The sequence below is a fragment of the Pseudoalteromonas carrageenovora IAM 12662 genome (genome assembly GCF_900239935.1).
In the GTDB taxonomy this organism is placed as follows: domain Bacteria; phylum Pseudomonadota; class Gammaproteobacteria; order Enterobacterales; family Alteromonadaceae; genus Pseudoalteromonas; species Pseudoalteromonas carrageenovora.
Genome location: NZ_LT965928.1, coordinates 354,616 through 412,286 on the forward strand (window position 1 = coordinate 354,616; position 57,671 = coordinate 412,286).

50 protein-coding genes and 1 pseudogene (2 of these 51 only partly in view) are annotated in these 57,671 nt (G+C 38.8%); 36 read left to right on the top strand and 15 right to left on the bottom strand.

What is annotated here, in order from left to right:
• Window positions 1–1,064, top strand: partial view of an imidazolonepropionase gene (hutI, locus tag ALFOR1_RS01705; protein ID WP_104641854.1) — the 3' portion only. 184 nt of this gene lie to the left of the window's left edge; the window shows 1,064 of its 1,248 coding nt (coding positions 185–1,248); its start codon lies beyond the left edge, outside the window; its stop codon occupies window positions 1,062–1,064.
• A gap of 122 nt (window positions 1,065–1,186) precedes the next feature.
• The gene (locus tag ALFOR1_RS01710) at window positions 1,187–2,851 is read left to right on the top strand and encodes a bifunctional diguanylate cyclase/phosphodiesterase (RefSeq protein WP_104643599.1); all 1,665 of its coding nucleotides are present in this window, start codon (window positions 1,187–1,189) and stop codon (window positions 2,849–2,851) included.
• Window positions 2,852–2,884: 33 nt separating this feature from the next.
• Here the strand turns inward: ALFOR1_RS01710 and ALFOR1_RS01715 are convergent, their stop codons facing one another.
• Window positions 2,885–3,931 (bottom strand): formimidoylglutamase, encoded by a 1,047-nt coding sequence (locus ALFOR1_RS01715; RefSeq protein ID WP_104641855.1) that lies wholly within the window; start codon window positions 3,929–3,931, stop codon window positions 2,885–2,887.
• 1 nt (window position 3,932) lies between these two features.
• Complete coding sequence (rraA, locus tag ALFOR1_RS01720; RefSeq protein WP_058547623.1) at window positions 3,933–4,430, bottom strand: ribonuclease E activity regulator RraA; 498 nt, start codon at window positions 4,428–4,430, stop codon at window positions 3,933–3,935.
• A gap of 205 nt (window positions 4,431–4,635) precedes the next feature.
• Between rraA and ALFOR1_RS01725 the strand changes: the two genes are divergently transcribed.
• From ALFOR1_RS01725 to ALFOR1_RS01735, 3 genes are all read left to right on the top strand, one after another.
• Window positions 4,636–5,175 (top strand): phosphatase PAP2 family protein, encoded by a 540-nt coding sequence (locus ALFOR1_RS01725; RefSeq protein ID WP_104641856.1) that lies wholly within the window; start codon window positions 4,636–4,638, stop codon window positions 5,173–5,175.
• Window positions 5,172–6,203, top strand: a complete 1,032-nt coding sequence (locus ALFOR1_RS01730) for an MJ1255/VC2487 family glycosyltransferase (protein WP_058547621.1) — start codon at window positions 5,172–5,174, stop codon at window positions 6,201–6,203. Before ALFOR1_RS01725 ends, ALFOR1_RS01730 begins: the two co-directional genes overlap by 4 nt.
• Before the next feature lie 107 nt (window positions 6,204–6,310).
• On the top strand, window positions 6,311–8,191 hold the full coding sequence (locus tag ALFOR1_RS01735) for a methyl-accepting chemotaxis protein (RefSeq protein WP_104641857.1): 1,881 nt from the start codon (window positions 6,311–6,313) through the stop codon (window positions 8,189–8,191).
• A 27-nt stretch (window positions 8,192–8,218) separates the two neighbouring features.
• On the opposite strand, the gene ALFOR1_RS01740 is transcribed toward ALFOR1_RS01735, so the two are convergent.
• The 5 genes from ALFOR1_RS01740 to priA all read right to left on the bottom strand — a co-directional run bounded on the left by ALFOR1_RS01740 (window position 8,219) and on the right by priA (window position 13,327).
• Window positions 8,219–8,593, bottom strand: coding sequence for a gamma-butyrobetaine hydroxylase-like domain-containing protein (locus ALFOR1_RS01740; protein ID WP_104641858.1), 375 nt, complete (start codon window positions 8,591–8,593; stop codon window positions 8,219–8,221).
• A 62-nt stretch (window positions 8,594–8,655) separates the two neighbouring features.
• Entirely contained in the window at window positions 8,656–9,984 is a 1,329-nt protein-coding gene (gene hslU, locus ALFOR1_RS01745; protein ID WP_104641859.1) for an HslU--HslV peptidase ATPase subunit, read from the bottom strand.
• An 11-nt stretch (window positions 9,985–9,995) separates the two neighbouring features.
• The gene (gene hslV, locus ALFOR1_RS01750) at window positions 9,996–10,514 is read right to left on the bottom strand and encodes an ATP-dependent protease subunit HslV (RefSeq protein WP_002958366.1); all 519 of its coding nucleotides are present in this window, start codon (window positions 10,512–10,514) and stop codon (window positions 9,996–9,998) included.
• 79 nt (window positions 10,515–10,593) lie between these two features.
• On the bottom strand, window positions 10,594–11,121 hold the full coding sequence (locus tag ALFOR1_RS01755; protein WP_058547617.1) for an SPOR domain-containing protein: 528 nt from the start codon (window positions 11,119–11,121) through the stop codon (window positions 10,594–10,596).
• A gap of 19 nt (window positions 11,122–11,140) precedes the next feature.
• Window positions 11,141–13,327, bottom strand: a complete 2,187-nt coding sequence (priA, locus tag ALFOR1_RS01760) for a primosomal protein N' (RefSeq protein ID WP_104643600.1) — start codon at window positions 13,325–13,327, stop codon at window positions 11,141–11,143.
• Window positions 13,328–13,557: 230 nt separating this feature from the next.
• Here priA and rpmE point away from each other — a divergent pair, with 230 nt between their 5' ends.
• Complete coding sequence (gene rpmE / locus ALFOR1_RS01765) at window positions 13,558–13,773, top strand: 50S ribosomal protein L31 (protein WP_002958369.1); 216 nt, start codon at window positions 13,558–13,560, stop codon at window positions 13,771–13,773.
• A gap of 515 nt (window positions 13,774–14,288) precedes the next feature.
• Entirely contained in the window at window positions 14,289–15,530 is a 1,242-nt protein-coding gene (locus ALFOR1_RS01770; RefSeq protein WP_058547616.1) for a malic enzyme-like NAD(P)-binding protein, read from the top strand.
• Window positions 15,531–15,594: 64 nt separating this feature from the next.
• On the opposite strand, the gene metJ is transcribed toward ALFOR1_RS01770, so the two are convergent.
• Complete coding sequence (metJ, locus tag ALFOR1_RS01775; protein ID WP_002958371.1) at window positions 15,595–15,915, bottom strand: met regulon transcriptional regulator MetJ; 321 nt, start codon at window positions 15,913–15,915, stop codon at window positions 15,595–15,597.
• Between the two features lie 268 nt (window positions 15,916–16,183).
• On the opposite strand from metJ, the pseudogene metB reads away from it, so the two are divergent.
• Together metB and metL are read left to right on the top strand one after the other, a co-directional pair.
• A pseudogene (gene metB / locus ALFOR1_RS01780) lies at window positions 16,184–17,430 on the top strand (cystathionine gamma-synthase).
• A 169-nt stretch (window positions 17,431–17,599) separates the two neighbouring features.
• On the top strand, window positions 17,600–19,945 hold the full coding sequence (gene metL, locus ALFOR1_RS01785) for a bifunctional aspartate kinase/homoserine dehydrogenase II (protein ID WP_104641860.1): 2,346 nt from the start codon (window positions 17,600–17,602) through the stop codon (window positions 19,943–19,945).
• Window positions 19,946–20,009: 64 nt separating this feature from the next.
• On the opposite strand, the gene ALFOR1_RS01790 is transcribed toward metL, so the two are convergent.
• Window positions 20,010–22,502, bottom strand: a complete 2,493-nt coding sequence (locus ALFOR1_RS01790) for a penicillin-binding protein 1A (RefSeq protein WP_104641861.1) — start codon at window positions 22,500–22,502, stop codon at window positions 20,010–20,012.
• Between the two features lie 131 nt (window positions 22,503–22,633).
• Between ALFOR1_RS01790 and ALFOR1_RS01795 the strand changes: the two genes are divergently transcribed.
• From ALFOR1_RS01795 to ALFOR1_RS01835, 9 genes are all read left to right on the top strand, one after another.
• Window positions 22,634–23,713 (top strand): pilus assembly protein PilM, encoded by a 1,080-nt coding sequence (locus ALFOR1_RS01795; RefSeq protein ID WP_058547612.1) that lies wholly within the window; start codon window positions 22,634–22,636, stop codon window positions 23,711–23,713.
• Window positions 23,701–24,273 carry a PilN domain-containing protein gene (locus ALFOR1_RS01800; protein ID WP_058547611.1) on the top strand — a complete coding sequence of 191 codons (573 nt, stop codon included), beginning with the start codon at window positions 23,701–23,703 and terminating at the stop codon, window positions 24,271–24,273. Before ALFOR1_RS01795 ends, ALFOR1_RS01800 begins: the two co-directional genes overlap by 13 nt.
• On the top strand, window positions 24,263–24,868 hold the full coding sequence (locus tag ALFOR1_RS01805; RefSeq protein WP_058547610.1) for a type IV pilus inner membrane component PilO: 606 nt from the start codon (window positions 24,263–24,265) through the stop codon (window positions 24,866–24,868). Before ALFOR1_RS01800 ends, ALFOR1_RS01805 begins: the two co-directional genes overlap by 11 nt.
• Window positions 24,865–25,404: a pilus assembly protein PilP gene (locus ALFOR1_RS01810; RefSeq protein WP_058547609.1), complete on the top strand. Its 540-nt coding sequence runs from the start codon at window positions 24,865–24,867 to the stop codon at window positions 25,402–25,404. The genes ALFOR1_RS01805 and ALFOR1_RS01810 overlap by 4 nt, the downstream gene beginning before the upstream one ends.
• Window positions 25,391–27,484, top strand: a complete 2,094-nt coding sequence (locus ALFOR1_RS01815; RefSeq protein ID WP_104641862.1) for a type IV pilus secretin PilQ — start codon at window positions 25,391–25,393, stop codon at window positions 27,482–27,484. Before ALFOR1_RS01810 ends, ALFOR1_RS01815 begins: the two co-directional genes overlap by 14 nt.
• A 184-nt stretch (window positions 27,485–27,668) precedes the next feature.
• Entirely contained in the window at window positions 27,669–28,187 is a 519-nt protein-coding gene (gene aroK / locus ALFOR1_RS01820) for a shikimate kinase AroK (RefSeq protein WP_004589350.1), read from the top strand.
• A 28-nt stretch (window positions 28,188–28,215) separates the two neighbouring features.
• Window positions 28,216–29,286 carry a 3-dehydroquinate synthase gene (gene aroB, locus ALFOR1_RS01825; RefSeq protein WP_104641863.1) on the top strand — a complete coding sequence of 357 codons (1,071 nt, stop codon included), beginning with the start codon at window positions 28,216–28,218 and terminating at the stop codon, window positions 29,284–29,286.
• On the top strand, window positions 29,286–30,617 hold the full coding sequence (locus tag ALFOR1_RS01830) for an AAA family ATPase (protein WP_104641864.1): 1,332 nt from the start codon (window positions 29,286–29,288) through the stop codon (window positions 30,615–30,617). Before aroB ends, ALFOR1_RS01830 begins: the two co-directional genes overlap by 1 nt.
• 53 nt (window positions 30,618–30,670) lie before the next feature.
• Window positions 30,671–31,528: a Dam family site-specific DNA-(adenine-N6)-methyltransferase gene (locus ALFOR1_RS01835; protein ID WP_104641865.1), complete on the top strand. Its 858-nt coding sequence runs from the start codon at window positions 30,671–30,673 to the stop codon at window positions 31,526–31,528.
• On the opposite strand, the gene ALFOR1_RS01840 is transcribed toward ALFOR1_RS01835, so the two are convergent.
• Window positions 31,485–31,670: a DUF2970 domain-containing protein gene (locus tag ALFOR1_RS01840; protein ID WP_104641866.1), complete on the bottom strand. Its 186-nt coding sequence runs from the start codon at window positions 31,668–31,670 to the stop codon at window positions 31,485–31,487. The genes ALFOR1_RS01835 and ALFOR1_RS01840 overlap by 44 nt on opposite strands.
• A gap of 3 nt (window positions 31,671–31,673) precedes the next feature.
• The gene (locus tag ALFOR1_RS01845; RefSeq protein ID WP_058547604.1) at window positions 31,674–31,970 is read right to left on the bottom strand and encodes a hypothetical protein; all 297 of its coding nucleotides are present in this window, start codon (window positions 31,968–31,970) and stop codon (window positions 31,674–31,676) included.
• Window positions 31,971–32,183: 213 nt separating this feature from the next.
• On the opposite strand from ALFOR1_RS01845, the gene rpe reads away from it, so the two are divergent.
• The 3 genes from rpe to trpS are packed head-to-tail and all read left to right on the top strand — an operon-like array spanning window position 32,184 to window position 34,570.
• Window positions 32,184–32,867 (top strand): ribulose-phosphate 3-epimerase, encoded by a 684-nt coding sequence (gene rpe / locus ALFOR1_RS01850; RefSeq protein WP_104641867.1) that lies wholly within the window; start codon window positions 32,184–32,186, stop codon window positions 32,865–32,867.
• Window positions 32,867–33,532 (top strand): phosphoglycolate phosphatase, encoded by a 666-nt coding sequence (locus ALFOR1_RS01855; RefSeq protein WP_104641868.1) that lies wholly within the window; start codon window positions 32,867–32,869, stop codon window positions 33,530–33,532. The genes rpe and ALFOR1_RS01855 overlap by 1 nt, the downstream gene beginning before the upstream one ends.
• Before the next feature lie 33 nt (window positions 33,533–33,565).
• Window positions 33,566–34,570 carry a tryptophan--tRNA ligase gene (gene trpS / locus ALFOR1_RS01860; protein ID WP_104641869.1) on the top strand — a complete coding sequence of 335 codons (1,005 nt, stop codon included), beginning with the start codon at window positions 33,566–33,568 and terminating at the stop codon, window positions 34,568–34,570.
• A 122-nt stretch (window positions 34,571–34,692) separates the two neighbouring features.
• On the opposite strand, the gene ALFOR1_RS01865 is transcribed toward trpS, so the two are convergent.
• Window positions 34,693–35,613, bottom strand: a complete 921-nt coding sequence (locus tag ALFOR1_RS01865; protein WP_104641870.1) for a TraB/GumN family protein — start codon at window positions 35,611–35,613, stop codon at window positions 34,693–34,695.
• A 36-nt stretch (window positions 35,614–35,649) separates the two neighbouring features.
• Window positions 35,650–36,015: a hypothetical protein gene (locus ALFOR1_RS01870; protein ID WP_104641871.1), complete on the bottom strand. Its 366-nt coding sequence runs from the start codon at window positions 36,013–36,015 to the stop codon at window positions 35,650–35,652.
• Between the two features lie 280 nt (window positions 36,016–36,295).
• On the opposite strand from ALFOR1_RS01870, the gene ALFOR1_RS01875 reads away from it, so the two are divergent.
• Window positions 36,296–38,440, top strand: coding sequence for a winged helix-turn-helix domain-containing protein (locus ALFOR1_RS01875; protein WP_104641872.1), 2,145 nt, complete (start codon window positions 36,296–36,298; stop codon window positions 38,438–38,440).
• Window positions 38,441–38,516: 76 nt separating this feature from the next.
• Here ALFOR1_RS01875 and uvrA read toward each other — a convergent pair whose 3' ends face one another.
• Window positions 38,517–41,336 carry an excinuclease ABC subunit UvrA gene (gene uvrA, locus ALFOR1_RS01880; RefSeq protein ID WP_104641873.1) on the bottom strand — a complete coding sequence of 940 codons (2,820 nt, stop codon included), beginning with the start codon at window positions 41,334–41,336 and terminating at the stop codon, window positions 38,517–38,519.
• A gap of 163 nt (window positions 41,337–41,499) precedes the next feature.
• On the opposite strand from uvrA, the gene ALFOR1_RS01885 reads away from it, so the two are divergent.
• From ALFOR1_RS01885 to ALFOR1_RS01915, 7 genes are all read left to right on the top strand, one after another.
• Window positions 41,500–42,867, top strand: coding sequence for an MFS transporter (locus ALFOR1_RS01885; protein WP_058547596.1), 1,368 nt, complete (start codon window positions 41,500–41,502; stop codon window positions 42,865–42,867).
• A 20-nt stretch (window positions 42,868–42,887) separates the two neighbouring features.
• Window positions 42,888–43,592, top strand: a complete 705-nt coding sequence (ssb, locus tag ALFOR1_RS01890) for a single-stranded DNA-binding protein (protein ID WP_058547595.1) — start codon at window positions 42,888–42,890, stop codon at window positions 43,590–43,592.
• A gap of 268 nt (window positions 43,593–43,860) precedes the next feature.
• Window positions 43,861–46,581: a response regulator gene (locus tag ALFOR1_RS01895; protein ID WP_104641874.1), complete on the top strand. Its 2,721-nt coding sequence runs from the start codon at window positions 43,861–43,863 to the stop codon at window positions 46,579–46,581.
• Between the two features lie 174 nt (window positions 46,582–46,755).
• Window positions 46,756–47,472 carry an arsenical resistance protein ArsH gene (arsH, locus tag ALFOR1_RS01900; protein ID WP_104641875.1) on the top strand — a complete coding sequence of 239 codons (717 nt, stop codon included), beginning with the start codon at window positions 46,756–46,758 and terminating at the stop codon, window positions 47,470–47,472.
• A 9-nt stretch (window positions 47,473–47,481) separates the two neighbouring features.
• Window positions 47,482–48,498: an ACR3 family arsenite efflux transporter gene (arsB, locus tag ALFOR1_RS01905; RefSeq protein WP_058547592.1), complete on the top strand. Its 1,017-nt coding sequence runs from the start codon at window positions 47,482–47,484 to the stop codon at window positions 48,496–48,498.
• A gap of 9 nt (window positions 48,499–48,507) precedes the next feature.
• On the top strand, window positions 48,508–48,912 hold the full coding sequence (gene arsC / locus ALFOR1_RS01910) for an arsenate reductase (glutaredoxin) (protein WP_104641876.1): 405 nt from the start codon (window positions 48,508–48,510) through the stop codon (window positions 48,910–48,912).
• 500 nt (window positions 48,913–49,412) lie between these two features.
• Window positions 49,413–51,101, top strand: a complete 1,689-nt coding sequence (locus ALFOR1_RS01915; RefSeq protein ID WP_104643601.1) for an EAL domain-containing protein — start codon at window positions 49,413–49,415, stop codon at window positions 51,099–51,101.
• 20 nt (window positions 51,102–51,121) lie between these two features.
• Here the strand turns inward: ALFOR1_RS01915 and ALFOR1_RS01920 are convergent, their stop codons facing one another.
• Entirely contained in the window at window positions 51,122–52,030 is a 909-nt protein-coding gene (locus tag ALFOR1_RS01920; protein ID WP_058547591.1) for a 1-aminocyclopropane-1-carboxylate deaminase/D-cysteine desulfhydrase, read from the bottom strand.
• Between the two features lie 76 nt (window positions 52,031–52,106).
• On the opposite strand from ALFOR1_RS01920, the gene ALFOR1_RS01925 reads away from it, so the two are divergent.
• The 7 genes in view from ALFOR1_RS01925 to ALFOR1_RS01955 are tightly spaced (at most 2 nt apart) and all read left to right on the top strand, a layout consistent with a single transcriptional unit that may run on beyond the window.
• Window positions 52,107–53,030 carry an MSHA biogenesis protein MshI gene (locus tag ALFOR1_RS01925; RefSeq protein ID WP_104641877.1) on the top strand — a complete coding sequence of 308 codons (924 nt, stop codon included), beginning with the start codon at window positions 52,107–52,109 and terminating at the stop codon, window positions 53,028–53,030.
• Window positions 53,027–53,626 carry a PilN domain-containing protein gene (locus tag ALFOR1_RS01930; RefSeq protein ID WP_104641878.1) on the top strand — a complete coding sequence of 200 codons (600 nt, stop codon included), beginning with the start codon at window positions 53,027–53,029 and terminating at the stop codon, window positions 53,624–53,626. Before ALFOR1_RS01925 ends, ALFOR1_RS01930 begins: the two co-directional genes overlap by 4 nt.
• Window positions 53,623–54,312 (top strand): hypothetical protein, encoded by a 690-nt coding sequence (locus ALFOR1_RS01935; RefSeq protein ID WP_058547588.1) that lies wholly within the window; start codon window positions 53,623–53,625, stop codon window positions 54,310–54,312. Before ALFOR1_RS01930 ends, ALFOR1_RS01935 begins: the two co-directional genes overlap by 4 nt.
• Entirely contained in the window at window positions 54,290–54,616 is a 327-nt protein-coding gene (locus tag ALFOR1_RS01940) for an agglutinin biogenesis protein MshK (RefSeq protein WP_104641879.1), read from the top strand. Before ALFOR1_RS01935 ends, ALFOR1_RS01940 begins: the two co-directional genes overlap by 23 nt.
• Window positions 54,600–56,258: a pilus (MSHA type) biogenesis protein MshL gene (mshL, locus tag ALFOR1_RS01945; RefSeq protein ID WP_058547586.1), complete on the top strand. Its 1,659-nt coding sequence runs from the start codon at window positions 54,600–54,602 to the stop codon at window positions 56,256–56,258. The genes ALFOR1_RS01940 and mshL overlap by 17 nt, the downstream gene beginning before the upstream one ends.
• Window positions 56,259–56,260: 2 nt before the next feature.
• The gene (locus tag ALFOR1_RS01950) at window positions 56,261–57,163 is read left to right on the top strand and encodes an ExeA family protein (protein WP_104641880.1); all 903 of its coding nucleotides are present in this window, start codon (window positions 56,261–56,263) and stop codon (window positions 57,161–57,163) included.
• Window positions 57,160–57,671: the start of a tetratricopeptide repeat protein gene (locus ALFOR1_RS01955; protein WP_104643602.1), read on the top strand. Its footprint extends 619 nt past the window's final position; 512 of the gene's 1,131 nt are visible here — the first part of the coding sequence; it begins with the start codon at window positions 57,160–57,162; the stop codon falls past the right edge of the window. Before ALFOR1_RS01950 ends, ALFOR1_RS01955 begins: the two co-directional genes overlap by 4 nt.

Here is a 57,671-nt window from a genome sequence, read left to right on the forward strand (position 1 = left end):
TATTTGCAACACCAACACTCAGTATTAAAGGACAGTGGTTAACGCCAGGGCTTATAGATTGCCATACACACTTAGTATTTGCGGGCTCTCGCTCACAAGAATTTGAACAACGCTTGCAGGGTGTAAGCTATGAGCAAATTGCTGCTCAAGGTGGCGGTATAGCGAGTACAGTCGCAGCCACGCGCTTAGCTGATCGTGAGCACCTCTTTGTTGATGGTAAAGATCGCTTAAACACCTTACTTGCTGAAGGAGTCACAACTGTTGAGATTAAATCAGGTTATGGGCTTGATGTTAAAAATGAGCTTAAAATACTCGAAGTAGCCCGCTTATTGGGTGAACATCATCCTATTGATATTATAACCACCTTTTTAGGGGCGCATGCTTTACCACCTGAGTATAAAGGGCGTACTGATGAATTTATTAATTTAGTTTGCACCGATATGCTTGAGCAAGTGGTTGCAAATAACCTTGCAGATGCTGTTGATGTATTCTGTGAAAATGTGGGTTTTAGCTATGAGCAAACCGAGCAAGTGTTTGAAGCCGCTAAAAAGTATAACCTACCAATAAAATGCCATGCAGAGCAGCTATCTAATCAGCGTGGTGCACAGCTGGTGGCCAAATTTAAAGGTTTGTCGGCTGATCATATTGAATACCTTGATGAGGATGGTGTAAAAGCAATGGCGCAAGCAGGGACTATTGCTGTGTTACTCCCCGGTGCATTTTATTTTTTACGAGAAACTCAGTTACCACCCATTGAGTTATTACAAAAATACAAAGTGCCCATTGCCATTGCGAGTGACTTTAACCCGGGTACTTCACCTTTATGCTCGCTACAGTTGATGATGAATATGGCGTGTACTTTGTTTAGGTTAACACCAGAGCAATCGCTTGCAGGTGTAACGCGCAATGCCGCATTAGCACTTGGTTTAAATGATAGGGGCGTGCTAAAAGTAGGAGCAAGGGCTGATATTGCACATTGGCAAATAGGCCACCCATCGCAATTAAGTTACCAATTTGGCGTAAATAAACTGTTAAATCTATGGATTTTGGGTAGAATTAATTAGTTTGTATTATTTTTGTTCATAATTAACATGCTTTTATTGAATTTTATGGCTAATGGAGTGGCGTAAGCTTGAGTATTTTGACTGACAGTAACTTTCCGATTTTTTTTAGTGGTTCGCTTTTAATGGCGATGATCGCTACGTTATTTTCGGTTAAAAATATCAGTATTAAATTTAGTTATTTGTGCACTGGAGTGGTTGGATTAGCCATTTTAAGTAGTGGTGCGGCTTGGTTAGCTATTTTGCTGGCTTTTGGTTTTTGCTTTCATTTGTGGCAGGCTTTTGAGCGAAATAACTGGAGCATGATTATTGTCAGTGCTGCTGCCGGGCTATTATTTGTTGTTTTATTTTCGGCTCATCTATTATTAGAAGTACCACTTTTTTGGGTTGTAGTTGCCATATTATTATTAGCCATCGTTGGTTTTTTAAATGACGAAAGTGCAGTAAAAGAGGTTGTTATAGAACCTCAAAGTATTGATGAGGCGTTTATTGAAGAATCGCCATTATCTATTTTTGCGAATAAAAAGCAGCTACGCCAAGGTTACTACCATTGGTGTGAAAACAACCATATAAACGCAGCTTTAGTTATTATCCGCCTTGAGGGGTTTGAGCAAGTTAACCAACATATAGGCCGCGACTTTGGCGATATTCTGTTAGCGCAAACTGCTAATAGAATTAAAGAATTATTAGTAAGTGATGAAATAGTACCTATAAACACTCATGAAAAGCTAGCCCATTTAGGCGGATTAAACTTTGCATTTATTTGTAGCTTAGCAAATCAAAAACACTTTCATGAAATAGTGATTGAGCAAATATTAGGGGCAACGCTTAAGCCTTTTAATGTAGCTAACTGTACGGTAGAGGTAAAAGCCCGCGCTAGTTATGTAAATTGTGATGAACAAGACAATAACTTTGATAATTTAATATCGTTTGCTTATCTTGCCCTTGATAGCCACCCAAATCGAAAAGTAGTGCCTTATCATCAGCAAATGATGGTAGAGCAGCTAGAGCAGCAGGCGCGCTTAAAAGAGCTTACTAATATTGATTTTGCTAGTGAGCTTGAGCTTTATTTTCAACCCGTTATTTGTAATAACGGTGGCCAGATAGAATTTTTAGAATTGTTACTGCGTTGGCAGCACCCTAAACAGGGGATTTTATCTGCTAATCGTTTTATTGATGATATAAGAATTGCAGGGCTTGCTTATCCATTAGCTAAGTTTGTGATAGAGCGAGCAGCAGAGCTCGCAATGGCATTGAGGATTGAAGGTATTACTGTACCACTGAGTATTAATGTGTTTGGCCCTGAAATGCTCAACGAAGAATTTGTTGAATTTGTAGATTCGGTAATAAGTGAGCATCAATTAGAGCCGGGCGACTTAATAGTTGAATGCCCTTTACATATATTCACAAGCCTTGATGATAAAGGCCGAGCGATGATTGCTAGGTTAAATAATATTGGCTTAAAAGTATGTGTTGATGGCTTAGGTGATAACCCTGTGCTGCTTTCTAAGTTACCAAGTTTGGCTGTAGAATATATTAAAGTGGCGCCCTCGCTTACTGCTGATTTTAGCAATCAAAACAACATACGTAGCTTAGTAAGTGGCATGGTTGAAATGCATAACCAACAAAAGACTAAAGTCATATTTGAAGGCGTAGAGACTCTTGAACAACTAAAATTTGTCAAAAGTTTAAAGGCGTATGCCGCTCAAGGTTATTACTTTGGTCATCCGTTAAGTAGTATTGGTTTGATGAGTTGGTTGAAGCAGTGGCGTATGGATTTAGCTAAGTAACTAGCTTAAATAATTTTACAGGGGAAGCGCTGTTTATTGCTCTTTAGCTTGTAAATAGCTATTTGTCAGCGCACTTAATACTTGCCCTGTATGCTCAGCTCCAGCGTCTAAACCGTTAGGGTGTTGGCTAGGCGCTGCTTCACATAAATGTAAATACTTAGCGCGGCGATTACTAGCGGCTAAATGTACAAAATGTTCAGCATCAGCAACACTAAAACCACTGCAATTATAAGCGCTTACTGGCATGTAAGTTATACTATCTAAATCAACCTCAATACCTAGTGCATAATTATCGGTGTTGTTAAGTGCATGAGTGACAGCGCTACTTAGCGTTATTTCTCTTCTTACTGCAATTGCTTGATAACTAGTAAAACTGTGATTGGCTTGGGCCATTGCATCAAGTGTTGCCTGATTATTTTTAAGTTCGTGTAACCCAATTACATGGTAGTTATTTAAGTGCTGCTCGTCATAGGCGTAGGTAAAGCCATTTCCACTATGGCGTCCTTCACATGGTCTGAAATCGGCATGAGGATCTAAATTTATAGCGTTGATAGGGTTTTGGCTGTGTTTACTCAAAGCTCTAATAATACCTAGGCAGTTATTATGTCCGCCCCCTATTACAATAGGCTCAAGACCAGCTTTAAAGATTAAACTTAAAACGGCTTCTACACGTTCATCAAGCTGCCTGCAAAGTTCACGCAACTGAGTTAATTGCTCAGGCTGTTTTGCACTTAGCGGGTTACTTTGCAGCATTAAATCAGTGGTATTAACTTCACCAAGTAGTAATATTTTTTGAGTTGCAATAAATTGATTATGAGGCTGATTTAAAAAGCGCTTTAAAAAGGCAGGCCAAGCTTGGTGGGCACCTTTATTTCCTAAATTTGCTCTGGGACCGATATCTTCACAAATACCAAGTAATACATAGCGAATGCCAAATTGAGCTGCATCTATTAGTGCTTGTTGAACGTTTACTTGGGTGTCTAGCAGGGCCATTGACTGCCAAGCTTTAGTTTCGTTTGCGCGGGTAGTGCAAAGAGCCTTAACCGCGCTTTCATCATATACTGTTAAGTAACTGGTCACGTTATACTTCTACGATTTCCAATTCTAGTTCTTCAGCAGATAAAACAATGCCAGTGCTGTCGGCATAAATAAAATCGTCATCAAAAAACGAAACGCCTGCAAAGTTAACACCTATGCCATCTTCACCCGCGCCTTCGCTATCTGCAGCAACCGGAATAGATGCAATAGCCTGAATACCTAAATCTAGGTCTTCAAGTTCGTCAACATGGCGCACAGCACCATAAACAACAATACCTTGCCAGTTGTTTTCAAAGGCAAGTTCGGCAAGCTCTATATCAATAAGCGCACGGCGTGTTGAGCCACCGCCATCAATTAAAAGAACTGAGCCTGTACCATCTTGAGAAAGTAATTCACGGATCAGTTCGTTATTTTCAAAACATTTAACTGTTTTAATGCGGCCGCCAAAGGTATGACGTCCACCAAAGTTTATGAACATAGGTTCAAGCACGTCAACCACATCGGCAAAGTGATCGCATAAATCAGAAGTGCTGTAATCCATTATTTTATCCTCAAAAGATACATTAGGTTATAACTCAGTATACCCTCCTTATAAGCAATAACAACGACTTAATAGCAGTAAATTTAAGCAAAATACGCGCAAGATCATCAATAGCAACAATAGTGTCTTAAAAGCGTCACTCAATTGTTATTTACAACACCTAAGCTAAAACAGTGTTCAGATATTATGCAGCTAGGAGTAAGTGATGACTAATAACAGTGTGCTTAAAAAGGTAGCTCAAATGGATGAGCAATTGTTTTTAACTTTATTTAATTACAATTCGCCTAAATGGCTCAAAACAGCAGCGCTTGGTTTTTCAAAAAGCGGAGATGGGGCGCTTTACTTATTACTATGTGCAGCAGTGTGGTGGCTAAGTAGTAATGAACAACATCAATTACTTCCTGCTACGGTACTATTAGGTTTTGTTATTGAGAGGCCAATTTATTTTTTAGCCAAAAATCGTTTTGCGCGTATTCGTCCATGTGATTGTTTAGTAACAAATGCCTATATTGTGCCAAGCGATAAGTTTAGCTTACCGTCTGGGCACAGTGCGGCTGCATTTTTGGTAGCGACTATTTTGAGCCACTTCTTCCCTGAATTAGGCTTACTTTTCTTTGCGTGGGCTGCTGGTGTTGCATTGTCTAGAGTGGTATTGGGTGTACATTTTCCGGCGGATATCATTATTGGAGCAGCTATTGGTAGTTCATGTGGCTTATGTGCATTAATGCTGGTGGTGCCTGTATGAAGATATTGTATGGGGTACAAGGTACTGGCAATGGGCACATAACTCGCGCTCGGGTTATGGCTAGTCGCTTTAATGATTTAGGGATAGACGTAGATTATGTTTTTTCAGGGCGTGCGAATAAAGATTACTTCGATATGCATGAGTTTTCTGACTATAAAACATTTCGCGGTTTATCGTTTAGCACTCAAAACGGGCAAGTTAAAGCGCTACAAACACTTAAAAAGGCCAGAGTGTGTAAGTTAGTCAGAGATATAAAAGCCTTCGACGTAAAACAGTATGACTTTGTACTTAACGATTTTGAACCTGTATCGGCTTGGGCTGCAAAGCGATCAGGCATACCGGTGGTGGGGATAAGTCATCAAGCTGCATTTTTATCAGACAGCGTACCGATGTTTGGCCGTGGCATATTAAGAAAGTCTCTTATTAAAAACTATGCACCTGCAAATACCTATTTAGGCGTACATTGGCAACCTTTTGCGCACAATATTATTCCACCGTTTATTGCAAATCATGAACATGGTAATCCGGTTGCTGTTATGAACAAAGTATTGGTGTATTTACCGTTTGAGAACCTAGATAGTATTATTGACTATTTGAAAGATTTTCCTGAAAAAGAGTTTTATTGTTACCACCCACATGCACAGGATAAATCAATTGGGCATATACATTTACGATCTCCTTCTCGTACTGGTTTTTTAAATGACTTAGCAAATACCAGTGGTGTGATTGGTAATGCAGGGTTTGAGTTGGCTAGTGAGGCGTTAAAGTTAGGTAAAAAACTTTTATTAAAGCCGTTAGACGGGCAATTTGAACAAGGGGCAAACGCTCAAACATTGCTTGCGATGGGAATGGCGCATGTTATGAATTACTTAAACCCACAAGCACTTGATGACTGGAACAGTGCACCGCAAAACAAGCAAATTAACTATCCAAGTGATCCTGCACCATTAATTGATTGGCTCCTCAAAAAGCAGTGGGGTAATACTCAGTCATTACATAGCGGATTATGGGGAAGTGTTAATCTATAATAAAACATTTTTTAAAACCGCATTTAAGTAAAAAAAAGGTTAAGTTAATGAGATAGCTGCATTCAATAAGCTATACTGTAAATGCATATTTAACAAAGGCGTTTACGATGAATTTTTTACAAAACTTAACTATTAAACGACGTTTACAATTAAACGCTGTAGTTGTTGGTTTAGCGATGGTGCTTCTTTTATGCGTGATTATTTTTGAATCACGTACAACCCTTAGTTTAAACAAGACTATTCAATTAGCAGAAGAGCTTAACGTGCATGCATTAGCATTGCGTAAACATGAAAAAAACTTCTTGTTTTATAAACAAGAAGACGCGTTAACTGCATTTGAAACGGATTTTGAACAGTTAAGTGATAAAGTAAAAAAGTTAAAACAGTTGATGGCTAAACAAGGTATCGAGCAGGGGCAAGTTCAGCGCTTTGAGCAACTAATAAGTAGCTATAATAATGATTTTAAAACTGTTGTTAAGTTTCAAAAAGAGATAGGCCTAACCCCTACTGACGGGTTGTATGGCAAGCTTAGAAGTTCGGTACATGAAGTTGAGCAACTATTAAAAGAGCAGCAAAATTACCAATTATTGTCGTCAATGCTGCAATTAAGGCGCTCAGAAAAAGATTTTATGCTGAGATTTGATATTAAGTACCTAGGGCGTTTTAACGAGGGAATTAATACATTTAAACAGCAGATAGCTGCAGCGCAACTTCCAAGCGACTATAAAACACAAATTAATCCTCTGATTGATACATATCAAAGCGAGTTTAAAACACTTGTGCAGGCGCAAACTGAACTTGGGCTAGATCTTGAGTCAGGCGCGCTTGGGGTAATGCGCGATAGCGTAGATAAAAGCGATGCAATTGTTTCGCAAATCGTTAAAGACACTAAGTTACAAGTTGAGCAAAGTGTAGAGCAGGCTCAATTTTTAGCTATTTTAGTATTTGTAATTGCAGGTGTGATTGTATTGGCGCTAGTTTATTTTACGAGCCATTCCATTATTGTACCTATTGAGCGTGTTTATCACACCATTAACGATATTCGTCGTAATAATGATTTAAGTGTGATGATTGAACAAACAGGCAAAGACGAAATCACCACCATGACCATAGACTTTAATAGTTTAATTGGTGATTTTAAAAATCTGATTAATGAAGTTAACACTGCTTTAAATACACTAAATGTGGCTACTGAGCACTTATCTGAAAGTACTGCAGCTACAAGCTCTGGTATGCAAGAGCAATTACATGAGGCAGACATGGTAGCAACAGCTGCTACGCAAATGCAGGCAACTATTCAAGATATCTCTCATAATACTGAAGCGGCTGCTAAAAAAGCAGAGTCAACCAACTTAAGCGCACAGCAAGGGCGTAACGAAGTTGACTCAACGGTTAAGCATATTAGAGATTTATCTAGTTCGTTAGGGAATGCATCAAATGTTGTATCGCAACTAGAAAAAGACGGTGAAACCATTGGCTCAGTGCTTGATGTGATCCGCGCCATTGCAGATCAAACAAACTTATTAGCACTTAATGCTGCAATTGAAGCGGCTAGAGCTGGAGAACAAGGGCGTGGTTTTGCGGTAGTGGCAGATGAAGTTCGCTCACTTGCTCAGCGCACGCAAGAGTCTACTAGTGAAATAGAAGGAATTATTAATACCCTTCAACAACGCACTCAAGAGGTCGTTAGCATTATGCACCAGTGCCGTTCACAAGGAGATGAAAGCGCATCTCAAGCAATTAAAGCGGGTGAGCTACTTGGTGCTATTACCGAAGATGTACAAACTATTATGGAAATGAGTACCCAAATAGCCGTTGCGATTGATGAGCAAAGTCAGGTAGCGTCTGAGGTAAATAAAAACGTGGTACGTATAAGAGATATTGCACAAGATGCTTCGGGACATGCTGCTAATAATGCGCAGACAAGTGAAGAAGTGTCTGAGCAAGCACGCGTCCTGTTTACTGCAATTGATAAATTTAAGGTGTAATGACGCTTAAGTGCGTGCCTATAAAGTTCAAGGAATAAACTTTATAGGCACGCTATCTTTACTTTCTTCGTGTTCAGTTACCCGCGCTAAATATTCGCTCCATAACGTATCTTGTTGCTGTTGTAGCTTTTCAAAGTAGCGCCAGCTAAACAGCCCACTATTATGGCCATCATCAAAATCTAAACGCAGAGCATAATGACCAACCGGCACTATGTTTTTTATTCCTACAGCTTGCTTATTAAGTACTAACTTCATTGGGCCAGAGCCATGACCTTGTACTTCTGCTGAAGGGGAGTGAACACGTAAAAATTCGCAGCTAAATATAGTTTTACTGTCATCATCAAAGTAAACATCTAGGTTTTTACTTACACTGTGATAATGTACTTTTGTTACGTGTTTCATTTTATATATCCCATTAAAAAGCCCCCAATGTGGAGGCTTAGAGTATAGTATTTATGCCTAGCTTATAAAATAAAGCGGCTTAAATCTTCATCTTCTACTAATGCACCTAAGTGTTTTTCAACATAAGCGGCATCGATTACTAATGACGAGCCTGCTTTTTCAGAAGCATCGTATGAAATTTCTTCCATTAATCTTTCCATAACAGTATGCAAACGACGAGCACCGATGTTTTCGGTTTTTTCGTTTACTTGCCAAGCAGCTTTAGCAATACGCTCAATGGCATCGTCGCTAAACTCAACATCAACTTGCTCAGTTTTAAGAAGTTCGCGTTGTTGCTCAGTAAGTGAAGCATGAGGCTCTGTAAGAATACGCTTAAAGTCATCAGCAGTGAGAGCCTCAAGCTCTACACGAATTGGTAAACGACCCTGCAGCTCTGGGATCATGTCTGATGGTTTAGACATTTGAAATGCACCCGAGGCAATAAATAACATGTGGTCAGTTTTAACCATACCGTGCTTAGTATTTACAGTTGAACCTTCAATTAGCGGTAGCAGGTCGCGTTGTACGCCTTCACGGCTAACATCCGGGCCTGACGAATCGCCACGCTTACAAATTTTGTCTATTTCATCAATAAACACAATACCATTTTGCTCTACTGCAAAAATAGCCTGCTCTTTTAGCTCTTCAGGGTTAACTAATTTAGCGGCTTCTTCTTCCGTTAATAGCTTGAAGGCTTCTTTAATTTTTAACTTACGCTTAGTGCGCTTGTCGCCACCCATGTTTTGAAACATGCTTTGTAGCTGGTTGGTCATATCTTCCATACCAGGAGGCGCCATAATTTCTACATTTGGCTGTGCTTGCGCTAAATCAATTTCGATTTCTTTATCATCAAGCTGACCTTCACGTAGTTTTTTACGGAACGTTTGACGAGTTGATGAATTATCATCACGCTGTGTTTCACCGTATTGATCTTTCGCTGGTGGTAAAAGTGCATCTAAAATACGCTCTTCTGCAGCTTCTTCGGCGCGGTGCTTAAACTTTTTAGTTTGTTGCTCACGTGTCATTTTAATCGAAACATCAACTAAATCACGAATGATGGTTTCAACTTCTTTACCAACATAACCCACTTCAGTGAATTTAGTCGCTTCTACTTTAATAAATGGTGCATTGGCTAATTTTGCTAAACGACGTGCAATTTCAGTTTTACCCACACCTGTAGGACCAATCATTAAAATATTTTTTGGTGTAACTTCGCTGCGCAAATCATCATTAAGTTGCATGCGGCGCCAGCGGTTGCGAAGTGCAATAGCGACTGCTTTTTTAGCTTTAGCTTGGCCAATAATATGTTGATCGAGCTCGTGAACGATTTCTCTTGGAGTCATAGCAGACATAGCAATTCCTATTATAATTCTTCGATTGTTTGGAAGTTATTAGTAAATACGCAGATATTGCCTGCAATAGTTAAGCTTTTCTCTACTATTTCACGAGCGCTTAAATCTGTATTTTCTAATAGAGCAGTAGCTGCTGATTGGGCAAAGTTGCCGCCGCTGCCAATTGCAATTAGGTCGTTTTCTGGCTGCACAACATCGCCGTTACCGGTAATGATTAAAGAGGCGGTTTCATCGGCAACAGCAAGAAGGGCTTCAAGTTTTCTCAGGGCTCTATCGCTGCGCCAATCTTTGGCCATTTCTACTGCAGCTTTGGTTAGGTTACCTTGGTGCATTTCTAGTTTGCTTTCGAAGCGTTCGAAAAGGGTAAAGGCATCAGCAGTACCGCCAGCAAAACCAGCGATTACTTTGCCATTATAAAGACGTCGAACTTTACGGGCATTGCCCTTCATTACGGTATTGCCAAGTGAAACTTGGCCATCGCCGCCGATTACTACTTTGTCGCCGCGGCGTACACTTACAATAGTGGTCATGTTATTCCTCATCATCGAGTTGCAGTGGCAACTCGTAAAAAACGATTATGATGAGGTTATATGGGTGAATGGTTTATTTTCAAGTCCAGCCCCAAATTCCGCAGCCGACTATTTTTACACGTTTAAGTTTGTTCTTATCGCTTTCGGCTTGGCGTTTGGTTTTATAAGGGCCTAAGCGTACTTTGTACCAAATACCATTGCTGCCTTTTGCTTCTTTTATTTCAGAAATTAGCCCTGCAAATGCTATTTTAGCTTTAAGTGATTCGGCTTGTGCATGAGTTTTAAACGATCCGCACTGCATAACATACGGGCCTTTTTGCTCAATTTCTTTTACCTCAACCTGAATTTCGTGCTCTCTGATCTCTTTAATAAACTCAGGCGTGCGTGGTATCGCTACTTCTACTTTTTTTGCAGGCGTAGGGTTAGCTTGTTTTTCTACCAGTTTAGGATCGGCATTACTTTTTATAAACCATAATCCGTAAGCAAAACCGCCAACGAGTAACAAGGCAATAATTACTAATAGGATTGGGAAGGGCTTTTTAGCCGGTGCTTGTTTTTTACTGTTTCTGCCTGCAGGCTTTTTATTAATATAATCGTGCTGTGCCATGGTGTTATTGTGGCCTTAACTAAATCATGTCTATAGGGTCTACGTCTAAGCTCCAGCGAACTTTTTGTGCTAGTTTGCTAGTACTTAAATAATCAACCATTTGCGAAAGATACTGGTGTAATACGCGGCGATCTTGCGCTTGAATATGTAATTGAAAACGATACATACCTGCAACTCTCTCAAGAGGTGCGGGGATCGGACCGAGCAATTGTATACCAGATACCCCATTTACAGGAACCAAATCCGTCAAAAAATCGACGACTTGTTTAATACTGTGCCCTTGCGCCCTGACAATCGCCATATTAGTGATTGGCGGTAAATCTGCATCATCTCGCTCGCTTAAAGCGAAACGAGCAAAGTCTTGATAGCCATTATTAACTAAATCTTGTAAAAGAGGGTGTTCTGGAAAGTGCGTTTGTAATAATACTTGCCCGGGTTCGCCAGAGCGACCAGCACGTCCTGCAACTTGCGTAACTAACTGCGCTAAGTGTTCTGTTGCTCTAAAATCGCAAGAGTATAAACCGCTATCTACATCTAAAATAAGTACCAAGCTTACATCTGCAAAGTGATGGCCTTTAGCAAGCATTTGTGTACCTACTAAAATACGTGCGCCACCGAGATTTATTTCATCTAGTGCTTTTTCAAGGCTCCCCTTGCGACGGGTTGAATCGCGATCTATACGTGTTACTGGTGTGTCAGGAAACTCGCTCGATAAAAACTCTTCTATTTGCTCAGTCCCTTTACCGTTTGGAAAAATTTGCGTGCTTCCGCAGTCTGGGCATTGATGCGGGACATGGTATTGATCGCCACAGTGATGACAAATCATTTGGCCTATCGCTTTGTGAAAAGTCGCACTGGTACTACAGCGTTTGCACTCGCTTAGCCAGCCACACTCATGACAAATAAGAGTGGGAGAAAAACCACGACGATTTAAAAACACCATAACCTGTTTACCACGATTTAAATGTTGGCGCATAGTTGCAAGGCTTGCATGTGCAATCCCTGCTTGGTCAGGCTGCCCTTTCATATCAAGTAATTTAAATTGGTTATCGGTGGCCGTTTGCGCTCGTTCAGTAAGACTTAAAAGCTGGTATTTGTTATTTATAGCTTTATGTAGGGTTTCGAGTGCGGGCGTTGCACTGCCTAAAATAAGCGGTATTTTGTGCTGAAAAGCACGATACGCTGCTAAATCTCGAGCGTGGTAGCGTAAGGTGTCTTGTTGCTTGAATGATGAGTCGTGCTCTTCATCAACCACTATCATACCGAGTTTTAAAAATGGCAGGAAGATACTCGAACGTGTGCCTATTACTATAGCGCAACTGCCTTTTTCGCAAAAGCGCCATGTTTGTAAGCGTTCGTTGTCTGTAAGAGCCGAGTGCCATAACATAATCGGTGTATCAGGAAAGCGCCGACGAAAACGGTTTACAGTTTGCGGCGTCAGGCCTATTTCTGGCACTAATACTAATGCTTGCTCGCCGCGCTTTAAAACTTCCTCAAGGCACTGTAAATATACTTCGGTTTTACCACTGCCCGTGACACCTTCTAATAAAAAGCTTTTAAAGCCAGTGCTTTGGTTAATGGCAGTACAGGCAACAGCTTGTTCCTTATTTAATACGGGTTTGGTACCAACGGTAGGCGCAACACTTTGCCATTGATTATCGTGCTCAATAGTTTGTGTTATTAAATCTTTATCTATTAAGCTATCGATTGTTTTTTTACTAAAGCCTAGCGCTTTTAATTCAGTTAACGATGATTTACCTGATTGCGATAGCTGCTTTAATAGGTTTAACTGAGTTTTAGCTTTTAGCGAAGGGACTTTTGCGCCTTTCTCAGTAAGGGTAACCATATTAATACTGGTTTTATCGGGTGATTCACCTTGGCGAAGAGCCCCCGGTAACGCAATGTGTATAGTTTCGCCAAGTGGGTAGCAATAATATCGAGCTGTAAAGCTAAGTAAATCTAAGTGCTGGGCGCTTAAAATAGGGGTATCGTCGATGACTTCTATTATGTTTTTTATTTTGTTCTCTGGTACGTCAGTCGTATTTTTAACACTGAGAATAACAGCTACTTTCTTTTGATTGCCAAAAGGCACTAAAACACGCATGCCCGGCTCAAGCGGTGTTGATAACCCGCTGAGTTGTTCTTCTACTTTATAGTCAAAGGTGCGTGGTAGCGGGACTTTAATAGCAACTTCAACAAAACGCATAACAACTTCACCCATAAAATTAATTGCCTAATGTACTAAAAATATGTCTAAAAACCTATAAGGAATAGCACTATAGAAAGAGGTTGTTCACCTTTTTAGCAAAAACATAAATTAATACTTGTGTAGGGGGTTGTTGTTGGATAAAATCCGCGACCAACAAATTTGTTTTAACGACGTATGGTGCCAGACTTCGGGTTTGGAGAGCGATGCGGCCTTAACTAGAGGTTCCTATGAAAGAAGGTATTCACCCTAAGTACGAAGTAATTTCTGCAACATGTTCATGCGGAAACAAATTCGAAACTAGCTCAACTCTTTGTAAAGACATTCACTTAGACGTATGTTCTGCGTGTCACCCGTTTTACACTGGTAAGCAAAAGATTTTAGACACTGGCGGCCGTGTTGATCGCTTCAACAAGCGCTTCGGTGCACTTAGCAGCAAGAAGTAATTATTGCTGTTTAGTTAAAAAAAGCACCTTAGGGTGCTTTTTTTGTGCCTAAAATTTAATTATTTAAGCGACTTTAGTTATTTCCTCTTTTGCATAACTATTTCTGCCTTTTATTATGAGTATGCATAAACCTTTGCAGACAAATCTATTTATATTCTCTATATTTTAGTTAGTACATTTTTTAACTAGGTTGATAAAAGTAGCCAACGTGGAGTCATCTGTTTTTAAAGTAGAGTAATAGGCTATTATTTTAGATTTATAGTAATACTTTAAACGTACATTTTGTAAAGAACATTGGAGACATAAAAGCACCTCAAAACGACCTTTTTTGGTGAATTTTTATTTATTAAATGTCGATATAATCCAGCAAAGTTACTGAAAAACCTCTTAAAATTAAAGGATATAGCATATAACAGGATAGACCTGATATTGCTTGGAATTTAAAAATAATAAGGGTATCTTACCCCAAGACACCACCTCTCACTTTAACTTAAATTGCAGGATACCATCGCGTTATGTCAGACTTTCGTGAACAAGCACTACATTATCACTCACACCCAGTACCAGGTAAAATTAGCATTGAACTAACCAAACCCGCCGAAACGGTTCAAGATCTTGCGCTTGCGTATAGCCCCGGTGTTGCCGAACCCGTTCGTGAAATAGCTGCTGACCCTGCTAATGCTTATAAATATACCGGCAAAGGTAATATGGTTGCGGTAATTACTAATGGCACTGCAATTTTAGGCCTAGGGAATTTAGGGCCTTTAGCATCTAAGCCTGTAATGGAAGGTAAAGCGTTATTGTTTAAACGTTTTGCTGGGCTTGATTCAATCGATATTGAAGTTAAGCATCGTACCACTGAAGATTTTATCAATACGGTTGCAAATATTGCTGATACTTTTGGCGGTATCAACCTTGAAGATATTAAAGCACCAGAGTGTTTTGAAATTGAAAAAGCATTAATAGAGCGCTGTAGTATTCCGGTTTTTCATGATGATCAACACGGTACTGCTATTGTGACTGCTGCAGGCATGCTAAACGCGCTAGAAGTGCAGGGTAAGTCAATTGAAGATGCGATTATTGTATGTTTAGGTGCAGGCGCTGCTGCCGTTGCGTGTATGGAGCTGCTAATTAAGTGTGGCGCACTTCGCGAGCATATTTATATGTTGGACCGTAAGGGTGTTATTCATACACGTCGTGATGACTTAAACGAATACAAGCAGCTGTTTGCTAACAATACCGATAAACGTACTTTACAAGATGTAATTGCAGACGCTGACGTATTTGTAGGCGTTTCTGGCCCTAACTTGCTAGCAGCTGAAGATTTAAAGCTAATGGCAGAAAAACCTGTGGTGTTTGCATGTTCAAACCCAGATCCTGAGATCGATCCTGCACTTGCTCATGGTGCACGCAACGACTTAATTATGGCAACGGGGCGCTCTGACTACCCTAATCAAGTTAACAACGTTTTATGTTTTCCGTTTATTTTTCGTGGTGCACTAGATGTGCGCGCAAGCGCTATTAACGATGAAATGAAAATTGCTGCGGTAGAAGCTATTCGTAGTATTGCTAAAGAGCCAGTACCAGCAGAAGTATTAAAAGCTGCGGGTGTTGATAAGCTTGAATTTGGTGCACAGTACATTATTCCTAAGCCAATGGATCCGCGTTTACTACCTCGTATAGCTAAAGCTGTAGCTGTAGCTGCGGTAGAATCGGGTGTTGCGCAAATTGACTTACCTGAAAATTACATGGCTTAAAGGTATATGCTAAAACAAAAAAACCTCAGCAATGGCTGAGGTTTTTGATTAAAAAGGTAACGATTTATTCTTCGTTTAAAATAGGCACTTCTAAACCCATTTCTTGCATTATCTTTTTAACTTCTTCAGGTACTTTTTCTGCATTGTCTTTGCGTAAGTCATCGTCATTTGGTAATGGCTGGCCTGTAAATGCATGCAAAAACGCTTCGCATAACAACTCACTGTTTGTTGCATGGCGAAGGTTATTTATTTGACGGCGCGTGCGCTCATCCGTTAAAACTTTTAATACATTTAGCGGGATCGAAACGGTGATCTTTTTAACTTGCTCTGATTTTTTCCCGTGTTCTGCGTATGGGTGAATATATTCACCATTCCATTTAGCCATAAGATGTATCGTTGCCTCAGATTATTAATTTCTCACACGGCGTAAAAAGCGTGTAAATATGCGTGAAATTCTATCGATTTAAAAAAGATAGTCAAATAATAGATACCAATCTATCTTAATAAGCCGGCTGTAATTGTAAATATAGCCCCATTCAAGTTTTATAAGTTAGTTATTTTTAGCCATCTAGAGCTTTAAAAGCTTTGACTTATCAAAATGGATAACTTACTCTTTTAGACGTCTAAACATCCAAATTAATCAGGTGACGAATATGAGCGAAAAAAACAAAGCGACTATTGCAGTACGTAATGGCGTAGATGCAGATAAACACCATGGCGCTGTAGTTCCGCCAATTTATTTATCGACTACGTATTCGTTTGCCGACTTTGATACTAAGCGTCAGTACGATTATGGGCGCAGCGGTAATCCCAATCGCGATATATTAGCTGAAACATTGGCTGAACTTGAAGGTGGTGCGCGCGGTATTATTACTGCCACAGGCATGGCTGCCGTGCATTTAGCGACTCAGTTATTAAATAATGACGATACACTGGTTATTCCACATGATTGTTATGGTGGAAGCTACCGTTTATTTACGTCTTTGCAAAAACGCGGATTACTAAAGCTTGAAGTTTTAGATTTAACCAAGCAAGAAAACTTAGATAAAATTTTAGCAATAAAACCTAAATTAATATGGATTGAAACACCAAGTAACCCGGTACTGCGCTTAACAGATATTAAAGCAGTGACTGATATAGCTAAGCAGTGCGGGGCACTTGTTGCTGCAGATAACACGTTTTTATCACCTGCGCTGCAAAACCCAATTAAATTTGGTGTAGATATTGTTGTTCACTCGACGACTAAATATATCAATGGCCATTCTGATGTTGTGGGCGGCGCTGTGATAGCTGCAACACAAGAGCTTGGTGATGAGTTAGCTTGGTGGGCAAATAACATTGGTATTACAGGTGCACCATTTGATAGCTATTTAACGCTTCGTGGCTTGCGTACTTTAAATGTACGTTTAAGACAGCATCAAGAAAACGCACTTGCAATTGCCAAGTACCTTGAAAGCTCTGAATTTGTGAGCCAAGTTTACTACCCAGGACTTGAGTCGCACCCTCAACATGCATTGGCAAAGGCTCAGCAACTTGGCTTTGGTGGTATGGTCAGTTTTGATATTAAAGGCGATGTTAACGACGCTGCGGCATTTTTAACAAGCCTTGAGGCATTTAGCTTAGCAGAGTCGCTAGGCGGCGTAGAGAGCTTAATTTGCCACCCTGCAACGATGACGCATGCAGGAATGGAGCCTAAAGCCCGTTTAGAAGCGGGGGTGGGTGATACGCTCATTCGTATTTCGGTAGGTATTGAAGATATAAACGACTTAGTTGCTGATTTCGAACGCGTGTTTGAACTTGTAAAACCAGGGCAAAATAAAAACATTGGCCGTGTAGGTAAAGGTGCTGGCACGCCCGGTGGCATGTGAAATTAAGTGCAGCCCGCCCGGCGCTTTGGTAAGTAATACCAATGCGCAATAATACCTAATCAATTTGAGGGATTAAACCGGCGCTAACTTCGTTAAAAATTTTTCATATAGAACAACTAAACAACGAAATTTTTGCCTTGTTATCGACACGGTTTTCTTATTCTCAAAATAGACATCTTAATTAAGCGAATTGGTATAAATATGGTCAATTGTGTACATAAATTTGGTGGTTCAAGCTTAAGCTCTAGTGAGCGCTATCAAAGCGTAGCTAAAATAATTATTGGGCATACTCAGCCAGGCGACTGTGTTGTGGTATCTGCTGCTGGTAAAACCACAGATACACTTGTGTCGTTGTGGCAAAGTTATCAGCAGCAAGACACACAAGCTGTCGCTGATATTTTACTGCAGTTAAATAACCATCAAAGCGATTTAATTGAGCAATTACTACAAGCTGATTTAAAGCGCAGCGCACTTAAAACATTACTCGAAGAACTAAATATAATTGCAAGCTTAGCGCAAAGTGAGCAGCTCAAAGAAGCGCAATTACTTGCCCATGGTGAGTTATGGTCTGCACGATTATTGGCTGCATATTTACAACAGTTAAACGTACATGCCTGCGCACACGATGCTCGCCTGCTTTTTACTTTAAATGATGGCGAATTACGCCATGCTCAAAATAAGCTGCAATGTAACAGTGTTATTGATGCCAACAAAGTGAATGTAGTAACCGGGTTCATAGCGGCAAACACACTTGGCGATACGGTAACGCTTGGTCGTAATGGTAGCGATTACAGCGCTGCATTACTTGCCAGTTATTGTGATGCCAAACAGGTATGCATTTGGACTGACACGCAAGGTGTATTTAGTACTGATCCGCGTAAAGTAAAAAAGGCAATTAAGTACGCTAAAGTGTGTCGCACTCAGGCCAACTTACTAGCACGATTAGGCAACCCCGTTTTGCATGCTAAAACGTTATCGCCTTTAAAAAATACCAATATAAAGCTAGCTGTACGGAGTAGTTTTGATGTTCAAGCAAGTCCAACTCATATTGTTAAAGAAGGTCTAGCTAAGAAAAAGCGCTTTATAACGACGCTACAAAATGTTGATTTATTAACAGTAGAAGGCTTGAGTGAAGGTGAGGTTGCAAGTGTTAGCCAGCTTATTCAGCATAGTCTTCATCATTTTAACCATAATGGCGAAGTGTATTTAGTCGTACCGGCTGCACAAACATATCAAGTTATTAATTACTTTGCTGGTAGAGCTAATATTAGTGAGTCGAATTTAAACGGCTGTGCAGTTGTTGCACCAGAGCAAGTCATCGGCACACTTAAACTGCAAGCTTTAGAAGTATTAGCTGAGCAAACTATAAAACCGCGTTTTGTACATCAAGATAATGGTTATGTTTTATTACTAACTGACCAATTTATTGATAGCGATGTGCAAAGCACATTGCATGATAAGCTAGTTAACAAAGGCCAAGAAATTGCGATTATAGTAGCAGGGTTAGGTAATGTAGGTGGAGTGTTTATACACCAACTGGCGGATCAATTTGAGCGCCTAAGTGGTGACTTTAGTATTAAATTAGTTGCTTTGGTTCGCTCTCAAGAGATGCTGTTTAATCCAAGTGGAGTTAACCCTCAAACATGGGAAAAACAATGGCAGCTTGAGGCCAAAAAATACCAAAGTAATGATTTATTAAATGCAATTAACGAGCTTGATTACGAGCATAAAGTAGTAATTGATATTACTGCTAGTGAGCAATTTAGCCAGCTTTATACTGACTTTGTGCAAAGCGACTGCCATTTAATTAGTGCAAATAAATATGCGGGCACAGCGCCTACACTTTGGTATCAAACACTTAGAAATAATTTGGCAGAGCGCAACCTACACTGGCGTTATAACACAAGTGTAGGGGCAGGCTTGCCTATAAACTTTGCTTTAGCTGATTTACAAAATAGTGGCGATAAAATCACTCGAATAGAAGGCGTGTTTTCTGGCACATTATCGTGGTTATGCAGTAAATATGATGGCAGTGTTGCGTTTTCAGAGTTAGTGCTTGAAGCACAAAAAATGGGTTTTACAGAGCCTGATCCGCGTGAAGACTTATCTGGGCGTGATATGCAGCGTAAGCTACTTATTTTAGCCCGAGAGCTAGGTGTAGATCTTGAGCTTGACGATATAAGCCTCTCGGCACTTATGCCAGTTGAACTTGCTAAGGGGAGCTGGGACGACTTTATAGGTAAAAAAACGCAGCTTGATGCGTTTATTGAAGAACACGCTGCAGCAGCGCAAGCTAAAAATGCCGTGCTTAGATACACAGGGTTATTAGAAATTACATGCGATAAAGTCATTGCAAAAGTAGGCATTACCTACGTGCCAAACGGTGATGCGCTAGCAAACTTAACACCTGGCGATAATATTTTTGTGATCAACAGTAAATGGTACAGCGACAATGCATTAGTTATTCAAGGCCCTGGGGCGGGTAGTGAAGTAACTGCGGCGGGTGTTCATTCTGATTTATATTGGCTTGTGCAAAACTTAAAATAAGCTGTGTATATTGATATAAAAACGGCGGCTTAAATTAAGCCGCCGTTTTCTGTTTATAAATGCTTTAAAATAACTCTTCTTCTGTTTTTGTATCTTCTTCAAATATATCGTTAGGCTGAGATAACACATATTTAGTCGGTGCTGTGCCTTTTTCAAAATATTCGAAGCGGCTTGTATAATCATTTTTATGGCTAAGTAAGCCAGTCGCTAAATCAATACGAATAGAGACAAGCCCTTCGGGTGGTTCAATCGGCGCTTCAGGGGTGCCTTCAAGTGCAGCCCTCATAAATTCAACCCAGGCTGGCTGGGCCGTTTTTGCGCCCGATTCTGCACCAGATATTTGACCGCTATCTAGGTTGTTATTGTAGGTTGAGCGGCCTAGTGGGTTACCCGGGTTATCAAACCCTACCCATACAGAGGTCACTACTTTGCTATTAAAGCCACTGAACCAGGTATCAACAGAGTCGTTGGTTGTACCCGTTTTACCAGAAAGATCGCGACGTTCTAGTGCTTGTGCTCGCCAGCCCGTGCCACTCCAGCCAGTTTTATTTGCCCAGCTTCCACCGCCCCAAATACCGCTGTGCATTGCATCGGCAATTAAAAACGCATTTTGCTTAGATATAATGCGAGGAGCACATTGACGAGGTTGCTCTACTTCATCAGCACTGCTGCTTAACATAAGCTCATTGCTTGGTAGAGTAGTGTTTTCATCACAGGCCATTGCTGGGTTAGCTTTAAATAAAACATTGCCATAAGCATCTTGAATTTCTGAGATAAAGTAAGGTTCTATTAAATGACCACCATTAGCAAAGCTGCTCATACCACGAGCTAGTTCTAGAGGTGTTATAGAGGCGCTACCAAGAGCAAGTGACTCACTACGGTTAATATCTGAGTTTTTAAAACCAAACTTTAATAAGTGATCAGCTGTGCGTTGCAGTCCAACGCCACGTAGTAAACGTACTGAAATTACGTTTTTAGATTGCGCTAAAGCACGGCGAATACGTATTGGACCATTATAAACTGCAGGGCTGTTTTTAGGTCGCCATGCAACGCCTTGGCTTTTATCCCACTGGTTAATGGGGGCATCGTTTAGTATTGATGCCAGCGTATAGCCTTTCTCTAGCGCTGCTGAGTAAATAAACGGTTTAATGTTCGAGCCGACTTGGCGTTTAGCTTGTACTGCGCGGTTGTATTGGCTTTGTTCAAAGCTGTAACCACCTACAATTGCCTTAATTCTGCCATCTTGCGGATCAAGCGACACGATAGCGCTCGCAGCTTCTGGTATCTGGCTTAGTATATAAGAGTCGTCTTTGTTTTTACGTAACCATATTTGCATACCTGGGGTCAAAATATCGGTGGCGGCTTTTGGCGCAAAGCTTTGACGGTAACGTGTAATGTATTTACGCGCCCACTTTAAATTATTCCAATCAAGAGTGGTACGTTGGCCATTTTTTAAAATAACATCAGCGGTTTTTTCATTTACTTTTAATACTATCGCAGCGTTTAAATCGCCAAGTTCTTTTACTGGTTTTAATTTATCGATAATTTGCTGCTGTGTTAAAGCTGGTTGTGTTTCTGGATCCCATAAAACATCAACAGGCCCTCTAAAACCATGGCGCATATCGTAGTTATGTAAATTATTAACTAGCGCTGTTTGCGCTGCTTTTTGAACGCGAGATTCAACAGAGGTAAAAATTTTAAAACCAGAATTATAGGCTTTATCAACCCCGTAACGAGATACCATTTCAGCACGAACCATTTCAGAAATATAAGGTGCGTATAAATCTATCTCTGCGCCATGGAAATATGCAGTTATAGGCTGGTTGGTTGCTTCATTATATTGTTCTTGGGTGATGTAGTTTTCAGTTAATAAACGGCCTAAAACAACATTTCGGCGTGCTTTTGCACGAGTCGGGTTACGAATAGGGTTTAAAGCAGAAGGCGCTTTAGGTAGGCCTGCAATCATCGCCATTTGTGCAAGTGTTAAATCTTTTAACTCTTTACCATAATAAACTTGTGCTGCAGCACCAATACCGAATGCACGGTTACCTAATTCTATTTTATTAAGGTAGAGTTCTAAAATTTCGTCTTTAGTTAATACATTTTCTATGTGCAGGGCTATAAATATTTCTTTAACTTTACGGATATACGCTTTTTCGCGTGTTAAAAAGAAATTTCGAGCAAGCTGCATCGTTATAGTACTCGCCCCTTGCTTTTTTTCACCGGTAGAAATAAGCACAATAGCAGAGCGAACAATACCAATGGGGTCAATGCCAACATGATCATAAAACCGATTATCTTCAGTCGCTAAAAATGCATTAATCAGGGGCTGTGGTATTTCATCAATAGTGACAGGAATACGACGTTTTTCACCAAATTGATTGATCAAAAGGCCATCTTTAGTGAATACTTGCATAGGAGTTTGTAATTGCACGTCTTTTAAAACTTGCACACTGGGGATATCAGGTTTAACGTAGTAATAAAGACTGATTAATGTAATCAGACCAATTAACGTACAAATGATAAAAAATTGTAAAGTTCGTTTTAATAAAATCACTTATATTTCCCTAAATGGACTCCCAATTGCGAGTTTTGACTGCTAGTATATATTGATTAAAAAATGAATAATATTTTTTCAGATAAAAATTATAACTTGTTTATTATTAAAACAAAGGCCAAGTTGCAAACATGCTAAGTCAACTATTTCAAAAGCCGTCTCCGATGATGGTAGGGATTGATATTGGATCGCACTCAATTAAGGCAGTGCTTTTACGTGAAATTGAAACTGGATTTCGACTAGAAGCACTTGCAATTGAACCGATGCCAAAAGGCGCTATGAGTGAGCGTACTATTCAGGATATTGAAGCGATTGGTAATATAATTTCAAAATTAAGAAGAAAATTACCGAAGTCGCTAAAATCTGCTGCAGTGGCTGTTTCAGGCCAAACGGTTATTACCAAAGTTATTTTCATGGATGTGTCGTTAACTGATGCTGAACTTGAATCGCAAATTGAAATTGAAGCCGATAGTTTAATTCCATACCCTCTTGATGAAGTGAGCTTAGATTTTGAAAAGCTTTCTACCAATGAGGCCGATCCTACCAAAATGAATGTATTATTATCTGCCGCTAGAACTGAAAGTGTAGAGGCTCGTGTTGGAGCTCTCGAAACTGCAAATTTAGAAGCTAAAATTGTTGATGTTGAAAGCTATGCATTAAGTAGAGCGATGGATGTTTACTATCAACAGTTACCTAGTGATGCATTTAACAAGTGCGTGGCAGTTGTTGATATTGGTGCCGTTTTAATGCTTGTAAGTGTAGTTCAGGCAGGTGAAACCATTTATACCCGAGATCAGGTGTTTGGTGGCGATCAATACACCAACAGTATTGTTAGTTATTACAATAAAGGCTTTGATGAAGCCGAAATTGGTAAAACGTCGGGGGATTTACCGCCAAACTACACCTTTGAAGTATTAGCGCCTTTTCAAACGTCGCTATTGCAGCAGGTTCGTCGTGCGGTACAAATGTTTTTAACAACCAGTGGTAAAGAGCAAATAGATTATATTGTACTTACTGGTGGCACATCGATGATTAAAGGGATAGACCGACTACTTATCGAAGAGTTAGGTATTCACTCTGTCGTTGCAGAACCTTTTGCTAATATGGAAATCTCTCCAAAGGTTGATCGCAATGTAATGCAACGCCATAGAACGCAATTTGCAATTGCAACGGGCTTGGCATTAAGGAGTTTTTCATCATGCCACATATAAATCTACTGCCTTGGCGTGAACTACAACGTGAAGAATCAAAAAAGAAGTTTGTTACTATACTCATTGGTGTAGTTATAATTTGTTTTGCGAGTATGTACTTACTTAGCTCTTTTTATAGCGGGCTTAAAGATGGACAAAACCTAAAAAATAATTATTTAAGTTCAGAAATTAGCATGCTAGATAAAAAAATAAGTGAAATAAGAAACTTAGATAAAAGAAAAGAAAATTTACAGCAGCGAATGAGACTAATTGAAGAATTACAAAGTAGCCGTAACTTGGGTACACAAATAATGGATGAAGTGGCCAAAATAGTCCCTGCAGGTGTTTATTTAACAAAACTTGAGCGAAGAGGAAGTCAAATTCATGTCCTAGGGCGCAGCGAATCTAATAACCGCTTATCAACAATGCTACGCCAAGTGCAAAGTTCATATTTATTGGAACGTCCATCAATGCAGGGCATTGTTGCAGGCGATCAATCTTCGCGTTTACTCAGTGATTTTAATATGGAGTTTTACGTAAAACCATTTGACCAAATCGGTGAGGTTAGCGATGAACCTTGATTTTAAAGCTTTGAGCGAAATAGATTGGAATGAAATTGAATTAGATAATATTGGCGATTGGCCTATTGCAGTTAAGGCAATTTGCTGCACTTTTGTAGCGGGACTTGTCTTATTTTTTAGCTATAGCTTATTGGTCTCTGATGAAATTGATAGCTATCACAGTGCGGTAGCAAAAGAAATTGAACTACGTACAACGTACAGAACCAAATATGCAGTAGCGAGTAAACTTGATATTTATCGTCAGCAAATGATTGATATGGAAGAAAAGTTTTCTCAGTTATTAAAGCGTTTACCTACGTCAAACGAAACACCAGGTTTACTTGACGATTTATCGTATGTAGGTACAACCAGTGGGTTAACGTTTCTAAAAATAGGCTGGTTACCAGAGGTCGAAAAAGAATTTTATACGGAGCTACCTATCAAAATAGAAGTAATAGGTACGTACCATGAGTTTGGTGAATTTGTAGGAAAAGTAGCCCAATTACCGCGTATTGTAAGCTTACACGACTTTTCTATTTTATCATCGGGTAATAAACAACTAACATTCAGTGTAGTCGCTAAAACATATCGTTATGAAGAAGGGGTGAAGAAATGAACCTTTTACGCATAATGCCTGTGGCCGTTGTTTTAGTTTTAAGTGGTTGTAATGATGACACCTCGGAGCAAAAAGAATTTATAGACCAAGTTAAAGCAAGCACCACGCCTAAAGTAGAGTCTATTCCGGAGCTTACTAAATTTGAAATTTTTGAATACAGCGCTGAGCAATTGCGTAGTCCGTTTGTAGCGCCGCAGCCAGAAATAATTCAAAATAAATTAACGCAAATAAAAAACTGTTTGCATCCAGATCCTGAGCGTCGCCGTGAGCCACTTGAAAAATACCCATTAGACAACTTAGCTATGAAAGGGACTATTGGTTCTAGCGGCCAAGTTTGGGCATTAATAACTGCGGCAGACGATACTTTGCATCGTGTAACTGTTGGAAATTATCTTGGTAGCTACGATGGAAAAGTAAAAGTAGTAAATAACGATTATATAGAATTAGTAGAATTAATCCCTGATGGGTCTGGTTGTTGGAAAGAGCGCCTGACTAAATTAGAAATGTTAGAGGCGGCAACAAATGGCGCAAATTAATAATAAAAAAGGTAAAAATAACATGCATAAGGATGTACTTTGGCTTAAAAGCATTTCACGGTCATTTTTGGCGATAGTCGCTTTAATAACCGCAAATGCAGCCATTGCAGGGCCGCTACTTTATGATGTTCGTTACAATCCACTCCTTAAAGGTGAAACTGAATTACAGCTCGTTTTTGATGAAGAATTAACGCTTGAACCAAAAGTGCAGGTTTTTAATAGTCCTGCTCGCATTGAAATGTTCTTCGATACCGCCGAGCTTGAAGTTGGTTTGAATGATGTTGCTGTAAACCAAGCGGGCATTAGTAGCGTTACCAATGTTTTGACTGACAAGGGCTTAAAAGTAAGCGTAAACCTAGATAGATTAAAAATTTACGAAACTGAAGTTCATAACAATTTAGTGTCTATACGTGTTTCAGATAATCCACTTACAGAGTCAGATAGTGAAGATGTTGCTATGGATTCAAGTAATGTAAGTGGAAATTACATTAACCGAATTCAATCAATTGACTTTAGACGTGGTGAAAAAGGCGAAGCAAAGGTACTTGTTTTTTTACAAGACACTCAAGCCGCAATTGAAGTACATGAGAGCGGTGGCAAAATTTATGCAGACTTTCACCATACAGATATTTTAGATGACTTACTTTATGAGCTGGATGTTTTAGACTTTGGTACTGTTGTAAGTAATATCGAAACGTTTAAAGAAGAAGGGTTAAGCAGGGTTGTTATAGAACCTAATGCTCAATTTACATTTACCTATCAGCAAATAGATAATATTTTAACACTCACTGTAGAAAAAGATGAAACGCAAAATGCGTACTTAGATGGTGGTGTTGAGTATCAAGGTCGTCCTATGACCTTAAACTTTCAAGATATTTCTGTACGTGCAGCATTACAAATTATTGCAGGCTATAACGACTTTAACCTCGTAACAAGTGACTCAGTAACCGGTAATATCACACTTCGTTTAGATGGCGTGCCATGGGATCAAGCGCTTGATGTAGTACTACGTATTAAAGGTTTAGATAAGCGCATGGATGGGTCTATTCTAATGGTGGCGCCTGCAGAAGAACTAGCTGCACGTGAAGCTAAAGATCTAAAAGCTAAGCAGCAAGTTGAAGACTTAGAGCCACTTTATAGTGAATACATTCGATTAAATTATGCTAAAGCGGAAGATTTTGCTGATCTATTAAAAACAGATACAAACAGTATTATCACTGCCCGCGGTAGTGTATCGGTAGATTTACGTACTAATACCTTACTAATAAAAGACACTGTTAAGAGTATCGAAAATATTCGTCGTATGATTGAAACACTCGATATTCCGGTCCAGCAAGTTGTTATTGAGTCTCGTATGGTAACTGTGCGCGATAATGTCACTGAGGATTTAGGTGTGCGCTGGGGCTTTAGCGATCAGCAAGGTAGTGATGGTATTTCTGGCTCACTAGAGGGTGCTGAAACTATATCTAACGGCACCATTCCAGATTTAACCGATAGGCTAAATGTAAACTTACCGATTACTAACCCTGCGGCGAGTATTGGTTTACATATTGCAAAATTGGCTAATGGTACTTTAATTGACTTAGAGTTAAGTGCTCTTGAAGAAGAAAACAAAGGCGAGATTATTGCAAGCCCTCGCATTATTGCAGCAAATCAGCAAAAAGCGCGAATAGAGCAAGGTACTGAAATTCCTTACACAGAGTCTGCTTCGAGTGGTGCAACGACGGTTAGCTTTAAAAAGGCTGTATTGAGTTTAGAGGTTACGCCTCATATAACGCCTGATAATAAAGTTATTTTGGATTTAGTAATAACGCAAGATACTCGTGGTGACACAGTACAAACGGGTACAGGTGAAGCGGTGTCTATTGATACCCAAGAAATACAAACACAAGTGCTTGTTGAGAATGGCCAAACCGTAGTGCTAGGTGGTATATTTCAGCAGCAAATAATAAATACTACAAATAAAGTACCAGTTTTAGGTGACATTCCGTATGTAGGAAGGTTATTTAAAAGTACGAGTGAGTTCAATGAAAAACGTGAACTGCTTATTTTCGTGACACCAAAAATCCAAATAGACTAAAATTTAGTGCTATTTTGTTAATCAACGAGCAATTATTTAGATTAATTGCTCGTTATATGGCTTTTTATTCTAATTGACTTGAAATACCCCGGCAATTACTGAGATAATCCCCTCCTTAATTTTGGGGCCAGGTCGTTAGGCGGGGTTTTATTTCAAATTTTAGAGTTCGTTTGTACTAAAAGATATGGCTGAGAAACGCAATATATTTCTAGTTGGCCCCATGGGGGCTGGCAAAAGCACGATTGGTCGTCACATCGCTGACCAATTACACCTTGAATTTGTTGATTCTGATCAAGAAATCGAACGCCGCACAGGTGCAGATATTGCATGGGTATTCGATCTTGAAGGTGAAGAAGGCTTTAGACTTCGAGAAGAGTCTGTTATTGGCGATTTAACCGAAATGCAAGGTATTGTACTTGCTACCGGTGGTGGTTCAGTAATGAGCAAAGAAGTTCGAAACAAGCTTTCGGCTCGCGGTATCGTTGTATACCTAGAGACACCTATAGAAAAGCAAGTTGCACGCACGCAACGCGACAAGCGTCGCCCATTACTGCAAACTGAAGAAGCACCTCGTAATGTACTAGAGCGCTTAGCAGAAGAACGCGAGCCACTATACAAAGAAGTTGCTGATTTTGTTGTACGCACCGATGAGCAAAGCGCTAAAGTTGTTGCTAACCAAATCATCGAGAAATTAGATTTTTAAAAACCAATAATAAAGGAAATAACAAAGCATGCTTGAATTAACTGTTAATTTGGACGAGCGAAGTTATCCTATTTTTATTGGTCAATCTGCACTTCAAGATAATGGCCGCCTTGTTCACCACATTGGTGATTGTCGGCCTATCATCATCACTAACGACACCGTAGCGCCTTTATATTTACAAGGTTTGCTTGATTCGTTAGCTGAACTGAACCCTCTTTCTTTTATCATTCCTGACGGTGAACAATATAAGTCGTTAGAATGGTTTGAAAAAATATCTGCTTTTTTACTGCAAAATAACTGCGGTCGAGACACCTGCTTAATTGCATTAGGTGGCGGCGTTATTGGCGATTTAACCGGCTTTGTTGCTGCGTGTTATCAACGTGGTGTGCCATTTATACAAATTCCAACCACTGTATTATCGCAAGTCGATTCATCAGTAGGCGGAAAAACAGCAGTAAATCATCCATTAGGTAAAAATATGATTGGGGCTTTTTATCAGCCACAAGCTGTTTTTATTGATACTAATACATTGCACACTTTACCTATGCGAGAATTTGCCGCAGGCATGGCAGAAGTTATTAAGTATGGATTGATTTATGATACCGAGCTATTTACATATATTGAGCAAAATGCAGCTAATTTAAAGCAATTAGATGAAAAGTGTTTACAGCATATTATTTTTAGATGCTGTGAAATTAAAGCGCTTATAGTTGCTCAAGACGAAAAAGAACATGGTTTACGCGCACTACTTAATTTAGGCCACACATTTGCTCATGCAATAGAGGCTCAAATGGGTTATGGGATATGGTTGCATGGAGAAGCCGTAGCAACAGGAATGGTATTAGCTGCAAAACTTGCACATACTCGTGGTGACTTATCGCAAAGTGAAGTAAACAGAGTAGTAACGTTACTTAAACTTTATGACTTACCTACTGAAACTCCAAACGAAATGACTAGTGAGCAGTTTTTAACGCATATGCGTAAAGACAAAAAGAATAAAAAAGGCACTATACGCTTTATTTTACCTACTCAATTTGGCCAATGTGCACTTGTAGATGATGTGTCTGACGACCAAGTTAGAGCGTTAATCGAACAATAATGCAGGCGCAAATTTTACCAAGCCGTGCGGCTTTGGTGGATAGGATCGCACTGCAATTTGAGTACGGGCAAAATTTAATTGTTTTACTGGGCACATCAGGGCTTGGTAAAAGCTATATGCTTGAAACCTTCATTACCGATAAGTATAACGACTTTAATAAAGCATTTGTGCATATAAGTGCTCAAACAACTGACGCTCAGCTAATGAGTGATTTATTAGAGCAAAGCTTTAACTCCCCGCTAATCGATCATACCTTGAGTCTGTCTGAAAATTATTATCAGTTATTGCAACAGCAACCGTGTGGGCCTTGTTTGTGGGTGCTTGATGGTGGAAGGCAATTATCTGATGAAATGTTAGTTGAGCTTGAGCTACTTTCAAAAAACAGCCCTAATACTCTGTATATTATGATTGCTTCGCAATCTAAACTACCTATCAGTAACGCAGTTGAGATTTACCTAGAAGCATTAACACTTAGAGAAAGTAAGATGTTGATGCAGTGGTACTTTACTGATTTACCTTATGATGAGGACCCTGTATTTAGTACGTTTCTAGCTGAAGCTCATGGTAATCCAAGCTTACTACTTGCTTGGCAACCTAGTGAGCATGTTGCTGAGGTAATTGTTAAGGATAAAGTGTCTTGGCGTTTGCATTTATTGATTTTAATGTTACTGATTATGCTTTTAATAATTGGCTTGCTTTATAAGTCAGATATGACGCAGTGGTGGCAGCAATACTATCAGCAAGCAGAGTCGCAAGTGCTAACCACCGCAATACCTGTAGAGCAAGTTAAAGCAAGTGTCAAAAACGAACAAGTAATAAGTAGCCCTGCACCAGATCAAATAGTACCTGAGCAATCAGTGTCTGCTGAAGTGCACATCAATGATGTCCCCGCTATTATGCAAAGCCTTACTACTGCAAATAAAAGCCTTTTAAATGACACACAGAGCAATGAGGCGAGTAACTTAAATATTAGTGAGTCTAAAACGCCAATAGATGAAAAAGTAAATGCAAAAGAGCAGCCTAAGGTTGATCTAAATAGTAGTTGGTACTCAAAGCAAGCAGATACAAGTTTGGTTATACAACTACTTGCAGTAACTCAGCAAAAAGTAAGTGATGAATTTATTGCTCAACATAATCTGCAAGAGCAAACCCATACTTATCAAACAATACGTAATAATAAAATGTGGTGGGTGGTTACTTTTGGTAACTTTACCAGTTTAAACGAAGCAAAGTCGGCGATGGTCAGTTTGCCTGCTGAGGTTAGAAAAAATAAACCTTTCTATAAAAAAATTAGTAAAATAAAACAAGAAATTGCACTTGTTGATCAGTAAAATACACTACTTTAGTGTAAAATCGCGCAACAGCAGATTGAAGTAAAGAGCCAATGCAACAAAAGAGTAGAGCCTTCCTTAAGTGGGCTGGCGGAAAGTACAGCCTAGTTGAAGATATTAATGCGCGATTAAATAAAGCTAGCAAGCATGCTGATACGCTGGTTGAACCTTTCGTTGGTGCTGGCTCGGTGTTTTTAAATAGTAATTTTAAACATTACATTCTCAACGACATAAATGCTGACTTAATTAACTTATACAAAGAACTAAAAAATTCACCAGATGAGTTTATTAGTGATGCAAAAAAGCTATTTGTTGATTTGAATAACCATGCTGATGCTTATTACGAATACCGAGTACAGTTTAATCAAAGTAGCGATGTATATGAAAGAGCCATGCTTTTTTTATATATGAATCGCCATGGTTACAATGGGCTTTGTAGGTATAACTTAAAAGGTATTTTTAATGTACCGTTTGGTAAATATAAAAAGCCTTACTTTCCTGAAAAAGAAATGTACTTTTTTGCAGAAAAAGCACAAAAAGCTACTTTTACCTGCTTAGGTTACGACGACGTTTTTAAGCTAGTACCCAGTAACTCTGTTATTTATTGCGATCCACCTTATGTGCCATTAAGTAAAACGGCTTCTTTTACGTCGTACGCTAAAGGAGGGTTCAATTTAGATGATCAGGCTAACCTAGCTAATTTGGCAGAACAGGCCGCATTTGAAAATAATACACCGGTTCTTATTTCTAACCACGATACGGTATGGACGCGGAAAATTTATAGCCAAGCATCGCTTGATCAAATTCAAGTAAAGCGGACTATTAGCCCTAAAGGCGGATCACGAAATAAAGTTGACGAGCTGATGGCTATGTATTTAGCACCCAAGCAACCACCGCGTAAATTGCGATAACAAAAACTATAAAAAGCAAAATCGCGATTATAATAATAGAAATAGGGGAGTGTTGTTTAAAGTCAGCTTCGCGTTTGTGTTCTGATTGAACACCAAAAAATGCAGCTAGCACACTTTGAAACGCGCTAATAAGCTGCAACATTATTTAAAATAGAGGTTTTAGCGAAGGGGAGTTTTTAGAATCTTCAGAGCTAGTTAGCAACTCTAGTAAATCTAAATAATGAAACTGAGCGCTGCGGCTATCGCCCGTTAGCCATGAAAACCATGACGAGTCTTCTTCTACTTTTACACACGCTATAGCATTTTGTGTATTAGTGCTTACGGTTTGATGCTGGCAATTATTAACTAAGCTTAAATCTTGCTCAGAGCTTGGTGCAAAACTAAATGCCCCAATAAATAATAACGCCGACGCAATTAAGATCCCTGTTTTAAATGCACGCATAATATTAGCCTAAAATTAGTTACTCCTTTAATAATAACAAAAGCTGTATAAATAACAAACTAATATTTACCTATAATAGCTAAAACCCTTTATTAATAAATACTTATATTATCGACAAAGCTTAAAAATGATTTGTCATTTACTTTGTATTACTTGGGAAACGTCAGCAATTACGTTACATTAAGGCCATACTTAACTGATTGACGGATTACTATGTTAAACCCTGAACAAAAATACTTAATAGCGCCTTCAATTTTATCAGCTGACTTTGCAAAACTGGGTGAGGATGTAGATAAAGTTCTCGCTGCAGGTGCTGATCTAGTGCATTTTGATGTAATGGACAATCATTATGTGCCTAACCTCACTATTGGTCCTATGGTATGTAAAGCACTCAGAGATTACGGAGTAACCGCACCAATTGATGTGCATTTAATGGTGAAGCCTGTAGATAGCATAATCCCTTTATTTGCTGAGGCAGGTGCCTCTATTATTACTTTTCATCCAGAGGCTAGCGAGCATATTGACCGCACAATTCAGTTAATAAAAGATCATGGCTGCAAAGCGGGTTTAGTATTTAACCCTGCAACTAGCTTAAGTTACCTCGACCATGTTATCGATAAACTAGATACAATATTGCTTATGTCGGTTAATCCAGGTTTTGGCGGGCAAAGCTTTATACCTCACACGCTTGAAAAGTTAGCACAAGCTAAGCAGCGTATTAGTGAATCAGGCCGTGATATTCGTTTAGAAGTAGATGGCGGTATTAAGGTTGATAACATAGCAGCAGCGGCAGAGGCAGGAGCCGATATGTTTGTAGCTGGCTCTGCAATCTTTAATCAGCCTGATTACAAAGTAGTGATCGATCAAATGCGTGAGCAGCTAGGAAGTGTAAAGTAATGAAGTATGATGTAGCTTTGTTCGATCTTGATGGCACCTTAGTTGATAGCGTTTACGATTTATACATAGCTATAAATTTAACGCTTAGCGATTTAGCTTTTCCTATTGTTAGCCAAAGCCTTGTAGAGAGCTGGGTAGGAAATGGCGTTGAAACATTAGTAATGCGTGCACTTAGTGGTGATATGCAAATAAGTGTTCATCTTGATGAAGCACTTAGTAATAAAGCCATTACTTTATTTTATCAACATTATGAACAACAGGTTGGCGAGTACAGTGTACTGTACCAGCATGTAGAAACGGGTCTTAGTGCATTACGCGGCATGCCAAAAGCATTGATCACTAATAAAGCGCGTATATTTACCGAAAAACTACTGGATAAGCTTTCTCTTACTAGCCATTTCGAAGTAATTGTATGTGGTGACGATATGGCAAAAAAACCATCACCAGAGCCTCTGTTATTTGCATGTAATAAGTTAAATGTTGAACCCAGCAAAGCTATTATGATTGGCGACTCTAAAAGCGATATACTCGCCGCACATGCCGCTAAAATTGATGTTATTGCTTTAAATTATGGCTACAACCAAGGCGAAAAGCTAAGCGATTTTAATCCACAGTACCTATGCGATAACTTCTTAGATATAATACCAACACTTACACAGCATTAAAATTTTTAATTAACTAAACACTAAAGGAAAATCATGAGTAAACCAGTAGTTTTAAGCGGCATTCAGCCAACCGGTGGTATGACAATAGGCAACTATGTTGGCGCTATTAACCAGTGGCTAAAGCTACAGGAAGACCACGAAAGTTTCTTTATGCTTGTTGATTTACACGCTATTACGGTGCGCCAAGAGCCAGAGTTGCTTCGCTCTCGTGTGCTAGACGGTATAGCTTTATATGCGGCATGCGGTATTGACCCTGAAAAGTCTGCGCTTTTTGTGCAATCACAAGTGCCAGAGCATGCACAGCTAGCATGGGTGTTAAACTGTTACGCACAAATGGGCGAGCTTAACCGCATGACCCAGTTTAAAGATAAATCATCTAAGCATGCTAACAATGTAAACGTAGGTTTATTTTCGTACCCAGTATTGCAAGCAGCCGATATTTTATTGTATCAAGCTGATCAAGTGCCAGTAGGGGACGATCAAAAGCAGCACTTAGAGTTAACTCGAGATATAGCTACTCGCTTTAATAACTTGTACGGCGATGTATTTAAATTACCTGAGCCATATATTCCAGAATTTGGCGCACGCGTAATGAGCCTTCAAGATCCGCTTAAAAAGATGTCTAAGTCTGATGAAAACCCAAATAGTTACATCATGTTATTAGATGAACCTAAAAAGATTGAGAAAAAGCTTAAAAAAGCAGTAACCGATTCAGACGAGCAAGCACGTATTTACTTCGATCGTACAGAAAAGCCAGGTGTTTCTAACTTACTTACTTTATTAAGCGTAGCCACTAAGCGCTCAATTGAAGATTTAGTGCCAGAGTTTGAAGGTAAAATGTACGGCCACCTGAAAAAAGATACTGCCGATGCGGTAGTAAATATGATTGAGCCAATCCAAGCACGTTTTAAAGAGATCAGAGAAGATCAAAATCTACTTGATAGCATCATGAAATCAGGTGCTGAAAAGGCCAGTGTACGTGCAGAAAAAACCCTTAAATCAGTTTACGATGCGCTAGGGTTTATTCCTCGTACATAATTTGATTTAGTTTAAAGTAAAAATGCCGCTATATTTAGCGGCATTTTTTTATACAACACTTATCAGCATTAAAGATGCAAAGAAAAGTAGCAGTGACATGGCTAACTTATCTGTTTTATCCATTATTCAGCCTCTCTCGTAGTTGCAGCTACTACGTTATCAACTTCTAATAAGGAAACCGTATAACCTCGGTTTTCAAGCAATGTAAGTAAACTATCTTGGCCTGCCAGGTGGGCCACGCCGACAAGTATAAATTCGCTTTTATCGTTGCCAAACATCGCTTCTACTTTTGGTAGCCAGTTATTATTTCTATCGCTGATCAGTAGCTTATAGGAGTTAGGATCGGTTTTCTGCATTTCTTTTATGGCTACTTGATTTAGTGTGTTGGTATCACCTTCACGCCATGCAGATACAAGTTTTTTAAATATACCACCGTAGTTATTGAGTTGAGCTAAATTATATTTAATAAAATTACTTTCGTTGTTTTGCCCCATGGCTTTGAAAAGTTCTAGTTGAAACTCCATTGTTTCTAAGTAGCTTTTTGTTTTATTATCTTTAGTCGCTTTTTTAGCAAAGTATGCATCAACACCTTCACCTAATAAGTTTTGTTTTTGTAGCTCCATCGACATTAAAACAATGCTAACCATTGCAGGGCGAAAACTATCTAATTTTGTAAGGTTAGCCCCAAATTCGTTAAGTTTATTCTCAAGTGAAGCTTTAACTTGGGGGTCTAATTTTTGGCTCAATTTTTCGTTATTTGAATATGATAGCGCCTTTAGCATTTGCATTTGAGCCGTTGCATCTGATGGATCAGGGGCTGGTGCTTCTAAAAAAATAGTATCTGCTTGTGCATAGGCATGGCCAAACTCTGTAGGTAGGGGCATTTCTGACTTTGGTAAAATGTGTACAGTACCGCCAATAAATAATGAGTCATTCCCTTTACTTACTTGCCATACAGAGCTTTGAGCGTGCGCCGCAGAAGCTAGAAGGCTGCAGCTAAGTAAAACACTGGCTGAAACTATTTTTTTTGTGAAGCTTTTCATATCAATTCCTTAGTGTAATTGGTTAAGTCATTATTTTTAGTTAGATAATAGGGTACTTACATAGGCTGTAATTGATGACGTTACTTGTGACAGACTTTTATCAATCTGCGAATTGATTTTGCTCATAGATGAGTCGATATCAGCTGATATTCTTTCATCTATTTTAGAAAATAAGGTTTGGGTATCTATATTACTTTTTAAAGAGTTGCTGGTACCTACTGTGTTTGTACTTTGCTCTTTATTGTTAATAGACTGAGATGATATTGTAATTTCGCCAATCATGCACTGCTGTGTATTTAATTGAATTGTGTGTTGATTACTTTCAGCTGCAATTACAGAAGTTGCACCAAAGGTAGTTACTAATAGTAGAGTCGGTAGAGCTTTTTTAATTTTATTATTCATAATTAAACCTTTTTATATTTTAAAATGCAGCTAATCCAATATTAAAAATGATTTTTAGAAGCTGCTTGTTGATGACGGTTTAAATAATATTACTGAATTTGTTAAGAGTCGCTTATCTAGTTGTGAGCAATTAATTAGTAAGGTTTTATTGTAATAAAATCATTTTAAATTAAAGAGTTAACCTTAAACCTTATATTGGCATTATAATGTTTCAATATAGGTACTATAAAATATAAGGTGCATGTGGTAGTGTTTTAAAAAATAAAAATATCTAAAGACTATGAATTATCAAATCGGACCTTGGCAATTTATTAGTAATCGATGTGTGATTACTTCAAACAACTTAGAAAGGGAATTAGATCCACTCCTAGTTAAGCTCTTACTGCATTTTATAAGTAACCCACAACAAATAGTTTCTCGCCAAACGCTCATAGAATGTGTGTGGCAGCAAAGCTTTGTTGACGATAACGCGATTAACCGTGCAATTTCAGAGCTAAGAAAGCAGCTTGCTCATCCAATCCAAAAAGCACCACTTTTAAAAACGCATTACCGAAAGGGTTATAGCCTAACGGTTATTCCAGAGCGTATATCGCAAGTTAACGATGCTGATACCTCCTCACAAGTATTGAATGAGCCACCTGTTTTAAGTTCAAAAAATGAGGGTGCTGTAGAAGCAACTTCCACTCAATCTTTTAAAAAAAGCAGTTTAAAAAAGCCCATCTTTTATTCTTTATTAGCCGTTGTATGTTTATGTTTTTTTGCATGGCTAATATGGCTGTCTGTTAGCGCTCCTTCTAAAGATAAGGTTAAACAGATAACGGCAAATAAGGTGGCAAGTACATGGAATATAGGCAGTGAGGTTCACCCTGAATTATCCTCCGATAAACAGTTTTTAGCTTACACGAATGTAGAGCCAGAAAATGACGTAATGCATGCATTTGTAAAACGACTATCTGATCAAAGGGAAGTTGAAATTACTTATCCTGGCTTTCAGGTATCCATTTTATCGTGGCAGTTAAATCAGCACTCGGTATTATTACAAGCTACCAATTTAAAGCTGCAAAAGTGCGAAATGGTACTCGTTGATTTAAGCCAGTTTCCTGTTATAGGAGAGGCCACCTCAATTAAAGAGTGTGACCTTAGATACACAGGTTATGCGCAAGTAGACGAAAGTGGTGAGCATATTTATTACACCGAGTATAAAAATGAGCATGAGGGTTCAGGTTTATATAAATTCGATTTAGAACTTAAAAAAGAATTCATAGTGATCCCACCACCAGGGGTAATGTATGGCGTAATCATGCCGCGTTTATCCCAATCTGGTGATAAAATAGCGTATATACTTAGTCAAAAAGGTAAGCCTTTTTCTGTATTTAGCTACAACTTTGAGACCCATGAAACTAAGCGATTATTTAAAGCAAAGAAAAGCGTAATTAGCTTTGCGTTTGACTGGCTTCCTAACGGTAAAGGCATAATAGTATTTGAAGGCTCTGAGCTTTCTACCATTATGTTTGATGAAAAAAACATTGTTAAACACACGCTAACAGTAACCCCAAAAATAACCCCTTATTATATAACGGTTCACTCTGATAACAGCCTATTTTACTCGGAAAAAATGACACAAGCATACTCGCTTATTAAAGCTACAGACCCTTTTGGTGATAACCCTGAGTATGAAGCACTCTATAAAAGTGATAAAGACGAATACAACATTGCTGAAATAATTAATAAGGAAGGGACAGCCCATGTTTTTGTATCAGAGCGCTCTGGCAGCAGTCAATTGTGGCTCTCTCAAAATGGTCTTACAAAACAGCTTAGCTTTTTTAATTACGATGATGGTTCATCTGCTTTTGTTTTAGGAGGACTAAGAGCTTCTCCTAATAAGCAACGCATGATATTCATGAAAAACAAAGGTTTTTCACTTTATGACGTAAACGCTCAAAAATTTTATCCATTTGAAGAATTTAATAAGCATAAAATAGTAAGCTATATTTGGTCAAAAAATAACGACAGCATTATTTATGTTAAGCGACTTGGTTCAAAAAATATATTGGCAGAATTTAATTTAGTAACGCGCGATACACGTGTGATAGAAGGTATAAAAGCTAATAAACTCATTTCAGATAGTAAGGGTAACGGGTACGTAACCAATGATAATCAGTTAATTCGCCTTTCAGATAGGCAAAGCTGGGAATTACCTAAAAACGCCAAAAAGTCAGTTGCGTATGGAGTTAGCAAAGACTATTTCTATTATTCAGATTCTATTTCTAGAGTCGCTAGACTAAATTTACACGATCAAACTATACAAGATATACACGTGGACTTTCGACCTATTGGTTTTATGGTGAGCGAAAACAATGAAATATTGTTTACAGGGTCTAAGTATAAAGACATGCAAATAGTACAAATGAGTTGGGATGAATAGCGAGGTAATAAGGCAAAGCAGTATGCATAAAAAAGCACCAAACAGTTAAACTGCTTGGTGCTTTTTATAATTTATATTAAAGCAATGGCTTTAGGTAATGCCCAGTGTGCGAGCGCTCACATTCGGCTACTTCTTCAGGCGTGCCTGCAATGAGTATTTCACCGCCTCCAGCGCCCCCTTCAGGGCCTAAATCAACCACCCAGTCTGCGGTTTTAACCACATCTAAGTTATGCTCAATAACTACGATGGTATTACCATGATCGCGCAGGCGATGTAATACAACAAGCAGCTGTTCAATATCGGCAAAGTGAAGGCCGGTTGTGGGCTCATCAAGTATGTACAGTGTTTTACCTGTATCGCGTTTAGAAAGCTCACGGGCAAGTTTTACACGCTGAGCTTCACCACCAGAGAGCGTAGTAGCGGCTTGTCCTAAACGCACATACGATAAACCAACGTCCATGAGCGTTTTAAGTTTACGCGCTATTGCAGGTATTTTATCAAAGTAGTCGTGCGCGTCTTCAACGGTCATTTCGAGTACTTGATGAATATTTTTACCTTTGTATTGTACTTCTAGGGTTTCACGGTTATAGCGCTGCCCTTTACATACATCACACGGTACATATACATCAGGTAAAAAGTGCATTTCTACCTTAATTACGCCATCACCTTGGCAGGCTTCACAGCGTCCACCTTTAACGTTAAAGCTAAAGCGACCTACTTTGTACCCGCGAGAACGTGATTCTTGTGTTCCGGCAAATAACTCACGAATGCCCGTAAAAATACCGGTATACGTCGCAGGGTTTGAACGCGGTGTGCGACCAATTGGGCTTTGGTCAATATCAATTACTTTATCAAAATGATCAAGGCCACTAATTGATTTATACGGCGCAGCTTCTGCAGTGGTTGCGCCGTTTAATTCAGTATGCGCAAGTTTAAATAATGTATCGTTAATGAGTGTTGATTTACCAGAGCCAGATACACCGGTAATACACGTCATTAAACCAAACGGAATTTTTAAATCCACATTTTTAAGGTTGTTCCCTGTTGCGCCAAATAGCTCAAGCCATTTATCGCCGGTTGGGTTACGCTCTTTTGGCACTTCTATTTTGCGCACGCCTGATAAAAACTGGCCAGTTACAGAGTCTTTAGTGGCTAAAATATCGTCACGTGTACCTTGTGCAATAATATGGCCGCCGTGCACACCCGCACCTGGGCCAATATCAATAATATGATCGGCTGCGCGGATCGCGTCTTCATCGTGCTCAACAACAATAACTGTGTTACCTAAGTCGCGTAAATGCACCAATGTTTGTAATAAACGGTCGTTATCGCGCTGGTGTAAACCAATTGATGGCTCATCCAATACGTACATTACACCTACAAGGCCCGCACCAATCTGGCTGGCTAAACGAATACGCTGTGCTTCACCACCAGAGAGGGTATCGGCACTGCGCTCAAGTGATAAGTAATTAAGGCCAACATTAATTAAAAACGATAAACGGTCGCGAATTTCTTTTAGGATTTTTTCAGCTATTTGGGCTTTTTGACCCGTAAGTGATAAGCCTTCAAAAAAGTCCATCGCTTCACCAATGCTCATGGTAGTAATAGCAGGCAGGTTTGTTTGACCTATAAATACGTGACGTGCTTCTTGGCGTAAACGTGAGCCATGACAACTAGGGCACGCTTGGCTAGTTTGATATTTAGCGAGCTCTTCACGCACCGAATTCGACTCAGTTTCGCGATAGCGACGGTTCATGTTGTTTAACACGCCTTCAAACTCGTGGTTGCGTGTTATTAAATCGCCTCTGTCATTACGGTAATTAAAAGCAATTTTAGTTTGCCCTGAGCCCTCTAAAATAATTTTTTGAGATTCTTTAGCCAGCTTTTCAAATGGTACATCTAAATCAAATTTATAATGCTCGGCTACCGCTTGAAGCATTTGAAAGTAATAAAAGCTGCGTTTATCCCACCCTTTTATTGCACCACCGGCCAAGCTTAGCTCAGGGTTATGTACTACGCGGTTAGGATCAAAATATTGGCGAACACCTAAACCGTCACAGCTTTGACACGCGCCGGCAGGGTTATTAAACGAAAATAAGCGCGGCTCTAATTCAGTCATTGCATAGCCACAGGTAGGGCAGGCAAAGTTGGCTGAAAACAGCATTTCTTCAATGCTGCTGTCGTCCATGTAGGCTACATTTGCCACACCGCCAGACATCTCAAGTGCGGTTTCAAATGACTCTGCTAAACGCTGCTGCTGGCCGTCTTTTACTTTAAAGCGGTCAACAACCACTTCAATAGTATGCTTTTTGTGAAGCTCAAGCGTTGGCGGATCGGATAAGTCGCATACTTCACCATCTATACGGGCGCGAATATAGCCTTGGCTTGCAAGCTGCTCAAGCAGTTTAACGTGCTCACCTTTACGCTCTTTAACCACAGGGGCTAAAAGCATCAGCTTAGTGCCCTCTGGCAGTGCCAAAACGGTATCTACCATTTGGCTAATTGTTTGTGCTGCAAGTGGTAAGTCGTGGGTTGGGCATCGTGGCTCGCCCACGCGGGCAAACATTAAACGCAAGTAATCGTATATTTCGGTAATGGTACCTACTGTTGAGCGAGGATTGTGCGATGTTGATTTTTGCTCAATAGAAATGGCGGGAGAGAGGCCTTCAATATGATCAACGTCAGGCTTTTCCATTAACGATAAAAATTGCCTTGCGTAGGCAGAAAGTGACTCAACATAACGACGCTGTCCCTCTGCATACAAAGTATCAAATGCCAGTGATGACTTTCCCGAACCAGATAGGCCAGTGATAACAATTAATTTATCACGTGGGATGGTTAGGCTGATGTCTTTTAAATTGTGCGTACGGGCGCCTCGGACTTCAATGTTTTCCATGCTATCTCGTTTATTACCAAAATTATTTGCTCAGTATCGCATAATACGAAACATTATTAATCAATGATCAACGAAAAAATCCTTACTTATAGGCGATTAATTATTGCTAAGCTTGTGGTAGAATCCCACCCTAAATTTTTCATATCGTAAGATTACGCAGATAATGACCGCATCTTCACTTAATTCACGAGAAAAACGCGCCGCTGTATCGCTGGCGAGTGTGTTTGCATTTAGAATGCTCGGCTTGTTTATGCTGATGCCTGTATTGGCTATTTATGGCCAATCGCTTGATGGTTTTTCGCCTATGTGGATAGGTTTTGCAATTGGCGCTTATGGTTTAACCCAAGCAGTACTGCAAATACCTATGGGGCGTTTGTCTGATAAAATTGGCCGTAAAAAAGTAATTGTTGGTGGCTTAGTTGTGTTTGCGCTGGGTTCTGTTATTGCTGCACTTGCCGAATCTATTCAAATGGTTACTGTTGGCCGAGCGCTGCAAGGTATGGGAGCAATAGCCAGTGCATTACTTGCTTTTGCCAGCGACTTAAGCCGCGACGAACAACGCCCTAAAGTAATGGCTGTGATTGGTATGAGCATAGGCATGAGCTTTGCCTTTGCGATGTTATTAGGCCCAATTGTTGCAGCGTCGTGGGGTGTGGCAGGCGTATTCTGGTTAACAGCAATACTCGCTGTGTTTGGTATTGGTATTATTTTATTTTTAGTGCCCAATGCCGTAAATAAAGCCCCCAAAGGTGATACTTTGGCAAGCTTTAGCGACATTAAAAAACTTATTAAGCATCCACAGTTATCGCGTTTAAATGCAGGTGTGTTGCTGCTACATTTAACGCTAACTACTATTTTTGTGGTACTGCCGAGTCAGCTAATAAAAGATGGCTTAGTGGCAAATCACCACTGGTATTTATATATTCCGGTACTGCTATTAGCGTTTATTTTAATGGTCCCAATTATGATTGTTGCCATTAAAAAAGAAAAAGAAAAACAAGCGTTTATTGGCTCAGTAGCCCTGCTTTCTATTAGTATGCTTGCTATGTCTATTTGGGTAAATAGTGTGGTCGGTATTGCCATTTGTATGTTGCTTTATTTTGTAGCTTTTAATTTTTTAGAAGCCACTATGCCTGCGCTTGTATCGCGAATTGCCCCAGCTAGCCAAAAAGGTTCGGCGATGGGCGGGTATTCGTCTAGCCAGTTTTTAGGGGCTTTTTTAGGTGGTATTTTAGGTGGCTACGTAGCACAAACAACAAGTACGCAAGCTGTGTTTGCGGCAGCGGCACTTGTTGGGTTAATATGGCTTATTATTGCGTGGAAAATGCAAGTCCCACCGAAAAGTAAAGTTATTAGTTTAATGACCAATTTAAGTTCTGAAGAGCAAGCCCAAGCACTTGCTTCTCAGCTAGTTGCTTTACCTGGCGTAATAGAAGCAACAGTAGTACGCGACGAAAGCCGCAGCTATTTAAAGATTAATGATAAAGAATTTGACCTAGACCAAGCACGTAAAGTAGCTGGTTTAATCTAACGTTTATAGGAGATGGTTCCATGGCACGCGGTGTGAACAAAGTAATTTTGGTTGGTAATTTAGGACAAGATCCTGAAGTTCGTTACATGCCTAATGGCAATGGTGTAGCAAATATTACCTTAGCAACGTCAGACAGCTATAAAGATAAAAACACTGGCCAAATGGTTGATAAAACTGAATGGCACCGTGTAGTATTTTTTGGCAAACTAGCTGAAATTGTTGGTGAATACTGCCGTAAAGGTTCACAAATTTACGTAGAAGGTAAACTTCAAACACGTAAATGGACTGATCAGCAAGGCCAAGAAAAATACACAACTGAAATTGTTGTTGATGGCTTTACAGGTCAAATGCAAATGCTAGGCGCTCGCGGTGGCGATCAGCAAGGTGGTGGCTATCAAGGTAATCAAGGCGGCCAACAAGGTGGCGGTTACCAAAATAATCAGCAAGGCGGTGGCTATGGTCAAAACAACCAAGGTCAAAACAGCCAGCAAGGTGGATACGCACCACAGCAACAAGCTGCGCCAGCACAGCGTCCAGCTGCAGCAGCGCCTGCACCACAGCAAAATAACCAATATCAGCAGCCAAATAGCGGTTTTGCTCCTGGGCAAAATAGCGCACCACAGCAGCAAGGTGGTTTTGCACCTAAGCCGCAAAATGCCCCACAAGGCGGCGCATCAAACCCAATGGAACCAACTATAGATTTTGATGACGATATTCCATTTTAGTTTTCGTGAGTGGAAGAAGTGTAAAAATACACTTGAAAACTAGATCGAAAATCATTTCAGTTGATTTAAATAAAACCCAGCATCTGTGCTGGGTTTTTTATATGTTGAATTATCCAATTGTTGCGTCTAATTATCCTTTTGAGCAGTAAAACTGTATAACTTAACTTTAATGTTAATTAAAGGTTTTTATTTACATCTAATTTAATTGATTTCTAAATACTTAACACATACTCTTGTAAGACTTTGTATCTATTACTCTACGAGAAACATGAAAACTAATATTCTATTTTTATTTCTTGTTTTTCAATTTGTTAGCACAGCACTAAGTGCGCAGCCTCTCCCTAAAACGACGAATATTTTATTTATAAATTCAACAAATCAAACAATGCCATGGCACAAAAGTGTTGAGTCTGGACTGAGAGCTGAGTTATCACAACGTATTGTAGACTATGAGCTTTTTGTAGAAAGTATGGATATAGGACGCTTTGATGAAATGAACCAAAAACAGTTAATGGCGGAATATCTTAAACAAAAATATAAAAATAAACATATAGATATTATTGTTACTCAATCACCCTCTGCTGCTGAATTGGTATTGCAACTAAATGATTTTTTTACCAATGTTCCTAGAATATATTTAGAGCCGGGCGCTCAGTTTTCTCTTCCTCTAACCACTAACGGTGCTGTAATACAGGCAAAATTAGATTATAAGCAAGCAACCGCAAATGCTGTAAATTTAATGAAGCCTAAAAAGCTGATTGTTGTTTTAGATACAAAAAATGCAATTGGTATGAGTTTTTATCGTGGATTATTCCCGGTTATTAATCGTGATTTTTCTTATTTAAATGTTGAGCAGTGGTTCGATCTACCGCTCGATAAATTACTATTAAAAGTACAAAATGCACCTTCAGACTCTATTATTTTGTTTACGCCCATTTTTAGACGTTATAAAAATAAATCGCTTAGTCCATATCAACTTGTTGAGCTATTAACGCAAAAAAGCACAGCACCTGTTTTTAGCTATTGGGAAGTACTTTTAGGCTCAGGTGTTGTTGGTGGATATGTTTTATCGGGAGATAAAATAGGTAGGCGTATTGCCGAATCAATAATTTTTTACAGTAAAAATAAAGTATTACCGAGTATTAATGGTGAGGGGCTAAGCGTATATGGATATGATTGGCGCCAATTAAAAAAATATAATATTGCGACACAAAGTTTGCCTGAAAAGTCTGTAATTTCTTATTATAAGCCTACCTATTTTGAGCAAAATAAAACCCTGATTTACACTGCTGCTTTTATCATTTTTATGCTTAGCGCATTTTTAGCTTTTGTATTGTTTTTAAATCAGCGTCGTATACAACTTTTAAAGGCGCTTGATGCAGAGAAGCAAAAACTAGAATCTCGCGTTATGCAGCGCACTGAAGAGTTATTACAGGCTAAAGAAGATGCTGAGCAGCTTACATACGCTAAGTCTGAGTTTTTAGCCAATATGAGCCATGAGATCAGAACACCAATGAGTGGCATTATAGGGTTAACTAATATTCTATTAAATAAAGACTTACCCGCAAAATATCAGCATTATTTGGATAAAATTAAATATTCTTCAGATCAGCTTCTTGTGGTGATAAACGATATTTTAGATTTTTCTAAAATTGAGTCGGGCAATATTAACCTCGAAGAATTTCCATTTTCAGTTAACGCCATAGTAGATTATATCAATACAACGTTTGAAACTAAGGCTCACAGTAAGGGCATATCATTTGATGTTGTTCTTGCTGAAAGTGTTAGCTTTGATTTAATCGGTGATGTGGTAAGAATAAACCAAGTGCTGATAAATTTGTGCTCTAACGCGATTAAATTTACAGCTAAAGGCGGTGTTTCGGTTTTAATAGAGTCTGAGGCTGACTCATACGATCCGAAAGGTATTTACCTGCGCTTTACTGTTAAGGACTCCGGTATTGGTATAAATGAGAATAATCTTCCTAATTTATTTAAATCTTTCACCCAGGCTGACAGCTCGACCACACGAAAATTTGGCGGCACAGGTTTAGGTTTAGCTATTAGCAAACGGTTATGCCAGTCAATGGGCGGAAGTATTTCTGTAAAAAGCACAGAAAATGTAGGTAGCGAATTTACCGCTGTTATTAAAGTTAAACTGAACGAGCGGGCACTAATTGAAGATAGCCCACAACTCGCCTTTATTGATACATTTGATATATTACTTATTGATGATAATGAAGGCGATCTTAAGCTAATAAGCAACGAGCTCATTGCTATGGGGCTAGGATGTACACTGTGTTCTGATGCGAGCGATGCAATTAATAAAATTAAAGATAATAAAGATAAATTTAAGGCAATTATTGTAGATTGGGAAATGCCTACAATGAGTAGCGAAACCTTTTTAACGCGAATTTATAATATTAACCCTCTACTTTGTAACAATATTATTGTACTTACTGCTAGTCAGGAAAATTCAATTAATGAAATAGCGGCAAAAATAGACATTAATACTATTTTGCATAAACCGGTACTGACGAGCATTCTATTCGAGGCAATACAAAGTAAGGTTGTAGGCTCAGCTAAGTTAATAAGTCCATCAAGTGAAAAATCGTTAGCAGGTATAAAAATATTAGTTGTGGAAGATAACTCTATAAACAAGCTAATAGTAACAGAGATACTACAAGCAAGTGGTTCGCAGGTTAGTTTAGTTAGTAATGGCTTAGAGTGTATTGAAACTGAGGATTTAGAGTCGTTTGATATTATTTTAATGGATATTCATATGCCTATAATGGATGGCGTTGAAGCGAGTAAAATAATTCGTAGTGATAATAATAAAGCGGTTGCTAATATGCCAATAATTGCTTTAACGGCTAACGTTATGAAAGAGGATATTACCCGCTATTTATCTATTGGCATGAACGCACATGTTGCTAAACCTATAAAAGCGCAGCAATTACGAGAAACTATAATCCGTTGCTTAAAGCAGTAATTCGTTTATTTACCTCATAAAACTCCTCTACTTAAATCTATCTGAAAAACCTAAATCAAAATTTATAAAAATAGTGTTTGACTCACAAGTTTTTACATGTGAAATTTCATATATTCGTTTTTCCATATGTTTAAGTGTTGCTACTAGGCAGCTATTAAATTTAAGAAGTGTGTCATGTCATCAGAAAATAAGTTACCGAATTTAGACTTAACACAAAGTCATATCCCAGCTAGTGAGCACTTTGCGCAGAACTTCTCTGTCCATAAACCAAAAATATTACTGCTGTATGGATCGTTAAGAGCGTGCTCTTATAGCAAGTTAGTAATAGAAGAATGTGCGTGTTTGCTAACGCATTTTGGTGCTGAGGTTAAAATTTTTAATCCTGAGGGTCTTCCACCTACTGATAGTGAAGATGAATCTAACCCTAAAGTGCAAGAGCTGCGAGATTTAATGTTGTGGTCTGAGGGGCAAGTGTGGTGCTCGCCTGAGCGCCATGGCTCAATGACGAGCATATTTAAAAATCAAATAGATTGGGTGCCTTTAAGTCTTGGTGGCGTAAGACCAACGCAAGGTAAAACACTCGCCGTATTACAGGTATGTGGTGGGTCACAATCGTTTAATGTGGTTAATCAGTTACGTATTTTAGGGCGTTGGATGCGTATGATTACCATACCTAATCAGTCATCTGTACCAAAAGCATTTTTAGAATTTGAAGAGAGTGGGCGAATGAAACCGTCTGCTTATTACAATCGCATTGTTGATGTGATGGAAGAGTTGATGAAGTTTACTTTAATACTACGAGATCAAAAAGATTACTTTGTTGATCGTTATTCTGAACGTGTTGAATCTGCAGAAAAACTTAGTGAGCGCGTTAACCAGCGTTCTATTTAGGAGTATAAAATGGGATTATTTGAACGTTATCTTTCAGTGTGGGTGGCCTTAGCTATTGCTGTTGGGATTGTAGCTGGCTCTATCATGCCAGATGCATTTAGCTTAATTGCTGGTTTTGAATATGCACATGTAAATATTGTTATAGCAGTACTTATTTGGTTGATGATTTACCCAATGATGGTGCAAATTGATTTTTCATCAATTAAAGATGTAGGTAAAAAGCCAAAAGGGTTAGTGCTCACTATTGTTATTAATTGGCTTATAAAGCCATTTACTATGGCGCTATTAGGTTGGTTATTTTTTAAAGGTATTTTTGCCGATTTTGTTGACCCACAAACGGCCACCGAATATATAGCTGGCATGATCTTACTAGGTGTAGCACCGTGTACCGCGATGGTTTTTGTGTGGAGCCAACTAACAAAAGGCGATGCTAATTACACCTTAGTACAGGTATCAATCAACGATATCATTATGATCTTTGCCTTTGCACCAATTGCAGGGCTATTACTTGGTGTAACCGATATTACTGTACCGTGGGACACGTTGTTATTATCGGTGGTGTTGTATGTACTTATTCCCCTGGTAGCAGGTGCTATTACTCGTAAAAAGCTTGATAAAGAAGATGACCATACGCGTTTAAATCACTTTTTAAAGGTAATGAAACCTTATTCTATTATTGGTTTGCTCGCAACGGTAGCGCTGTTGTTTGGTTTTCAATCACAAACATTAATAGATAACCCAGAAGCAATTGTCCTTATTGCAATTCCGCTGTTAATTCAGACTTACGGTATTTTTGCTATAGCTTATATTGCAGCTAAAAAAATGGGGCTAGCTCATAACGTTGCGGCGCCGGCATGCATGATTGCCACCTCTAACTTTTTTGAGCTAGCTGTTGCGGTTGCTATCTCGTTATTTGGTTTGCACTCAGGCGCTGCTCTAGCAACCGTAGTTGGAGTGCTTGTTGAAGTGCCTGTAATGCTTAGCTTAGTGTACTTTGCTAATAAAACGCGTCACTGGTTTAACTAGGAGAACACTATGGTTGTTATTCATCATAATCCTGATTGTGGTACCTCTCGAAATGTACTGAATATTATTAAAGCTGCAGGTTATACCCCAACGGTTATTGAGTACCTAAAAGAGGGGTGGACTAAAGCGCAATTACTGGCTTTATTTGCAGCTACAAATTTAACACCTAAAACGGCGCTTAGAGTGAGCAAATCGCCAGCACAAGAGTTAGGTTTATTAAGCGAAGATGTGACTGAAGAAACTATTTTAGAAGCGATGCTTGAGTATCCAATATTAGTTAATCGTCCGATTGTTTGTAGTGAAAAAGGCGTAAAATTATGTAGGCCAAGTGAAACTGTTTTAGATTTACTTGAAAAATGGCCAGAGGATGAGTTTTATAAAGAGGATGGGGAAAGGGTAATAACTACCGCTTAATTATATTTCTAACTAGGGTCTGTTGATCTTTGCGGATTAAAATTTTTTCAAACTAAAGGCTATTTAATCGCGGCGCGAGGTTTGTAACCTAGTGGGCTAAGTAAAAACCGAGCAACAAAGAGTAAATAGCCCCTAGGAAGAACCCTTTGGGCAGCGCCTGTTTGGCATTAATGCTACGTTATCGCCCACTTATGGGGAATAACCACACTACATAGGCTCTGCCTTGCCTAAATACCAAACAGACTGCTGAAAATTTAATCTCAAAAGATCAACAGGCCCTAACTTAAACTCTGTGTAAGAGATTTAATTTATCTGCAGTAGGCACCAGAGCTATTAAGCACAAAAGAATATACAGAGAAATCTACAAATTTTATAAGGCCTCGTTTATACGGGGCTTTTTGTTTAGCGCCTGTGATAAACGTTTAAACTTGGTTTAGAGCCTTGTGCTTATGCGGATCTTGAACAACACTTTAGTTAATAATTTAACGAGTGAGTACGCCATGCAACACAGCAATATTTGGCATTTAAAACAGTTCAAAGTAATTTATTTTGCTTTTATAGGGCTTGTGCTTGTTAGTTTTAATTTTGTATTAAATGACGCTTTGCATAAAAAAATTCATACATCTGGACAGCAATTAGTTAAACAAATATATGATTTAAATTTAGCACCCTCTATAAATAATGAAGTGCTAGCAGCACTGGTAAAAAGTGAAGGGTTTATGCTTAAGCCTCAAGTGCCAGCAGAGCATTTTAAGCATTTGGTAAGCGTTGAGCATGACGTATTTACTTATAAAACATTAAGTTTAAGCTTTTATCATTACTCAACTTGGGTAAAGCAAGGCTACTTATTTGTTTTATTAAACTTAGTTATTATAGGCGCTGCTTGTTGGTTTTATTGTTGGTGGAGCTTATTAAAAGAGGCACCGAAACAGGCCGTGCAAAAGGCTTTAATAAAATCACCTAAACTTATTAAACCAAAACACAAAGAAGTAGGGGTAACCAAGCAAGTAAAAAGCTGTGAATTAAGTTCTTTATATGGGGTGAGCTTAGCGTCTCACAGTTTATTTATACTCATTGAATGCACCTGTAACTTTGACAAAAATACAGATAAAGAAGCCAGCTTCAAAGTTGCCATTATTAAAAACTTTACCGAGCTTAAAAGTGTATCGGTTGAATTACTAAACTCTCATTATTTAGCTGTTACATTACAAAATGTACCTGTTACGCAGTTAGATCGCTACGTTCAAAAACTTCATAAAACTGTATTTTTGCTTTGTCGTAATCATCAAAATACAATTACCCGTAAAAATATTAAAGTAGGATCGTGTAATTACCGTATAGGTGCAGACCAAATTACAGTTTATCAGTTGGCAAAATCGGCACTCACATTATCTCAAAGTAGTTTGTTGCAGCATTGCCATCGCTTTCCTTTAAATCACAGCCAAGAAAAACTACTCTCTAGTGAGCAAGTTATTGAAAATGTGAAAAAGAATAAATTTATATTATTTTTTCAACCTCTTTTTGAGCTCTCCACTGGCGATATATTACAGCATGAAGCGCTTATGAGAGTTCGCCATAGCCAACATGGCCTGTTAGCTGCACGTTATTTTATTAATCAGGTTTATAGTAATCAGGACGCTTTAATATTAGATAAAGCGGTAATAGGCCAAGTTAAAAAACTAATTTTAAGTGAGGCATCGGCGTTAACCGTGAGTATTAATTTGCATCCTAATAATTGGTTTAATAATGAATTTTGGGAGTGGTTACCCAGTCAGCTTGCTGAGTTAAAGTTAAACGCAAAATTACAATTTGAGATAAGTGAAGCTGATTTTTTTGCCCATAGAGATTCGATGGCAAAGCCATTAAATATAATTAGACAAAGCAACTCACAGCTTGTGATTGATAATGTGCAAAGTAGCGAAAAAATAGCTGCATTAGTGGAGCATAGCGAAGTTTGTGCAATTAAATTGTCGTATGAGTTGGTGCATTTATTAAATGAAAAAACGCATAACCAAAAACAAATAACAAAAATAGTAGAGTCTGCTCGCTATTTAAATTTACCCGTATTTGCAGTGGGTGTAGAAACTCAAAAAGAGTTATTTATGCTCGCAAAGCTAGGCGTTGTGGGAGCCCAAGGGTTTTATTTTTCAGAGCCCCTGCAAGAGTTTACGCAAGCAGTATTTCACTAAGACGTGTTTATATTATGAGGTTAAATTAACCCTCTGTATTTTAGGCCATTTAATCCTTGTAACCCGCCTGTATGCACAGCAATTATTTTACTTCCTGGAGCAAAGTAATCTTGCTCAATAAGTTGCCACAGCGCATACATCATCTTTCCGCTGTAAATTGGTTCTAGCGGGAGGTTGTAGGTATGTTCCATATTTTGACAAAATGCCCAAAGCTCTGATGAAAACTTACCATATCCACCATCATGATGGTCTGTTAGCAACTGCCAATTATTTTGATTTTTGGCCTTATTACTAAGTTTTTTTATATCATTAACTAAGTATTCGGCTTGTTTTAATACAGCTATACCAATGACTTGTGTGCTTAGCTTGCTCCCTTCAATTAACCCCGCAAGTGTGCCACCACTCCCTGTGGGGCAAATTAAGTAATCATGTGCAGGTAAGCTGTCTACTAATTCTTTACACCCTAATAATGCGTGTTCGTTAGTACCCCCTTCGGGAAGTATAAAAGCATTAGGAAATCGAGCTTGTAGCTTTGCTATGTATTGCTCATCTTGGCGCAGCCTATACTCCATCCGGTTAACAACATGAAGCTGCATACCGCATTGCTTAGCAAATTGAATTGTTGGGTTATTATCGTCAAGTTCTGGGCCGCGAATAATTGCGTGGGTTTTAATATTAAATTCTTTTGTGGCAGCAGCACAGGCATGAATATGATTTGAAAAAGCACCGCCAAAAGTAAGTAATTCTGTTTTATTGAGTTTACGCATATGGGCTAAATTATATTTTAATTTTCGCCATTTATTGCCACTTATTAGCGGGTGCAGCAAATCATCGCGTTTAACACCTAAATAAATGTTTCTCTTTTTTAGAAACGGACTGTTTATCTGTTGAATATAGTTATTTTCATTTATTTCGAATGGTTTAGGCATTTTTATTTGTTTTCAATTTGCAAAATAAAATATGTGTACGACACTTATTTTATATCTAATTAACAATAGTAGCTATATGAAAGAAAAGCTGTTTTCATGGTTAAATCGTAGTTTAGATCGTAATACAGCTATTGGTGTTGCAGCTTATGCAGATACTGTAAATGCAGTCTGCCTGAAAAAAAATCACAGCGAATGGGTTGTTCACAGCTCACATAGCGTAAATGTATCTGAGCAAACAGATTATACCACTGCAATGGTGGCTTGTATAAATGAAGTATCTACAGATGTATGTGGCGTAAATTTGGTTATACCCCATTATTTTTACCAAATAGTGCAAATGGATAAGCCAAACCTAAGTGATGAGGAAATTATTCAATCATTACCGTGGACGACTAAAGACCTTGTTGATATAGCCCCTGAAAATATCGTTGCTGATTTTATCGATTACCCGATTACATTACCTATGCAAAGTAGCAAAATGAATGTGTTTATTACTAATAAACTTCAGCTACTCCCTTTTATAGATAGTTTTGAACATACCAAGTCCGTGTTACGCGCAATGACTTCTGAAGAAATGATTTTAGTTACTTTATTTGGATCCCATAAAGAAGCTCATATGCTTATTGTGCAGCATTTAGGGCATGAACCACGAATTTTGATCATCCGCGATGGGCAATTATTACTTGCTAGGCGACTTAATGGTTTTTTAGGTATTTCAGATAAAGATCAAAATCAAGTACTAGTAGAAGCATTAGGGCTTGAGATACAACGCTCTATGGACTTTTTTGAAAGCCAGTTAAAGCAACCTCCTATACGTAGTATTCAGCTGCAATGTGACGATTTATCGTCATTAGCGCTCAGAGCGGGGCTTGCTGAATTTTTACAAGTTAAAGTGGTTGATTTTGTGCCTACTATTGAGCTTTCGAAGCATTTAGAGCCTAATTTTTACTATGCTTTAGGCGCGGCTTATCAGTTGACCGACCCTGAGTCAGTATTATGAAAATTCGGATTAATTTTTATCAAAAATCACTAAGAGTAAGGCGAGATCCTGTTCCTTTATCTGGCTTGCTTACGCTTTGGTTTGGGGCTTTATTAATTGTTGTAATCACATGGGCTTTTTATAGCTATAAAGCCCACAACAGTCAGCTCGATTTACAACAAAATAGGCAATACATTAAACAAGGCAAAGCGCAGCTAGAGCTTATAAAGCAGCAGCTTGCAAATAAACAAAATAAAACAGTGTTTATAAATGAGCTAAAAACTCTTCAACAAGAAATTCTACACAAGAAGCAAATTTTTAGTTATTTAGAGCAAAGTTCAGATCAATCAACAGCCGACTACGCACAAGTAATGGAAGATTTAGCGAAGTATCATGAACCTAATATTTGGCTTACACATATTAAGTTTGCAGGACAAAAAGTGACCTTTGAAGGTCAAGCAACACAGTCAAAGTTTTTACCTATTTGGTTTAATAATTTAAAGCAGTCTCCTTTTTTTATAGGTAAAGAATTTTCTGTACTAGAGTTGTCAACACAAGATGGAGTGAGTGTTTTTAGTGTAGCAAGCGACCTTGCAGATGAGGGCGTAAATCCATGAACCAAGAATTAAACAGCCAAGACAAAAAGGGCTGGCCAATGTGGGTTAAGTATCAAGCGCAGTTTGCATCGCTTCAAAAACGCGAAAAATACTCCACATTATTTGTAGGTTTATTTGTAGTGATTTATTTGGGACTTTGGTTTGTTGTTTTTCCTAAGCAAGACGAAGTTGCCAATATCCGTAGTGAGCAAAACGCAGTGTTACAAGAGTGGCAGCAAATTAATGCGCAGCTTTCGATGCTAAACCAAGCTCTTAATCACGACTACACTAAGGTTTTAAGAGAACAAATAGCGAAAACTAGAAATGAAATAGATGAAATAAATAATCAACTTAATAGCTTTAGTCAGGGATTTGTTGCCGCTAAAAATGTACCTGCTGTTTTAAAAGATTTACTAATTGATAGTAGCGATGTGAGTGTGAGTAGTTTTAATGTAAAGCCAGCACGAGCAATTGATGTAGAAAAGTTAGGGGAGCATGATACTCAAACATTGTTTTTTGAACATCAAATGGTAGTGACTCTAAAGGGGAGTTACTTTAATTTGCAAAAATACCTATCAGCGCTGAAAAGTAGCCAAGATAAATTACTAATTCAAGAGTTTAGTTATCAGGTGCAAACGTACCCACAAGCTGAACTTACTTTACAAATAGCTACGGTGAGCGCGAATGAAAAATTTATTGCGTTATAATTTTTGTAGTTTAGTGATTATTTGTGCAATTACACCCAATGCATTTGCGCAATTACGCGATCCTACTCAACCTACTAAATTTCTAACTAGCCTCAATAGCAATACTCAAAGTAGTGAGCTTAAATTACAAACTATTATTAAAAGTAGCGCTACATTTAAGGCTATTATTTCTGGCCGAATTTACCAAGTTAATGATGTTGTTGATGATTTTCGGGTGCTAAGCATTAGCTCAAAGCAAGTTGTGTTAGCAAATAACGATAAGCAAATAAAATTAGAATTATATGATTATGAAATTAAAAAATAACTTATCTGGCCCGTGGCTTGCTCTTTTATTAATTCCTACGCTTTTAACAGCGTGCCATAGCTTTAAACCAGGTAAAGAAATTAAACCTCATATAGAGCAAGAACTAGCGCAAGCTCCAGCTAAAACAAAAGAGATTGCACCGTTACAAATGCCCAGTGAGCTTACTCAAAGTTTGCTCTCTTCAATTAATAATGAGCAAACCATAAGTGATGAACTCGCTATTAAACGTTTTGATGTTGCTGCAAATGATGTAGAGGTAGGTGCTTTTTTTGCAGGGTTAACGGATGGAACTCCTTTTAGTGTTGCTGTGCATCCTAAGGTCAGTGGCACTATTAGCTTAAACTTAAAAAGTGTGACCTTTAACGAAGTTATTGCTGTCATTAAGCGTATGTACCCGCTTGATATTGTTAATGAAGGACGAATTGTTCAAGTACTTCCAGCTGAAATGCGTACAGAAACTATACCCGTCAATTATTTAATGATGCAGCGCCATGGTCAATCTACCGTGAGTGTTGTTGCCGGTGGAGTGAGCCAGTTTGGGCAAGATGGTAATAATTCGGGGAGTTCAAATTCTAATAGTAGTAATCAGCAAAATAGTGAATTTGGCAGCAGTAATCAAAATTTAGAGTTAAATGGCTCGCGTATTCAAACTATTAACCAAAACGACTTTTGGAAAGAGCTTGAAGTTGCCCTTAAATCATTAATTGGTGCAAGCGATGGGCGTTATGTTATTGCAAGCCCACAAGCAAGCTTGGTTACGGTTAATGCATTACCGAGTGAAATAAGCCAGTTAAAAGAATTTTTGAATCAAAGCCAAGAAAACCTCCAGCGACAAGTTATTTTAGAGGCAAAAATTATTGAAGTAACGCTAAAAGATGAATACCAGCAAGGTGTTAATTGGGAGCGTATATCTAGTGGTTTAGAAGGCGGTATTTCGTTTGCTACAACTGCTGGCTCAACAATAAGTAATAGTATTTCTGCTGCAATTGGCGGGGCATCATCATTAACGATTCAAAAAGGTGATTTTAACGGGGTAATTAACTTGCTTGAAACGCAAGGTGATGTGCAAATGCTTTCTAACCCGCGGGTGACCGCCACAAATAATCAAAAAGCCGTCATTAAGGTTGGCCAAGACGAGTACTTTGTTACCAATGTATCGAGTACTACCGTTACCGGCACATCGACTACAACGTCTCCAGAAATTGACTTAACACCGTTTTTTTCAGGGATTGCATTAGATGTAACTCCGCAAATTGATAAATATGGGTCGGTTATTTTACATGTTCATCCTTCGGTTACAGAGACCGAGGAGCAACTAAAAGTAATAACCTTAGACGATCAGCGCTTCGAGTTGCCGCTAGCGCAAAGTAACATAAGAGAGTCAGATACGGTGATCCGCGCACAAAGCGGAGAAATAGTTGTTATTGGTGGGTTAATGCAAACCTCAACAGAAGACGAGGAATCAAAAACACCAGTACTTGGTGATATCCCTATGTTTGGCAATTTGTTTAAAAGTATTCGTAAACGCCAAGAGAAAAAAGAACTTATTATTTTAATAAAGCCGACAGTTGTTATGCCAGACACCTGGAAAAAACAACAAGGCGAAAGCCGTCAGCTTTTAAAAACATGGTATGAAAACTAATCATGTATTTAAACTTTTTTAATTTAAGTGAAATGCCTTTCACGTTGACCCCTAACACCGAGTTTTTTTGTGCGTTAGAACCGCATCATGAAGCCATGCAAGTGTTAACAACGGCCATTGATATGGGAGAGGGGTTTATAAAAGTAACCGGAGAAGTAGGAACCGGTAAAACATTACTTTGTAGAAAATTATTAAACCAACTAGAGCCCGATTACATAGTGGCTTATTTACCTAATTCTTATTTAAGCCCAGAAGAGTTACGTTGGGCTATTGCCGTTGAGCTTGGTATGGATGTAGATAAAGCGCTTGATCAGCAGGCGTTAACTCAACTTATTAATCACTACTTGCTAGACCTGCAAGAGGATAACGAACGAGTAGTGTTATTAATTGATGAAGCGCAGTGCTTAAGCTGGGAAACACTAGAAGCACTGCGTTTATTTACAAACTTAGAAACTGAAAGTGAAAAACTAATTCAAGTTGTACTATTTGGACAACCAGAGCTTGATGAAAAACTCGCAAATAATAAAGTAAGGCAGCTGCGCCAGCGTATTAGTTTTTCTTATAAATTAAGATCAATGACAGCTGCTGAAGTTATTTACTATATTAACCATCGCCTGCAAGTGGCTGGGTTTAATCAGCCTCCATTGTTTAGTAATAATATGGCATTAAAGATAGCGCGAGCCAGCCGTGGTATACCCCGTTTGGTAAATATTTTATGCCATAAAGTATTATTGCAGGCGTATGGAGAGGGGTTAAATCAAATTACTACTCGACATATTCAGCTTGCTATAAAAGATACTGAAGACTGTGCTAAATACCGCACCGGTCAATACTGGAGCTACAGCGCTGTAGCGATTAGTGTATTTGCTATTGCCGCCATTTGGATATGGAGGCAATGGTTATGAGCGTGATTAATAATATGCTCAAAAACATTGAGCAACGAGAAACAAAGCAGTTAAATATTGAAAACGGTATTACAGTTAAGCCCGTTTATGACATTCGTAACATTGCTTTTAAAGTTATTGTTGTTGTGATTATGTTGTTAGTTATCTATGCCGCATATGTATTTTTGCCCGCTAGCACTGAAACACACTCACCAGTTGTTAAACAAACAAAAAATATTAGTACAAAACCAGATGCGTTAGTTGAGAAGCAGTCCTTAGAAAAACCAATAGCGTATCCAGCAATTAATGATGAGCAGTTAAGCAGTATCCCTACTGAAAATCAGGGCAAGGTTAAAACTAAGCAAGTACCTGTTGAGCAATTAACTGTAGAAAGCGAGGTTAAAGCTCAACCTGTAATTGCTAAAGGCCTTGCTAAAAAAGCTGAGAATGACGTTTTAGTTAAAGCCCCTAATGTTAAAGACACACAAAACGTTAGTAACGATATTATAAAGCCGACTAAAAAAGCTCA

Coding starts and splice junctions, on each gene's coding strand:
- ALFOR1_RS01895 (WP_104641874.1), top strand. CDS start 43,861: ATGAAAACTAATATTCTATTTTTATTTCTTGTTTTTCAATTTGTTAGC.
- ALFOR1_RS01840 (WP_104641866.1), bottom strand. CDS start 31,670: ATGTTGCAGCTTATTAGCGCGTTTCAAAGTGTGCTAGCTGCATTTTTT.
- metL (WP_104641860.1), top strand. CDS start 17,600: ATGGTCAATTGTGTACATAAATTTGGTGGTTCAAGCTTAAGCTCTAGT.
- ALFOR1_RS01925 (WP_104641877.1), top strand. CDS start 52,107: ATGAAAGAAAAGCTGTTTTCATGGTTAAATCGTAGTTTAGATCGTAAT.
- uvrA (WP_104641873.1), bottom strand. CDS start 41,336: ATGGAAAACATTGAAGTCCGAGGCGCCCGTACGCACAATTTAAAAGAC.
- arsB (WP_058547592.1), top strand. CDS start 47,482: ATGGGATTATTTGAACGTTATCTTTCAGTGTGGGTGGCCTTAGCTATT.
- aroK (WP_004589350.1), top strand. CDS start 27,669: ATGGCTGAGAAACGCAATATATTTCTAGTTGGCCCCATGGGGGCTGGC.
- ALFOR1_RS01830 (WP_104641864.1), top strand. CDS start 29,286: ATGCAGGCGCAAATTTTACCAAGCCGTGCGGCTTTGGTGGATAGGATC.
- ALFOR1_RS01855 (WP_104641868.1), top strand. CDS start 32,867: ATGAAGTATGATGTAGCTTTGTTCGATCTTGATGGCACCTTAGTTGAT.
- rraA (WP_058547623.1), bottom strand. CDS start 4,430: ATGGATTACAGCACTTCTGATTTATGCGATCACTTTGCCGATGTGGTT.
- ALFOR1_RS01730 (WP_058547621.1), top strand. CDS start 5,172: ATGAAGATATTGTATGGGGTACAAGGTACTGGCAATGGGCACATAACT.
- ALFOR1_RS01795 (WP_058547612.1), top strand. CDS start 22,634: ATGCTAAGTCAACTATTTCAAAAGCCGTCTCCGATGATGGTAGGGATT.
- arsC (WP_104641876.1), top strand. CDS start 48,508: ATGGTTGTTATTCATCATAATCCTGATTGTGGTACCTCTCGAAATGTA.
- ALFOR1_RS01915 (WP_104643601.1), top strand. CDS start 49,413: ATGCAACACAGCAATATTTGGCATTTAAAACAGTTCAAAGTAATTTAT.
- ALFOR1_RS01815 (WP_104641862.1), top strand. CDS start 25,391: ATGGCGCAAATTAATAATAAAAAAGGTAAAAATAACATGCATAAGGAT.
- hslU (WP_104641859.1), bottom strand. CDS start 9,984: ATGTCTGCTATGACTCCAAGAGAAATCGTTCACGAGCTCGATCAACAT.
- mshL (WP_058547586.1), top strand. CDS start 54,600: ATGAAATTAAAAAATAACTTATCTGGCCCGTGGCTTGCTCTTTTATTA.
- ALFOR1_RS01845 (WP_058547604.1), bottom strand. CDS start 31,970: ATGCGTGCATTTAAAACAGGGATCTTAATTGCGTCGGCGTTATTATTT.
- ALFOR1_RS01885 (WP_058547596.1), top strand. CDS start 41,500: ATGACCGCATCTTCACTTAATTCACGAGAAAAACGCGCCGCTGTATCG.
- rpe (WP_104641867.1), top strand. CDS start 32,184: ATGTTAAACCCTGAACAAAAATACTTAATAGCGCCTTCAATTTTATCA.
- ALFOR1_RS01770 (WP_058547616.1), top strand. CDS start 14,289: ATGTCAGACTTTCGTGAACAAGCACTACATTATCACTCACACCCAGTA.
- ALFOR1_RS01920 (WP_058547591.1), bottom strand. CDS start 52,030: ATGCCTAAACCATTCGAAATAAATGAAAATAACTATATTCAACAGATA.
- ALFOR1_RS01740 (WP_104641858.1), bottom strand. CDS start 8,593: ATGAAACACGTAACAAAAGTACATTATCACAGTGTAAGTAAAAACCTA.
- trpS (WP_104641869.1), top strand. CDS start 33,566: ATGAGTAAACCAGTAGTTTTAAGCGGCATTCAGCCAACCGGTGGTATG.
- ALFOR1_RS01950 (WP_104641880.1), top strand. CDS start 56,261: ATGTATTTAAACTTTTTTAATTTAAGTGAAATGCCTTTCACGTTGACC.
- ALFOR1_RS01870 (WP_104641871.1), bottom strand. CDS start 36,015: ATGAATAATAAAATTAAAAAAGCTCTACCGACTCTACTATTAGTAACT.
- ALFOR1_RS01935 (WP_058547588.1), top strand. CDS start 53,623: ATGAACCAAGAATTAAACAGCCAAGACAAAAAGGGCTGGCCAATGTGG.
- aroB (WP_104641863.1), top strand. CDS start 28,216: ATGCTTGAATTAACTGTTAATTTGGACGAGCGAAGTTATCCTATTTTT.
- ALFOR1_RS01800 (WP_058547611.1), top strand. CDS start 23,701: ATGCCACATATAAATCTACTGCCTTGGCGTGAACTACAACGTGAAGAA.
- ALFOR1_RS01875 (WP_104641872.1), top strand. CDS start 36,296: ATGAATTATCAAATCGGACCTTGGCAATTTATTAGTAATCGATGTGTG.
- ALFOR1_RS01725 (WP_104641856.1), top strand. CDS start 4,636: ATGACTAATAACAGTGTGCTTAAAAAGGTAGCTCAAATGGATGAGCAA.
- ALFOR1_RS01835 (WP_104641865.1), top strand. CDS start 30,671: ATGCAACAAAAGAGTAGAGCCTTCCTTAAGTGGGCTGGCGGAAAGTAC.
- ALFOR1_RS01710 (WP_104643599.1), top strand. CDS start 1,187: ATGGCGATGATCGCTACGTTATTTTCGGTTAAAAATATCAGTATTAAA.
- ALFOR1_RS01805 (WP_058547610.1), top strand. CDS start 24,263: ATGAACCTTGATTTTAAAGCTTTGAGCGAAATAGATTGGAATGAAATT.
- ALFOR1_RS01755 (WP_058547617.1), bottom strand. CDS start 11,121: ATGGCACAGCACGATTATATTAATAAAAAGCCTGCAGGCAGAAACAGT.
- ALFOR1_RS01735 (WP_104641857.1), top strand. CDS start 6,311: ATGAATTTTTTACAAAACTTAACTATTAAACGACGTTTACAATTAAAC.
- hslV (WP_002958366.1), bottom strand. CDS start 10,514: ATGACCACTATTGTAAGTGTACGCCGCGGCGACAAAGTAGTAATCGGC.
- ALFOR1_RS01930 (WP_104641878.1), top strand. CDS start 53,027: ATGAAAATTCGGATTAATTTTTATCAAAAATCACTAAGAGTAAGGCGA.
- priA (WP_104643600.1), bottom strand. CDS start 13,327: ATGCGTTTTGTTGAAGTTGCTATTAAAGTCCCGCTACCACGCACCTTT.
- ALFOR1_RS01810 (WP_058547609.1), top strand. CDS start 24,865: ATGAACCTTTTACGCATAATGCCTGTGGCCGTTGTTTTAGTTTTAAGT.
- arsH (WP_104641875.1), top strand. CDS start 46,756: ATGTCATCAGAAAATAAGTTACCGAATTTAGACTTAACACAAAGTCAT.
- ALFOR1_RS01865 (WP_104641870.1), bottom strand. CDS start 35,613: ATGAAAAGCTTCACAAAAAAAATAGTTTCAGCCAGTGTTTTACTTAGC.
- metJ (WP_002958371.1), bottom strand. CDS start 15,915: ATGGCTAAATGGAATGGTGAATATATTCACCCATACGCAGAACACGGG.
- ssb (WP_058547595.1), top strand. CDS start 42,888: ATGGCACGCGGTGTGAACAAAGTAATTTTGGTTGGTAATTTAGGACAA.
- rpmE (WP_002958369.1), top strand. CDS start 13,558: ATGAAAGAAGGTATTCACCCTAAGTACGAAGTAATTTCTGCAACATGT.
- ALFOR1_RS01940 (WP_104641879.1), top strand. CDS start 54,290: ATGAAAAATTTATTGCGTTATAATTTTTGTAGTTTAGTGATTATTTGT.